Raw genomic sequence first — 57671 nt, 5'->3', positions numbered from 1 at the left:
CCTCGGCGGCCCGCTCGCGCGCGGCCTCCTGGGCCGCCTGACGGGCGGCGGCGTCCAGGGCGGCCTGCTTCTGCGCGGTGGCCTGGGCGTCGATCTCGTCGGCTATGGAGTCGCCGATGGTGATGACCGGGGTGAGTCCGCTCTGCTCCGGCGCGGGCTCGGCGGCGAGCGCCGGAGCGGCGAGGGTGCCGACGACGCCGGTGGTGGCGAGGGCCGCGACGCCCGCCGCGCGGGCGGTGGTGCGGTGCATGCGGCCGGGGCGGCGGTGCTTCCCGGTGGCGCGCGTGAACGCCATGTAGAGGCTGGTCCTTTCCTTCCCTCTCGCCTACCGGGTTAGCTGACGGGTTCGGAGGTGGAAGGTCTCCTACGGACCCCCTCGCTGCACGCGCGGGCGCCCGATTCACCCCAGGGACTGCGATGGGTCCCCGGCTCCCCTGGCTCGCGCCGTACGGGGACTCGGCGATGACTGTCCGGTGCCGCGGGTGCGGCGCACTGCCTGACGAACAGCCCGGAAGACGCTAAACGCGGCTGTCTTCAATCCTCAAACGCAACTGGCCTTTTGTAGCGCATGCCACAGGGCAGACAGGCAGCCTCTCCCTCAATTCGGACAAAAGGCGGCCCTGGTGACACTTGGGTCACCAGGGCCACCGCGCGCGTGTGTGCCGCTACTCGGCCGCCACCACGGTGACTTCACCGATGCCGAGGGCCTCGACGGGCTCCTTGATCTGCGCCGCGTCACCGACGAGGACGGTCACGAGGCGGTCCACCGGGAAGGCGTTCACGACCGCCGCCGTGGCCTCCACGGTGCCCGTGGCGGCGAGTTGGCGGTAGAGCGTGGCCTGGTAGTCGTCGGGCAGGTGCTGCTCGACCTGGTCGGCCAGCGTGCTCGCCACGGCCGCCGCCGTCTCGTACTTCAGCGGCGCCACGCCCACCAGGTTCTGCACCGCGACGTCCCGTTCGGCGTCGGTGAGGCCGCCCTGAGCGAGCGTCCGCAGCACGGTCCACAGGTCCTGGAGCGCGGGGCCCGTGTTGGGGGTGTCGACGGAGCCGCTGATGGCGAGCATGGCGGCGCCCGTGCCGTCGGGCGCGGACCGCAGCACCTGCCCGAACGCCCGTACGCCGTAGGTGTAGCCCTTCTCCTCGCGCAGGACGCGGTCCAGGCGCGAGGTGAGGGTGCCGCCCAGGCAGTAGGTGCCGAGCACCTGCGCCGGCCACACGCGGTCGTGCCGGTCGGAGCCGGTGCGGCCGATCAGCAACTGCGTCTGTACGGCTCCGGGGCGGTCCACGATGACGACCCGGCCCCGGTCGTCGGCGGTCACCGGGGGCACGGGGCGCGGCTCGGCGGCGGAGCCGGTCCACGTGCCCAGCGTCTCGCCGAGCAGCGCGTCGAGGTCGACGTCGGTGAGGTCGCCGACGACCACGGCGGTGGCCGTGGCGGGGCGGACGTGCTTCTCGTAGAAGGCGCGTACGGCCGCCGAGTCGATGTTCTCGACCGTCTCCTCGGTGCCCTGGCGGGGGCGCGACATGCGCGACCCGGCCGGGAACAGCTCCTTGGAGAGTTCCTTGGCGGCGCGGCGGGACGGGTTGGCCAGCTCGTGCGGGATCTCGTCGAGCCGGTTGCGGACCAGGCGCTCGATCTCGCTGTCCGCGAAGGCGGGCGCCCTGAGGGCGTCGGCGACCAGGCCGAGCGCCTTGGCGAGCCGGGAGACGGGCACCTCCAGGCTCAGCCGGACGCCGGGGTGGTCGGCGTGCGCGTCGAGGGTGGCGCCGCAGCGCTCCAGTTCGGCGGCGAAGTCCTCGGCGGAGTGCTTGTCGGTGCCCTCGGAGAAGGCGCGCGCCATGATCGTCGCGACGCCGTCCAGACCGGCCGGCTCGGCGTCCAGGGGCGCGTCGAGGAGCACCTCCACGGCGACGACCTGCTGGCCGGGGCGGTGGCAGCGCAGCACGGTGAGACCGTTGTCGAGGCTGCCGCGCTCGGGGGCCGGGAACGCCCACGGCTTGGGCTCTCCCGCCTGCGGCCGCGGGTGGAATTCCATGGTGGCGAGCTCGGTCACTTGGCCGCCTCCTCGTTCTCGTCGGTGGCGTCGGAGTCGTGGGCGGTGTTCTCGTCCGCGGAGGCGGTGGGCTCGTAGACGAGCACCGCGCGGTTGTCGGGGCGCAGGCGGGCCTTGGCGACCTCCTGGACCTCCTCGGCGGTCACCTCCAGCACCCGCTGCACGGCGGTGAGGGCGAGCTGCGGGTCGCCGAACAGGACGGCGTACCGGCACAGTTCGTCGGCGCGGCCCGCGACCGTGCCCAGCCGGTCCAGCCACTCGCGCTCCAACTGGGCCTGGGCGCGCTCCATCTCCTCGGCCGTGGGACCCTCCTCGGCGAACCGGGCGAGCTCCTCGTCGATGGCGGTCTCGATGACCGGCACCTCGACGTCGCCGGACGTCTTCACGTCCAGCCACCCCAGGGAGGGCGCCCCGGCCAGTCGCAGCAGGCCGAACCCGGCGGCGACGGCCGTGCGGTCGCGGCGCACCAGCCGGTTGTACAGGCGGGAGGACTCGCCGCCGCCCAGGACGGTGAGGGCCAGGTCGGCCGCGTCGCACGCGCGCGTGCCGTCCTCCGGCAGGCGGTAGGCCGCCATCAGGGCGCGGGCCGGGACCTCCTCCTCGACGACCTCGCGCAGCTGCCCGCCCATGACGTCGGGCAGCGAGCCGTCGCGGGGCGGCTGCTTGCCGTCGTGCGAGGCGATGGAGCCGAAGTACTTCTCGATCCAGGCGAGCGTCTGCTCGGGGTCGATGTCGCCGACGACCGAGAGCACCGCGTTGTTGGGCGCGTAGTAGGTCCGGAAGAACGCGCGCGCGTCCTCCAGGGTGGCCGCGTCCAGGTCGGCCATGGAGCCGATCGGCGTGTGGTGGTAGGGGTGGCCCTCCGGGTAGGCGAGCGCGGTCAGCTTCTCGAACGCGGTGCCGTAGGGCACGTTGTCGTAGCGCTGGCGGCGTTCGTTCTTGACGACGTCCCGCTGGTTCTCCATCGACTCGTCGTCCAGGGCGGCCAGCAGGGAGCCCATGCGGTCGGCCTCCAGCCAGAGGGCCAGTTCGAGCTGGTGGGCGGGCATGGTCTCGAAGTAGTTGGTGCGCTCGAAGCTGGTGGTGCCGTTGAGCGAGCCGCCGGCCCCCTGCACCAGCTCGAAGTGACCGTTGCCCTTGACCTGGGCGGAGCCCTGGAACATGAGGTGCTCGAAAAGGTGAGCCAGGCCGGTGCGCCCCTTGACTTCGTGGCGCGAACCGACGTCGTACCAGAGGCACACCGCGGCGACCGGGGTCAGGTGGTCCTCGGAGAGCACCACGCGCAGGCCGTTGGCCAGGCGGTGCTCGGTCGCTGTCAGGCCGCCGGAGCCTGCCTGGGCGGTGGCCGTGTGACCCATGGGCATGTACGTCCCTTCGATCGCGGAATCCTTGGCGGAAACACTGGGTGGATCATTGGGCGGAACTGCGGAATTCCGCCGATCCTGCCACTGTATGCAAGCGTGCGGGACCCCGGTGGAGTTCCCGGGCCCCGTACGCCGAGAGCGAGATCGGGACCGGCGGCCCGCGGCGGACGAAGGTCCGCGGCGAGGGCGTACCCTGCGGGCAGCGCCGGGCCGGGCAGCCCGTGACGGGTCCTGGTCGGTCGCTGTCAGTGCCGCGGTCCACAATGGACCGCGTCAGATCACCGTTCACGCTTCAGCAAGGAGCCGGCAGCGATGGCCCGCCGTAGCACGAAGACCCCGCCGCCCGACGACTCGTACGAGGAGAAGATCCTCGACATCGACGTCGTCGACGAGATGCAGGGCTCCTTCCTCGAGTACGCGTACTCGGTCATCTACTCCCGTGCGCTCCCCGACGCCCGCGACGGCCTCAAGCCGGTGCACCGCCGCATCGTGTACCAGATGAACGAGATGGGCCTCAGGCCCGAGCGCGGCTATGTGAAGTGCGCCCGCGTCGTCGGCGAGGTGATGGGCAAGCTGCACCCGCACGGTGACGCGTCGATCTACGACGCCCTGGTGCGCATGGCCCAGCCGTTCTCGATGCGCGTGCCGCTGGTGGACGGCCACGGCAACTTCGGCTCGCTGGGCAACGACGACCCGCCGGCCGCCATGCGGTACACCGAGTGCCGGATGGCCGAGGCGTCCAGCCTCATGACGGAGTCGATCGACGAGGACACGGTCGACTTCGCCCCCAACTACGACGGCCAGGAGCAGGAGCCGGCGGCGCTGCCCGCCGCATTCCCGAACCTGCTGGTCAACGGCGCGTCCGGCATCGCGGTCGGCATGGCGACGAACATGCCGCCGCACAACCTGCGCGAGGTGATCGCGGCCGCCCGGCACCTGATCCGGTACCCGAACGCCGACCTCGAAGCCCTGATGAAGCACGTCCCGGGCCCCGACCTGCCCACCGGCGGCCGGATCGTCGGCCTGCCCGGCATCCGGGACGCCTACGAGACGGGCCGCGGCACCTTCAAGATCCGCGCGACGGTGTCCGTGGAGACGGTGACGGCCCGCCGCAAGGGCCTGGTCGTCACCGAGCTGCCCTTCGCGGTCGGGCCCGAGAAGGTCATCGCGAAGATCAAGGACCTGGTCGGCTCGAAGAAGCTCCAGGGCATCGCCGACGTCAAGGACCTCACCGACCGCGAGCACGGCCTGCGCCTGGTCATCGAGATCAAGAACGGCTTCGTGCCCGAGGCGGTCCTGGAGCAGCTCTACAAGCTGACGCCGATGGAGGAGTCCTTCGGCATCAACAACGTCGCCCTGGTGGACGGCCAGCCCCTCACCCTGGGCCTCAAGGAGCTGCTGGAGGTCTATCTCGACCACCGCTTCAACGTCGTACGGCGGCGCAGCGAGTTCCGCCGCGGCAAGAAGCGCGACCGTCTGCACCTGGTCGAGGGCCTGCTCACCGCGCTGATCGACATCGACGAGGTCATCAGCCTCATCCGCTCCAGCGAGAACAGCGCCCAGGCCAAGCAGCGCCTCATGGAGCGCTTCTCGCTGAGCGAGATCCAGACCCAGTACATCCTGGACACGCCGCTGCGCCGGCTCACCAAGTACGACCGTGTCGAGCTGGAGGCGGAGAAGGAGCGGCTGAACGCGGAGATCGAGGAGCTGTCCCGGATCCTCGACTCGGACGCCGAGCTGCGCAAGCTGGTCTCCACCGAACTGGCGGCGGTGGCCAAGAAGTTCGGCACCGACCGGCGTACGGTCCTGCTGGAGTCGTCCGGCGCGCCGGTGGCCACCGTGCCGCTCCAGGTCGCCGACGACCCGTGCCGGGTGCTGCTGTCCTCCACGGGACTGCTGGCCCGCACGGCGAACGACGCGCCCCTGGTCACGGAGGCCGGCGCCAAGCGCGTCAAGCACGACCTGATCGTCTCGGCGGTGCCGGCCACGGCCCGCGGCGAGGTGGGCGTGGTGACGTCCGCCGGGCGCCTGCTGCGGGTCAACGTGGTGGACCTGCCCCAGCTCCCGGAGTCCATGCCGACGCCGAACCTCTCGGGCGGGGCGCCGCTGGCGGAGTTCGTGTCCTTCGAGGACGACGAGGACGTCGTCTGCCTGACCACGCTCGACGAGTCGTCGCCGGGTCTGGCGCTCGGGACGGAACAGGGCGTCGTCAAGCGCGTGGTGCCCGATTACCCGTCCAACAAGGACGAGTTGGAGGTCATCACCCTCAAGGAGGGCGACCGCGTCGTCGGCGGCGTCGAGCTGCGCACCGGCGACGAGGACCTGGTCTTCATCACGGACGACGCGCAACTGCTGCGCTACCAGGCCTCGCAGGTCCGCCCGCAGGGCCGTCCGGCCGGCGGTGTGGCGGGCGTCAAGCTCGCCGAAGGGGCGAAGGTCATCTCCTTCACGGCGGTGGACCCGGCCGCGGACGCCGTGGTGTTCACGGTCGCCGGTTCGCGCGGCACGCTGGACGACTCGGTCCAGACCACGGCCAAGCTCACGCCGTTCGACCAGTATCCGCGCAAGGGCCGCGCCACGGGCGGTGTGCGCTGCCAGCGGTTCCTGAAGGGCGAGGACTGCCTGGCCTTCGCCTGGGCGGGCGCCACCCCGGCGCTCGCCGCCCAGAAGAACGGCACCCCCGCACAGCTCCCGGAGACCGACCCGCGCCGCGACGGCTCGGGCGTGTCGCTGCCGAAGACGGTGGCGGTGGTGGCGGGACCGGCCTAGGGCCTGTCTGACAATTCCCGCCTGCCTCGCGACGCCATGCACGCACTCTCGCCGCACCGGGCGCAGAGCCGAGTACATCCAGTACGAGGCTCTACGCCCGGCACGCCGAGAGCACGCACCTGACGCCGCGAGGCCGCCCTCCGGGCGACGACGCGAATTGTCAGACAGGCCCTAGGGCTCCTGGGGCGCGGGCGGTTCGGCGTCCGCGTCCCATCCGTCGAGGTCCTCGCCATCGGGGTCCTCGGTTGCCCGCTCCCCGGGGTCCGGATCGGGCACGTAGCGCAGGACGCCCCACATGCCGTGCTCGTCGGCGTCGGGCGCCTCGGCGTCCCGGCGGCAGGCGTCGAGTTCCTGGCCGAGGGCGGCGGCGTCGATGCCGGAGCCGATGAGGACGAGCTGGGTGCGGCGGGTATCGGCGGGCCCCCAGGGCTCCGGGTAGAAGCGCAGGAAACGCCCCACGGCGTGGACGGCGTACCGGTTCCGCGTGTCGTGGGGACCGAAGTCCACGTACCCCTTGATCCGGTACAGGCCCTCGGGGCGGCTGTCGAGGAACCTCATGAGCCGGCGCGGGTCGAGCGGCAGGTCGGAGACGAACGACAGGGTGTCGTAGGCGGCGTGCAGGTGCTCGGCGTGGGCGCCGTCCCTGGAGTGGTCGTACAGGTCGTCGAAGGACAGCTGCCCCACGCGCTCCTCGCTCGGCCGGCAGTCGTAGAGGAACTCCGGGTCGATGCGGCCGTAGGTCGCGGGCACTACGGCGGCGCCGTCCGCGAGCGAGTGGACGAGGGCGAGCACGCGCTCGGCGTCGGGGGCGCGGTCGGTCTTGTTGACCACGATCAGGTCGGCGAGCGCCAGGTGCCGGTCGATCTCGGGGTGCCTCTCGCGCGTGGCGTCGAACTCGGCGGCGTCGACGACCTCGACGAGCCCGCCGTAGACGACCTCGGGCTGTTCGCTGGCCAGCAGCATCCGCACCAGCTCCTGCGGCTCGGCGAGGCCGCTGGCTTCGATGACGATGACGTCGATGCCTGCCTCGGGGCGGGCCAGCCGCTCCAGGTATCCGTCGAGTTCGCTCGCGTCGACGGCGCAGCACAGGCAGCCGTTGCCGAGCGAGACGGTGGAGTCGCCCAGGGCGCCGGCGACGGCCATCGCGTCGATCTCGATCGAGCCGAAGTCGTTGACGATGGCGCCGATACGGCTGCCTCCGCTGCGGTGGAGGAGGTGATTGAGGAGTGTGGTTTTTCCGGAGCCGAGGAATCCGGCGAGTACGACGACCGGAATCTGCTGCGGAGTCGGGCGCTGGCCCACCGTGCGACCTCTCTCTCACCCAGGCGTACGCCCGCCCTCGGCAGGGCGTACACCCACGTACGGACTTGCCGGCTCAGGATACGAGTCGGCGCGGCCCGCCCGATGTGAACGATTGTTAGCGGCGCTTGCTGGGCAGACGTCTTGCATGGCGCCGGACTGTGCGACCCTCGCTTCCCTCCGTGCGCCGCCTCTCCGCCTCCCCGCCGGTCAGCGCCGCTCGGCACTCTGGAGGCGGCAAGCGCCGCCCATCGCTCGCCGGTCCCCGTCAGCCGACCCGCACTCGACGACCGGCGGGCGGTCGCCTGATTCGGGGGTTGACATGGTCACACGGAAGAACGTCACGGGGAGGTTCGGCTCCGCCGCGGCGGGGGTGCTGTTCGCCACGGCCGGAGTGACTCTGGCCGCGCGGCAGCGACGGCTGGAGGCACGGCGCCTCGAGGTGAGGCGGCTGGAACTGGAGGAGCTGGCCTCCCGGCGCCGGACACTGGCCCACCAGCAGCGCATGCACTGGGAACTGCTCGCGAGGGCGATCGACGACCCGTCCCTGGCCGCGGTGATCGACACCTACGACAAGGACATCCCGGCACAGAAGCGCCGCCAGTTCTTCTACGCCAACGCCTGGTACGTCAACCTCTACCACCTCTACGAGGCGGGACTGCTGGACCAGGAGGAACTGTTCGGGCGCCTGCGCGAGATCTTCCAGACACCGTTGATGCGGGAGTACTGGGCAGCGTCGAAGGCGCAGCGCGCCACGCTGAAGGAGACCTCCGACGAGACCCGGATCGGCGCGATGGTGGACGGCCTCATCAAGGATCTGGACGAGGCCGACACCGACGAGTGGTGGGTGGTCGGAACCCCTCCGTCTTCCTGAATTTCCGGAGAGACCGCAGGTCAACTAGGGCGGGCGAGTGATACTCCCGAGTGATTTCCGGCCGCGCGCCACACGGGTCCCACTGATCACAGTAACGTTCTGCCGACCAGTGTGCCCACCCTGTGTAAGGACCGGTACCCCTTGAAGATCGTGCGCCGCATCGGTGTGCCTCCAAGTTCGCGTGGCAGTACCTCGGGAGCCAATTGCCCGGATCTCTTCGAGCTGAGCGACGGCAATTTCGCCGTGATCGGCACGGAGGCCACGGAGGCGCTCGAGCGTGAGCTGCCCGCCGATGCCTCCCGCGCGGACTACGAACGCATCGTGGTCATCAGCCGGGAGACCCTGATCCGCGCCAAGGCGGACATCCCGGACGCCTGAGCCCGCGGGGTACGCGTCCACCCGGACCCGTCCCGTCGCCCGCCCCACCCCGGCCGCCCGCAACCGCCCGCCGCGCCGGACGATCCGCCCGTCGAGCCCCGGCACCCCGTCCCCGCTCGACGCCCCGCCGATGAGGCCTGGCGCCCGATCGGCACCAGGCCGCTCGCACACTCGGTCCACCGCCTGCCCCAGGGCACGCCCGACCTTGCCCCCCGGCCCGCCCCTCCACCCGGGCCCCGGGCCGCCTCCACCACGGTCGGAGCAGCCCCCGAGCGCGGCTGGAAGTCACCTCGACGCAAGTCAGGTTAGGCTCACCTCTGTGAGTACCTGCTCAACCGCTTCCCGGGACTTCGACGAACCCGTCGCGGGCACCGCGCCCGTCGCGAGGACCTGGTTGCTGCTCGAGCAGCCCGGCCCGTGGGGCGCCAAGGCGCTCACCGCGAGCCACCTGGAACCCTCACTGGGGCGTGCCCTGGAGGCGGCGGTGAAGGGTACGGGCGTACGCGTCGCGCTCATCCGCAGGCCCGGACGCCACGCGGACCGCCACACCGGCGCCGAGCGCCGGGTGTACGCGGCCCACACCGTGCCGGGAAACGTGTGGCTGCACGGCACCACGATCAGCGACCCCTTCAGGTTGCTCGACCTCGATCTCGCCGCGCTCGGCAAGGGCGATGCGCGTTCCTTCGACTCGGTGCTGCAAGGCGGCCCCCACCTCGGTGATCCGCTCGCCCTCGTCTGCACCAACGGCAAGCGCGACCGGTGCTGCGCCCTCCTCGGCCGGCCACTGGCGGCCGAGCTCGCCGCGTCCGGAGACGCGGACGTCTGGGAGGTCACCCACCTGGGTGGTCACCGCTTCTCCCCGACGGTCCTGGTGCTCCCGCACGGCTACGCCTACGGCCGGGTCCAGGTGCACTCCGTCAAGGAGATCCTGCACGGGGTGCGGGAGGACCGGATCGTCGTCCAGCACTGCCGCGGGAACTCCGCGTGGGAGCGCCCCGGACAGGCCGCCGAACTGGCCGTGCGCTCGGCCGTCGGCGAGGAGGCGGCCCAGGCGCTGAGCGTCGTACGGACGGACGGTGCCGCACCGCGCTGGGAGGTGACCCTGGCCCACGCCGACGGACGGCACTGGCGGGTCACCGTCGCGCAGGGCACCGCCGCGCCGCCGCGACCGGAGAGCTGCGGGGCGTCGGTGCTGGGCTCACCCGCGCGGATGGAGGTCACGGCGGTACGGGAACTGTCGGTGACGGCGGCCCTCGCGAGCTGACGTGCGGGGCCGGAGGACACAGCTCCGGGACGCCGGAGCGACGCCGCGACGCCGCGAGCGACGGGCGCCGAGGCCACGGGCCCACGGCCCCCGACGACGGGACGACGGGCGCGAGGCCACGGCCCCACGGCCCCACGGCCCCCGACATCGGAGCGGCCGACGGCTGGGGCCCGGCCGCGCGCACCCGCGCCGCGGGCCCTCGGGAGGTCCGCGGCGCGGCCGCCAGGAGATCCGCGCCACACCCCGCTACGACACGCATCCCCGCCCACGTACCGTCATGAGCATGAGTTCCACTCCCCCCGCACGCCGCCGGCGCCTCGGCCTGCCCCGGCGGGTGTTCTCGCAGGTGCTGCTGATGCAGCTGGCGATCGCCGCGGGGGTCGCCGTACTCGCGACCGGACTGTTCCTGGCGCCGCTCGGCGACCAGCTGGACGACCAGGCGATGCGCCGGGCGCTCGCCATCGCGCAGACCACCGCGCAGCAGCCGCAGGTGGCACGGGACCTGCGGACCACCCGTCCGGCGCCCGACGGGCCGGTGCAGCGGGAGACGGAGCGGATCCGGAAGGCCACCCAGGCGGAGTACGTCGTCGTGATGGACCGGCAGGGCGTGCGGTGGTCGCACACCGACCCGGCACGGATCGGCGAGATCGTCTCGACCGACCCGGGCCAGGCCCTGTCCGGCCGCGAGGTCATGGAGATCGACGACGGCACCCTGGGCCGCTCCGCACGCGGCAAGGTGCCGCTGCGCGACGGCGACGGCGACGGCGACGGAACCATCGTCGGCGCGGTCTCGGTCGGCATCGCGTACGACAGCGTCCGGGCCCGGCTGATCCACGCCATCCCCGGGCTGTTCGCGTACGCCGGCGGCGCGCTGGCCGTGGGGGCGCTGGCGGCCTGGCTCATCTCACGCCGGGTGCAGCGGCAGACGCGCGACCTGGCCTTCTCGGACATCGCGGGACTGCTCGCGGAGCGCGAGGCCATGCTGCACGGCATCCGGGAAGGTGTCGTCGCCCTGGACCGCGGCGGCCGGATGCGCCTGCTCAACGACGAGGCGCAGCGTCTGCTGGGCATCGGCGCCGAGGCGGTCGGACGCTCCCCCGACGAGGCGCTCGGCGCGGGACGTACGGCCGACGTCCTGGCCGGCCGGGTCTTTGGCACCGACCTGCTGACCGTGCGCGGCCAGCGCGTCCTGGTCGCCAACCGGATGCCCACCGACGACGGCGGCGCCGTCGCCACCCTGCGCGACCGCACCGAGCTGGAGCAGCTCGGCCGGGAGCTGGACTCCACGCGTGGCCTGATCGACGCCCTGCGCGCCCAGGACCACGAGCACGCCAACCGCATGCACACCCTGCTGGGGCTGCTCGAACTGGAGATGTACGACGACGCCGTGGAGTTCGTCGGCGAGGTGGTCGGCGACCACCGGGTGACCGCGGAGCAGATCACCGAGCGGATCAACGACCCGCTCCTCGCCGCCCTGCTGGTCGGCAAGGCGACCGTCGCGGCGGAACGCGGGGTCGCCCTGTGGGTGTCGGACCGGACGCGGCTGCCCGACCGCCTGGTCGATCCCCGGGGGCTGGTCACGATCGTCGGCAACCTGGTCGACAACGCGCTCGACGCCGCCGCGGGGACACCACACGCGCGCGTGGAGGTCGAGTTGCGTGCCCAGGGGCGCTCGGCCACGCTCCGGGTGCGGGACACGGGGCCCGGCATCCCGGCGGCACACCGCGAGCTGGTGTTCACGGCGGGCTGGTCGACCAAGGAGCCTCCGGCGCACCGGCAGCGCGGTATCGGGCTGTCCCTGGTACGCAGGCTGGCCGAGCGGCAGGGTGGCAGCGCCACCGTGGACGAGGCGCACGGCGGGGGCGCGGAGTTCACCGTCGTCCTGCCCGAGGCCCTGGCCGAACCGGACCCCGAACCCGTACGCGCCGCCCCCGCCCCGGCAACCGTCCCCGCCACCCCTGTGAACACCGCTGCCGAGGAGGAGTCCCGATGATCGAGGTCCTGGTCGTGGACGACGACACGCGGGTCGCGCGGGTCAACGCCGCGTACGTCGAGAAGGTGCCGGGCTTCCACGTCGCCGGACAGGCGCACAGCGCGCTGGAGGCGCTCCGCGGCGTGGAGACGCTGCCCCGGGTGGATCTCGTCCTGCTGGACCATTACCTGCCCGACCGGACGGGTCTGGAGGTGGTCCAGGAGATGCGGCGGCGGGGTCATCAGACCGACGTGATCATGGTGACGGCGGCGCGGGACGTGTCGACCGTCCAGGCGGCGATGCGCCATGGCGCCCTGCAGTACCTGGTCAAGCCGTTCGCCTTCGCGGGGCTGCGCGGCAAGCTGGAGGCGTACGCGGAGCTGCGGCGCACCCTCGACGGCGGCGGTGAGGCGGAGCAGGCGGAGGTCGACCGCATCTTCGGCGCGCTGTCGGCGCCGTCGGAGCCGGGGCTGCCCAAGGGGCACTCCCCCACCACCGCGGAGCTGGTGCGCCAGTGTCTGATGAAGGCCGACGGCCCCCTGTCCGCCCAGGAGATCGCCGAGCGGACGGGAGTGAGCCGCCAGACCGCGCAGCGCTACCTGAAGCTGCTGGAGCGCACGGGCCGGGCGAGGCTGACCCTCAAGTACGGCGACGCGGGCCGCCCGGAGCACCGTTACACGTGGGCGACCCGCGCCTGAGCGGCCGCCCGGCCCTCGCCGTCCGGACCGGCTAGACGGCCCCCGCCCCGGTCAGCGACCGCACCTCCGTCTCGGCGTGCTTGGCCTCGTCAGGTACCTCTGGCGAGGTGACGGTGCCGAGCCAGCCCGCGAGGAAGCCCAGCGGGATCGAGACCAGGCCGGGGTTCTGCAGCGGGAAGTACTGGAAGTCGGCGCCGGGGAACAGGGACTGCGGGCTGCCCGACACCACCGGCGACAGCAGCACGAGCACCACGGCCGGGACGAGGCCGCCGTACACGGCCCACACCGCTCCGCGCGTGGTGAACCCGCGCCAGAACAGCGAGTAGAGCAGCACCGGCAGATTGGCGGACGCGGCGACGGCGAAGGCCAGGCCCACCAGGAACGCGACGTTCAGGTCGCGGGCCAGCAGACCGAGTCCGATCGCGACGGCGCCGATCCCTACGGCGGCGATCCGCGCCACAGCGACCTCGCTGCGCGGCTCGGCACGGCGCCGCCGCAGGGACGCGTACAGGTCGTGGGCCACGGACGCCGAGGAGGCCAGGGTGATGCCGGCGACCACGGCCAGGATGGTGGCGAACGCGACGGCGGCGACGACCGCGAACAGCACCGTTCCCCCGGTGGACCCCGCGCCCCCGCCCAGGTCGAGGGCGAGCAGCGGCACCGCCGTGTTCCCGGCGGCGTTCGACGCCCGTACGGCGTCCGGTCCGACCAGGGCCGCGGCGCCGAACCCGAGGACGATCGTCATCAGGTAGAAGCCGCCGATGAGGCCGATCGCCCAGACGACGGACCTCCTCGCCGCCCGGGCGGTGGGCACGGTGTAGAAGCGGGACAGGATGTGCGGCAGCCCGGCCGTGCCCAGCACCAGGGCGAGCCCCAGACTGATGAAGTCGATGCGCGAGGTCCAGTCCCCGCCGTACGCCAGCCCCGGCGCGAGGAACGCCTCGCCGTGACCGCTGTGCTCGGCCGCCGTGCGCAGCAACTGGTCGAAGTCGCCGTGGAAGCGCACCAGGACCAGGGTGGTCAGCGCGATCGTGCCGCCGAGCAGCAGCACCGCCTTGACGATCTGGATCCAGGTGGTGGCCCGCATCCCGCCCAGCGACACGTAGATCACCATGAGGGCGCCGACGCCGATGACGGTCCAGGTCCGCGCGGCGTCGGTCGTGCCGCCGAGCAGCAGCGCGACCAGGCTGCCCGCGCCCACCATCTGCGCCACCAGGTACATGACGGACACGGTGACCGAGGAGGTTCCCGTCGCGATCCGCACCGGCCGCTCCCGCATCCGTGCCGCCACGACGTCGGCGAGGGTGAACCGCCCGCAGTTGCGCACCAGTTCGGCGACGAGGAACAGCACGACGAGCCAGGCGACCAGGAAGCCCACCGAGTAGAGCATGCCGTCGTAGCCGTAGAGCGCAATGAGCCCCGAGATACCGAGGAAGGAGGCGGCCGACATGTAGTCGCCCGCGATGGCAAAACCATTCTCCATCGGAGAGAACAGCCGCCCGCCCGCGTAGAACTCCTCCGCCGAACCCTGCCGGTGGCGGCTCACCCACGTCGTGATCGCCAGCGTGACGGCGACGAACGTGCTGAACAGGAGCAGGGCCAGCGTCTGGTGGTCGCCCGTCACGACGCACCGCCCCGCACGCCGCGCGTCAGTTCCTGGGTGTCCCACCGCAGTTCGAGCGCGGCGCGGTCCCGGCGCAGCCGGGCGTGCCTGGCGTACGCCCAGGTGAGCAGGAAGGTGGTGAGGAACTGTCCGAGGCCGGCGACCATCGCCACGTTCACCGCACCGGCCACCGGCCGGGCCATCAGCGCGGGCGCCGTCGTGGCGGCGACGACGTAGGCGACGTACCACAGGAAGAAGGCGGCGACCGACGGCACGACGAACCCGCGGTACCGGCTGCGGACCTCCTGGAAGGCCGCGCTGCGCTGCACCTCCAGATACACGTCGGCCGCGGCCCGGGGCGGCTCCTTCGACGGCTCCGGGCGCACCGGGGACCGCGTCGGCCCGGGGATCCCCGCGTCGGCCGACTCGGCCCAGCCGGAGGCGAGGGCGTCGTACCACGGGTCTGCGTACTCCGGGCTCAGCGGTGCTCCGGCGGAGGGCCGGTCCGGGGCGTCGCGGTGGTCGACCGCGCTTTCGGGACCGCCCCCCGCGCCGGGGAGGCGACCGTTGCTTGACTGCATGCCCAAGGATGGACAGAACGGGAAGATCCCCGACTCTTCTTCCCTTCGCACTTCACCCCATCAGGTGATGGTTCCGCCTGATGTCGCGCACGAGGCCGGGCCCGGGATCTCGGTCCCGGGCCCGGCCTCGCGGCCGTGCGGTCTCACGCGTCGATGCGCGAGCGGTCCAGCGTCGCCGCCGAGCTGGAGATGAACTCCTTGCGGGGAGCCACGTCGTTGCCCATGAGCAGGTCGAAGACCTGCTCGGCGGAGTCCAGGTCGGTCAGGTTGATCCGGCGCAGGGTCCGGCGGCGCGGGTCCATCGTCGTCTCCGCCAGCTGGTCGGCGTCCATCTCGCCCAGACCCTTGTAGCGCTGGATGGAGTCCTTGTACCGGACGCCCTTGCTCTGGAACTCCATGAGGGTGTCGCGCAGCTCCCGGTCCGAGTACGTGTAGACGTACTTGTCCTGGCCCTTCTTCGGCTGGACGAGCTCGATGCGGTGCAGTGGCGGCACCGCGGCGAAGACCCGGCCCGCCTCCACCATGGGCCGCATGTAGCGGTGGAACAGGGTCAGCAGCAGGGTGCGGATGTGGGAGCCGTCGACGTCGGCGTCGGTCATCATGATGATCTTGCCGTAGCGGGCCGCGTCGATGTCGAAGGTACGGCCGGACCCGGCTCCTATGACCTGGATGATCGCGCCGCACTCGGCGTTCTTCAGCATGTCGGTCACGGACGACTTCTGGACGTTGAGGATCTTGCCGCGAATCGGCAGCAGCGCCTGGAACTCGGAGTTCCGGGCGAGCTTCGCCGTGCCCAGCGCGGAGTCGCCCTCGACGATGAACAGCTCGCTGCGGTCGACGTCGTCGCTGCGGCAGTCCGCGAGCTTGGCGGGCAGCGAGGAGGACTCCAGGGCCGTCTTGCGGCGCTGGGCGTCCTTGTGCTGACGGGCGGCGATCCGCGTACGGGCCGCGGCGACGGCCTTCTCCATGACCACGCGGGCCTGCTGGGCCGCGTCGCGCTTGGTGGAGGTCAGGAACGCCTTGAGTTCCTTGCTGATGACGTTGTTCACGATGCGGCGGGCCGCCGAGGTGCCGAGGACCTCCTTGGTCTGGCCCTCGAACTGCGGCTCGGCCAGGCGGACCGTCACGACCGCCGTGAGGCCCTCCAGTGCGTCGTCCTTGACGATGTCGTCCTCGGCGACGCGCAGCATCTTCTTGGTCCGCAGCACCTCGTTCATCGTCTTGGCCACCGCCTGCTCGAAGCCGGCGACGTGGGTGCCGCCCTTGGGCGTGGCGATGATGTTGACGAACGACTTGAGGGTGGTGTCGTATCCGGTGCCCCAGCGCATGGCCACATCGACGCCCAGGTCGCGGGTGACCTCGGTGGGCGTCATCTGACCGTGCTCGTCCAGGACGGGGACCGTCTCCTTGAAGCTGCCCTGCCCGCTGAAGCGGAGGACGTCGCAGACGGGCCGGTCACTGGCCAGGAACTCGCAGAACTCGCTGATGCCCCCGTCGAAGCGGAAGGACTCCTCGCCCTTGCTGCCGCCCTCGCCGAGCCCGTACTCGTCGCGGACGACGATGGTCAGGCCGGGCACCAGGAACGCGGTCTGCCGGGCCCGCTGGTGCAGGTTGTCCAGCGAGAGCTTGGCGTCCTTGAGGAAGATCTGGCGGTCGGCCCAGTACCGCACGCGCGTGCCGCTGCGGGCCTTGGGGATCTTCTTGGCCTTGCGCAGTCCGCTCTTCGCCTCGAACTTGGCGTCCGGCCCCGCTCCCGCGAACGCCCCGGGAACACCTCGCCGGAAACTGATGGCGTGCGTGTTCCCGTCGCGGTCCACCTCGATGTCCAGGCGGCTGGACAGGGCGTTCACCACGGAGGCGCCGACACCGTGCAGACCGCCGGAGGCGGCGTAGGAGCCGCCGCCGAACTTGCCGCCGGCGTGCAGCTTGGTCATGACGACCTCGACACCGGACAGGCCGGTCTTGGGCTCGACGTCGACCGGGATGCCCCGGCCGTTGTCCCGCACCTCCACGGAGGCGTCGTCGTGGAGGATCACCTCGATGTGGTCGCAGTAACCGCCGAGGGCCTCGTCGACGGAGTTGTCGATGATCTCCCACAGGCAGTGCATCAGGCCACGGCTGTCGGTCGATCCGATGTACATGCCCGGACGCTTGCGCACGGCCTCGAGCCCCTCGAGAACGAGCAGGTGCCGCGCGGTGTAGTTGGACCCGTCCCGGTCTGCTCCTGCCAGCAGCGCAGTGGACGGCACGGATGTCTCGGCGGTCACGCGGTTCGCTCCTCGCTGAATTTCAGATGGGGCCCCGCTGGGTAAGGGCGCGGCTCTGTTCACCGGTCAGAGGGTACCGATGCCTGGTAGAGCCCTTGTAACGCCACCCTCGTCGCGGACTCACCCTAGTCGAGGGTCGCATGCTTGTTCGATCCCTCGATGGGGTGAAGTGCACATCACGTTCCCTTCGAGGCATGAACCATTTAGGCTCCGGGCACGTCCTCATGAACAAACCGGCAACCCAGCCGGCGGGACTGACACTGACCGACTGCGCGAACCCGTACGACACACAGACACGCAATACGGCACATTCGCCGCCAACCGGCAACAGCCGGCCCCTCGGAAAGTTTTTTCGAGGAAAAGCCACGAGCGGGAACGTTTTGGGGCTGGTTGGATGTTGACCCTGGTACGACAGCTCGTCGAGCTAGAGAAGAGGCGACGTGACTACTGTTCTGACTTCCGCAAGCCCGCTGACGGCCGCCGATCGCTGCGACCGCTGCGGCGCCCAGGCCTACCTGCGCGTCGTCCTGCTGAGCGGCGGAGAACTGCTCTTCTGCGCCCACCACGGGCGCAAGTTCGAGCCGGAACTCAAGAAGATCGCCGCTGAGATACAGGACGAGACGGAGCGGCTCACGGCCGTTCCCGAGTCTTCCGCCGAGGAAGAGCGCTGACACTACGCGCCCGACGACGAGCCGAACCGGCACAGGCCGGTGAACGGGCGGCCGCCTCCGCATCCACGGAGGCGGCCGCCCGTGCTCGTGTCAGCGAGCCCTTCAGTGGCCCTCAGACGCCCTCGCGCTGCCGCGCGGCGGTGTCGTCCCATCCCAGCGTCCGCAGCACCGAGGACACGCGTGTGTACACGCCCGGGCTGCCCGGACGCCCGCAGCCGCTCCCCCAGGACACGAGCCCGATGAGCCGCCCCTGGGCGACCAGCGGCCCCCCGCTGTCCCCCTGGCAGGCGTCGCGGCCCCCGACGTCCTCCCCGGCGCAGAGCATCGTGCCGGCGCGGTAGCGGCCGTCGTCACTGCCCGGATACGCCTGCTCGCACAGCGCGTCGGAGAGTACGCGCACGCGGGCCGCCCGCAGGGCGTTCGCGTAGTCCCCGGCACCCGAGGTGTCCCCCCACCCGTAGACGAGCGCGCCCGTCTCCGGGGTGTACGCGGGGTCGCCCTCCGCGGCCATCCCTATGACCGAGCCGGCGGGCAGGGCTTCGGAGAGCGTGAGCACCGCGAAGTCACCGTCGTTGCTCGCGTCGTCGTGCGCCGGGTTGACCCAGACGTCACGCACGGGGATCTCCTGCCCCTCTCCGGACAGCAGGTCGGTGCGGCCGGCGATGATCCTCAGGTCGCGCACCCGCTCGGGCGGCGACCCGAGAACCTCCTCGCCCAGGCAGTGGGCCGCCGTGAGCACGGTGGTGCGGCCGACCGCCACTCCCCCGCAGAACTGTCCCGCCCGAGTACCCCCGAACCGGTCACGGCTGGAGAGGGCGACGGTCCACGGGCTGTCGGACACTTCGACCGGAAAACCCCCGACCACGATGCTGTCGGCGGTTGCGGGGGCGGCGGACACCAGCGGTATCGCGGTCGCCGCGGCCGCCAGGACCAGCGGCCGGGCCAGTGCCCGGGCAAAGAGGCGACGCATGCAGGCTCCTCACTCCGAGATGATGATGGAACACCCAGAGTGATCCAGCCCGCCGTGCCGCGCACCCGCTGATCAACGCGAAGGCCCGGTTCCCCACCTGGTGGAACCGGGCCTTGTCGCTCCGTACGACCGCGATCTAGTCGAGGTAGTCGCGCAGCACCTGGGAGCGCGAGGGGTGACGCAGCTTCGACATGGTCTTCGACTCGATCTGGCGGATGCGCTCACGCGTCACGCCGTACACCTTGCCGATCTCGTCGAGGGTCTTCGGCTGACCGTCGGTGAGACCGAAGCGCATGGAGACGACGCCCGCCTCGCGCTCGGACAGGGTGTCGAGGACGGAGTGCAGCTGCTCCTGCAGAAGCGTGAAGCTGACCGCGTCGGCCGGGACGACCGCCTCGGAGTCCTCGATGAGGTCGCCGAACTCGCTGTCGCCGTCCTCGCCGAGCGGGGTGTGCAGCGAGATGGGCTCGCGGCCGTACTTCTGGACCTCGATGACCTTCTCGGGGGTCATGTCGAGTTCCTTGGCCAGCTCCTCCGGGGTGGGCTCGCGGCCCAGGTCCTGGAGCATCTGGCGCTGGACGCGCGCGAGCTTGTTGATGACCTCGACCATGTGCACCGGGATACGGATGGTGCGGGCCTGGTCGGCCATCGCGCGGGTGATCGCCTGACGGATCCACCAGGTGGCGTACGTGGAGAACTTGTAGCCCTTGGTGTAGTCGAACTTCTCCACCGCGCGGATCAGACCGAGGTTGCCCTCCTGGATGAGGTCCAGGAAGAGCATGCCGCGGCCGGTGTAGCGCTTGGCCAGGGAGACCACCAGGCGGAGGTTGGCCTCCAGGAGGTGGTTCTTGGCGCGGCGGCCGTCCTCGGCGATGATCTCCAGCTCGCGCTTGAGCTTGGGGGCGAGCTTGTCGGCGTTCGCCAGCTTGTCCTCGGCGAACAGGCCCGCCTCGATGCGCTTGGCGAGCTCGACCTCCTGCTCGGCGTTGAGCAGGGGGACCTTGCCGATCTGCTTCAGGTAGTCCTTGACCGGGTCGGCGGTGGCGCCGGCGGCGGCGACCTGCTGGGCCGGAGCGTCGTCCTCGTCCTCGTCGGACAGCACGAAGCCCGCGTTCTCGGTGCCCTCGGGCTCCTCCGTCGCGGCCTTCGGCTCCTCGATCGCCTCGTCCTCGAGAAGCTCGCCGTCTTCCTTCTTACCGGTCGTCTTCTTGGCCGCCGTCTTCTTGGCGGTGGTCTTCTTGGCCGTCGCCTTCTTGGCGGTGGTCTTCTTGGCCGCCGCCTTCTTGGCGGGCGCCTCTTCCTCGACGGCGGGGTCGGTGGCGGGCGCCGCCGGGGTGGCGGGGGCGGTGGCCTTCCTGCTGGTCACCGTCTTCGCCGCGACCGCCTTGGTGGCGGTGCGCTTGGCGGGACTCTTCGCTGCGACGCTCTTTCGGGTGCGCTTGGGCTCCGCGGCACTGACCATCAGCGTCACACCCTCTTCCTCGAGGATCTGGTTGAGGCTGCGCAGTACGTTCTTCCACTGAGTGGCCGGAATCTGGTCAGCTTCGAAGGCCCGACGCACGTCGTCGCCGGCGATCTGCCCCTCAGCCTTTCCCCGCTCAATGAGCGCCATGACAGAGACGGACTCGGCGATCTCCGGCGGGAGCGTACGGGATGTGCTGGCCGACACGAACAACCTCTCGGAACGTTGGAAAACGGCTTCCGGCCCCGTCCATGTCGGACAGGGGCCGACCGCCGACCTGGAAACGGGCCGACGGCGCGGGCGGGGCCGAGGAGATGCACAGCGCCGTCAACGGCGTCCGTATTCCCTCCGCGGCTGTCACCTCTTAGGTCATCGCGTTGCTCCCACGAGCGTTACGCCCAATCCGCGTGGCCCGAGTCACACCCCGTAAGCGCTCAAAACCGGTCAGACACGGATAAGTCAGGTCATCGGCGAACGCATCCCGGCCGAGTGTGGACCTGCAGCCTCTCATCGCACCGTCGGAACACCGTCAGAACACCTCAGAAGACCGTCGGACCCCGCGGAATCGCGAGGGATTCCGCGGGGTCCGCGGTGGCGGCGAACCGGCCGGCCACTGCCAGAGGAGGGGGCTGGCGTGTCCGGCCCGCGCCGGTCGGGCGGATCGCGGTCAGTGCTCGCGCGGGGCGGGCACCACGCGCTCCACCTCGGGGTGGACGGTCAGAAGCTGACGCATGGCCGCCTCGGCCGCCGCGCCGTCCCCCGTGGCGAGGGCGTCGACGATCCTGCCGTGCTGCGCCAGCGACACGTCGTTCGGCCGGTCACAGCCCGTGACCGGGCCGCCCGAGACGTGGAGGGCGGCGGAGACGATCCCGGAGAGGTGGTCCAGCATGCGGTTGCCGGCGATCTGGATCAGCAGCGAGTGAAACTCGGCGTCGGCCCGTGAGAAGGTCAGCGCGTCGCCCTGTGCCATGGCGTGGCCCATGATCCCGACCATGTCGGACAGCCGCTGCTGGATGTCCTCGCGCCCGTGCCCGGCGGCCAGGCGCGCGGCGAGCGGCTCGATCGTCCAGCGCAGTTCGCTGAGCTCGCGGCGCTGGTCGTCGCGCTGCGGCCCGAAGGCGCGCCATTCGATGATGTCCGGGTCGAGGAGGTTCCAGTCGCTTACGGGGCGCACCCGCGTGCCGACGTTCGGACGCGCGCTGACCAGGCCCTTGGCCTCCAGGACGCGCAGCGACTCGCGGACGACGGTGCGGGACACCTCGAAACGCTGGCCGATCTCCTCGGGCACCAGGGGACGGTCGGCACCCAGGTCTCCGGAAACGATCATCTGTCCCAGCTGCTGGACGAGTTGCCCGTGCAGTCCGCGGCCACGGCTGCCCGCGGTACGCCGGCCCACGCGGCCCAGCTCCGGCTCCACCCCTTCCCAGGCGGGCGCCCCGACGCGGTCGACGGGGGGCGCCTCGGCGAAGGGGTAGCGGTCGAGTTCGCCCGGGTTCGCGAGGCCGGAGTCGGCGGAGCGGGCGGCGGTCATCATGGTCTGCGCAAGGGTACTCACGCATCCTTTGTCGGCGCTGTTCCCAACTCCCTTGAGGTCTTTGGTGAAAAGCACACGAAAGGGTGATCGCTCACCTCGTCGCAATTGACGCCTTATCGGAAAGAAATGGGCTTTCCCCGGGGAGTTGCGCACACGGTCGGACCGTAAGGGCGAGGCGGGTGTCACCGGGCCCTGCGGCGCAGGGCCATGAGCAGGTATGCGCAGAGCAGAGTGGTCAGCGACAACGTCATTGCGCTGCCCACGGGTTGGGCGATCACTCTCAGCACCTCGACCAGATACCGCTCGCCACCGAAGGGCCACGTCGTCAGAAGCGCCTCCCGCACCCGCAGGGGCAGGCCGGCGGCGGTCCGCACGGACGGGCCCTCCCAGACCCTTTGTACGAGCGGTACGACGACGACCGGAACGGCCACCACGGCGGCGAGCCCGGCCGTGGTGGACCGGAAGACGCCCGCGGCGAGCAGACCGGACCACGCGCATCCGACGACGAGTCCCAGCCAGCCGGCACCGAGCGCGGCCCAGTCGTCGGGAACCCGGGCGAGCTCCGGTCCGTAGAACAGGTGGAGCACTTCGGCGTCGCAGCCCACCGTCAGGGTGGCCAGTACCAGCGCGGTGACGGCGGAGACGAGGAGTTTGGCGGTCAGCAGTCCCATCCGGCGGGGCACGGTGCCGCGGTCCGCCGCGAGCGCCGGGTGACGGAACTCGTCCCCGAACGCGAGCGCCCCGAGCAGTCCCGCGCCGAGTGCCGCCGGCGGCAGCGGCAGTTCCCGCGGCCAAGCGGCCAGGAGACGCGGCTGAGGCGTGTGCCCGACCCGGGCCGAGAGTACGGCCGCGACGGCGGACACGACGAGGACGACGGCACCGGTGACGAACCCCGTCCTGACGCCGGTCGCCCGGCGCAGTTCGTAGCGCAGCGGACGCAGCGGGCTGGGTGCGGACCGGACGGCGATGGGAGGCGGCAACGTTGCCGCCGCTTCCCGGACGCCCACCGCGTCCGGGGTACGGGCCGCGCGCGGGCGGGGGCGCGGGGTGAAGCGGGGGGTGGTGAGTGCGCGCGGGGGGTGGGGCGCCTTGGCGGGGGTGCGGGTGGTGTTGCAGGTGGGGGTGCTTTCGGGCTGGGGGACGTCGTCAGGCTCGGGAGCTTCGTCGGACTCGGGAGCATTGCCGGACTCGGGTGCGACGTCGGGCTGGGGGACGGTGTCGGGGGCCCGGTCCTCCCTGGGCGCGATGGTGTCGCCGGGCGCACGGGCGGTTGTGGGCGCGGGGGCCACCTCAGGCGCGGGGGCATCTCTCGGCGCGGGGGCATCCTCAGGCGCGACCTCATCCGCAGGGACGACCGTGTCCATCGGCACGCCAACATCCCCAGTCACCGTGTCATCACCGGGCACGGCCGCATCCCGAGGCACCAGAACATCCCCCGGCACGGCAGCACCTCCCGGATGTCGCGGGTCGTCGGCCGTGCGATCGGCGGCGGGGTAGCTCCGGGTGTCCGGCTCTCGCCCGTCCGGGGCCGCCTGCCGCCGTACCGCGGGCGATACGCCCGCCCCGGGACCCATGTCCCCCACCTCGTCCGCAAGTTGGTGCACGAGGATGCCGTGGCGAAAGGCGGTGTCGCCGACTTCGGCGCACGTACTGCCGTACACGGTCAGGCGGTTGCCGCCCTCGCGTACGACCTCGACGGAACGGCGGGTCGCGCGGGCCTCCTTGGTCAGCAGGGCCGCGAGGCGGGCGGCGTGCGGGCTGCGGACGGCGACACGGGCCCGCAGCCGCGTGCGGGAGAAGTCCATCGCCTCCTGATCGGCGACGACCCTGCCCCGTTCCAGGGTGACCACGTGGTCGGCACAACGCGCGGCCTCCTTGGGATCCGCCGTGCTGAACAGCACGGTGCCGCCCTGGACGGCATGAGCGCGCAGCGTGTCGTGGAGCCAACGGGCCTCGCGGGCGTCGAGCGCTCCGGCGGGATCGTCGAGCACCAGGGTGTGCGGGTCGGGGAGCAGGGCGCAGGCCAGCCCGAGGCGCCGGTCCATGCCCCGGGAGAGCGTGCCGAGGCGTTCGTCGCGCAGGCTCACCAGGCCGGCCGCCTCCAGCACCTCGTCGGCCCGCCGGACGGAGACCCCGGCCGCCGCGCACAGCATGCGGAGATGACCGCGAACGGTGCGGGCCGGGTGCCCCGGCACATCCCCCAGGAGCACGCCCACCTCGCGCGAGGGGTGGGCGATGCGATGCAGGGGACGGCCTCTGAAGTAGGTGAGACCACGACCGTGTTGCAGTTCGAGCATGAGTCTGAGCGCCGTCGTCTTGCCGGCGCCCGACGCTCCGAGCAGTGCGGTGACACGGCCCGCGCGCGCCTCGAAGGAGACGTCGTCGACGGCGGGCGGAAGCTCTTTGCGGGGATTGCTGGTCAGTCCGAAGGCCTGGATCACCCGTAGCAAGATAGCGCCCCATACCCGATTTTTCGGGCATCGCAAGCCCTGTCGGGCCCGCGGGTGACCGGCCCAGCGATCCCTGGGCCGGCGTCACACCTCCGGACGCAGCATCGGGGGGTTGAGGAGAGTCGCACCGCCTGCCCGGAAGAGCTGGGCGGGGCGGCCGCCCTGGCGGGTGGTCGTCCCGCCGGTGGGGACGAGGAAGCCCGGCGTACCCGTCACCTTGCGGTGGAAGTTGCGCGGATCGAGCGCCACGCTCCACACCGCCTCGTAGACCCGGCGCAACTCGCCGACGGTGAACTCGGGCGGGCAGAAGGCGGTGGCCAGCGAGGAGTACTCGATCTTGGAGCGGGCTCGTTCCACCCCGTCCGCCAGGATCTGGGCGTGATCGAAGGCGAGCGGCGACACCGGCTCGCCGTCCCGGCCGTGACCGGCCTGCTCCAGCAGTTCCTCGACCGGTGCCCAGCGCGCGTTGCTCGCGTCACCGCCCGCCCGGGGCGCGGGCAGGTCGGGGGCCAGGGCGAGGTGGGCGACGCTGACCACGCGCATCCGGGGATCGCGCTCGGGGTCGCCGTACGTCGCGAGCTGCTCCAGGTGGGCACCGGTGTCCTGGGTGGGTGCGGCGGGGTCATGGACACACAGCCCCGTCTCCTCGGCCAGTTCCCGCGCCGCCGCCTGCGACAGGTCCTCATCCGCCCGTACGAAACCGCCGGGCAGGGCCCAGCGCCCCTGGAACGGCGGCTCGCCCCTGCGCACCGCCAGCGCGCACAGGGAGTGGCGGCGCACGGTCAGTACGACCAGGTCCACGGTGACGGCGAAGGGCGGAAACGCTGACGGGTCGTAGGGCATGCGGCGATCATAGTCGTCTGCCTGACGATAAACACTCCCTTCGCCGGCCGCTTCGGCGGCTGGTCCGCGCCTGTCGGTCGTTCGTCCCTCCCTCTGCTCGCCGCGCCCCCTGCCAGAACATGTCGTGCCAGGTCAGGAACCCAGTTGGAGTCCGTCGGCGGCCTCTTCGACCATGGCCAGGCCGAGTCTGCTGACCCGCACCGAGAAGGGTTCTCCGGCGACCCGCAGCCCCGTCAGCCCGAGCTCTCCCAGGGCGCGCCGCGTACCGGCCGCAGGGTGACGGTTCCGGCGGGGGCATCGGGCCGGATGCCCGCGAGCGTGGTCAGCAGCAGCACTCCGGCGGAGGCCGCGGTGGCGGCGGGGCGGCAGGCCGCCGGGTGCGGCAGCGGAGCGCCCGCGCCGGTGCGCTGCTCCCCCGCGTACATCTCCGGCAGCCGGTGCCCGAAGGTGCCGGCCGCGGCCAGTACGCCGCGCAGCAGTGAGCCCGCCTCCTTGTCGTGTCCGGCAGCGAACAGACCCGCCACCGCGATGGCCGTCTCATGGACCCGCACCGCCCCCGCCCGGTGCCCGAGCGGGTTGTATCCCTCTTCCTTTCCCGCCAGTCCGCGCAGTCCCCAGCCCGAGTCCATGAGCGGGTTGCCCAGCAGCCGGGCGAGTTGACCGGTCTGGACGGGATCGAGCAGGCCGGGGGCCAAGGTGCCCCCGCCGAGCAGTCCCGTGTCGAGGAGGTGGGCGGCCACCGCGCTCAGGTGGGGCACGAGGCGTCCGTCCGGAGTACGAGCCGCCGCGGGCCGTCCGCCGGCCGGGTCCTCGATCCAGAAGTCCCGCCGGAACGCCGTGCACAGGTGCCGGGCCCATTGCCGCAGCGCGTCACCGCCCGGTCTGCCGAACGCCTCCAGCAGATCGGCGCCCAGCATGGCGGCCCGCAGGGCGTGGGCCTGGGTTTCGCAGCGGAAGGGTCCGTCGGGGTACGGGTCGGGCACATAGGTGCCGTCCCCGACGGTGGCCCGCAGCCAGGTCAGACACCGCTCGGCCGCGGGCATCAGCTCACTCGTCTCGCGCTCGCCGAGCCCCCAGCGCCAGGCCTCCGCGAGAAGCACGGGGAAGAGCAGGGTCGCCTCTGTGCCGGTGCAGCCCGGCGGCAGATGCGGGCCGGTGTCACGCCTGGGGCCGGGGATCAGGCCGGTTCCAGGCCCGGGGCCCCGGTTCTGGGTGCGGGCGAGGGCGCGCAGCGTGCCCGCGGCGAGCCGGGTGCCGAGGGGAAGCGCCATGCGGGCGGCGGCGAGGGCCTCGGCGGGGGCCTGGCCGCAGCGCCAGGGAACACCGGCCGCGACATGGACGTCGGCGGGATGCTCGGGATCGCGCAGCAGCAGGGCCCGCAGGTCCTCGATGCTGGTCCTCAGAAGGGCGGAGACCTCGGGATCGTCACCGGTGGCCTGCGCGGACGCCAGCGGATCGGCCGCCGTACGGCCCACGGACCGGACCGGGCCCGCGCCGTCCGGCCGTACCCGCAACTCGACGGTCGCACTGCCGCGCGGAGGCAGGACGAACTCCCACCTCAGCAGTCCTGCGGAGGCCAGCGCCTCGGTGGGTGCCGGGACGGCCGTGACCGACGCCCCGCCGGCGGCGCGGGACCAGCGCAGGCCCGAGTCGTGGACGGCGGCCCGGAGGCCGGGGCCCGCCCTGCCCGCGGCGATCGCCCCCAGGTCGGCCAGGTCCGTGCCGAGGGCCACCTCGACCGGCAGGCGCAGCGGGCGGGGCGCCCAACTGCGCAGCGTGATCAGCTCCGTACCGTCGGCCTGCCGGATCCGCTCGACCACGACGTCCGGATCCGGCCCGGGCGCGGACGACGTCCGAAGCGTGCCCACGAAGCACGTACGGTCGGCTCCGGCCATCCGGGCCTGCGACGGAAGCGGTTCACGCCCGGCCACCCGAAGGTGGCACCGGGACAGGAGACGTCGCCCCGCGCGGTAGAACCCCTCCAGCCCGAGACCGGTCAACTGCCCCTGCTCCGTGCAGATCACGAGGCCGGGGAGGGCCACCCCGATCAGGGTCTGGTGCGTGGGCGGCAGTTCCCCGGGCCTGTGCGACGTCGCGGCCGGCACCGCACGCGGGGTGGGCGCCTCCGCGTCCGGCGCCGAGTCGAGGAGGGCCGGGCCCGGGAGGGAGGGCGTCGGCCGAGGGCGGACCTTCGGCGGGCCGAGGTTCTGTTCCGGCCTCTGGTCGTGCCTTCTGACCGGCGCCACGGAACCGGTGAGAGACGGCAGCGTGGGCCTCCGGCCGGAGGTGGCGGTGTCCGTCCCGGCGTAGGACGGGGGCTGCTGGTGCATGAAGAGCTCCCTCTCTTCTCGGTGCGCCTCGGGCGACGGAGCGCCGCGGGCCGATCGCCGGTCGCCGGTCGCCGGTCGCCGGTCAGGGACAGCGTGGTGCGGGGTGGGACGGTCAGGCATGGCATGGCATGGCGGGGCGGGGCGGGGCGCGATGCGGTGGCGGGGCAGTCCGGCAGTCCGGGCGCTCCGCCACTCAGGTGAACGGAGCGGATGTCCTCCGGGTCACGCGGCGCACCGCCCGTTGTCCGGCGGGCGGGAACGGGGCCCTCAGCGCCCGTGACACCCCGCGCGTCGGGTCCTTCCTCTCGCGCCTCACAGACGGGAGCACGGCACGCGCTCTCCCCTGCCCGTACCCCCCGGCGGCGCGAGGGGTACGACACCGGCCCACCAACGGCACGGAGTCGCGCAGCACCACCCCGCATCCGCCCCGCCCTGTCCTGCTCTGCCCCCGTGCGCCTGCCTCCTGTCCCGCCCCCTCCGGGCCCGACGCCCGCGTCGGCTCGCGCTGCCGCCAATCGTCACGTCAAGGTCACGCACCACCCCCTTCGGTCCCGCACTCGCCCCCGCGTGCCCTCTCCGCGCAGGCTTCCCTCCGGTCCGTGGCCTTCGTCCCCGAGGCGTTCGCACGCGTACGGTCGGTCCGCGCGGCGCCCGGACGTCCGTCGCTCACGGGAGTGCGGGGACGCACTACCCGCGCGGTTCCCGCCGCACGGCTCTGCGCCCTCGCGCGGCGGCGGACTCCGTCGGCCGGGGCGACGGTGCGTGCGCGACGCCGGCGCCCGGAGGGCGGCTGCTGAGCGGGCGGCGGACCGGAGAGCGGCTGCGGCGCAGGCTGGTGGTCGGCCGGCTCGGGCCTCACGGGCCCGACCGCCTCACCCGCGTCCGGGGAACTGCCCGAGGCACTCCCGCGGTCCGCGCGCTCCGCGCGCAGACAGCGGCGGACCGACTCGGGGTCGAGACCCTCGTTGCACGCCTGGTGCAGGAGCCGGGCGAACAGGTAGTCGGGATCCGCCCCGAGCGCCATGGCCAGGGCTTCCCGTGCCTCCAGTTCGTCTCCGGTGGACCAGGCGACCCAGCCCGCGAGAGTGAGCGGAGCGGCCGCGTGCTCGCCGTACGGCATGACGCAGCGACGGGCCAGGGCACGCCAGAGGCGGAGCGCGGGACCCGCCTCACCGCCCTCCATCCACTCGGCCGCACGGTCACGCGTCGTGCGGTCCTGGAGGCCGAGGATCAACGCCGCCGCCTCGTCGTGCGCGAGCAGGTGGTCGTCGCGCAGGTCCTCGGCGGGGACGCCGGACACCGGCGGGGCCTCGGCGAGGCGCCGCATGACCCGCTGGGCCAGCCCGAGTGTCTCCTCCGCGACGTCCGGGCGGCCGGCGGCGTCGAGGATCCGGGAGACCAGTGTCATGGCCGCCGCGTCCAGCGCGGTCCGCTGGTCGCCCGCAGAGGCGTCCTCGCGGGGAAGCAGCCTGGCCCTGAGATCGCTCAGCGAGCCGCGTACCTGGACGCCCGCGTAGGTGGCCGCCGCGGCCAGCACGGACGTGCCCGGCAGGCCCATGGGGACGCCCTCGACCGGACAGCATGCCTGGTCGTCGCAGCAGTACGACCAGAAGCGCCCCGCCGAGATGCACAGCGCCTCGACCACGGGTACGTCGAGGGCGCCGCACTCGACGCGCAGTCGCTGGGCCAGCGGACGCAGTCGCTCCATGACCTGTCGGCCGGTCTCGCCGGGCGCCGGTTCCTGGCAGAGGTAGGCGACCATCTGCTCGGGCCGTGCTCCCCGGCGCTCGCTGCCGGTCACGAGGCCGTGGACCAGTTGTCCGGCCGCGCCCGCCCAGTCGTCCGCGTTCGACGGGATGCCGAGCCGGGCCCGGCCGCCGAATCGGCCCCGGCCGTCCCGGTCACGCAGAGCGAGCAGGACGATGCTGTCCTCGGGGCGGTACCCGAGGAGGTACGGCAGGGCGTCGGCCAGTTCGGCGGGGGTGCGCAGCGTGACCTGGTGCTCGTCGGCCGGGCTGTCGTACGGCGTGCGGGGTCCTCGGCCCGGCTGCACGGGCCCGGGGATGTCGCCGCCGTCGGGAGATCCAGTCGTTTCGCTGTGGTTCGTCATGGCCCGACGATCTCGCGGATCAAGGAATTCCGCTTTGGCCTGTGGATAACTCCCGCCAGGGACACGTCACCTGCCGGTGCCCGCGGCCACCGCCCGCGGGCCGTCGGTCCCGGCCCGGCGTCCGGCTGTCAGTCCCGTCCTGTTGTATGGAGCGCATGGAGCACACGAGCAACGCGGATCTCCGGACAGCGGCAGACAAGGTCCTCGCCCGCCTCGTCGGGGACGCCTCCGGCACCGCCCGGCTGCGGGAGGACCAGTGGCGGGCGATCGAGGCACTGGTCGCCGACCGCCGCCGTGCCCTGGTCGTCCAGCGCACGGGGTGGGGCAAGTCCGCGGTCTACTTCGTGGCGACCGCGCTGCTGCGCGAGCGCGGCGCGGGGCCCACGGTCATCGTCTCCCCCCTGCTGGCGCTGATGCGCAACCAGGTCGAGGCCGCGGCCCGGGCCGGCATCCACGCCCGGACCATCAACTCCTCCAACACCGAGGAGTGGGACGCGATCCAGACCGAGATCGCGGCGGGCGGGGCCGACGTCCTGCTGGTGAGCCCCGAGCGGCTCAACAACCCGGACTTCCGCGACCAGGTGCTGCCCAAGCTCTCCGCGGCGACCGGGCTGCTCGTCGTGGACGAGGCCCACTGCATCTCCGACTGGGGCCACGACTTCCGCCCGGACTACCGGCGGCTGCGCACGATGCTCGCCGACCTCCCGCCCGGAGTGCCCGTCCTGGCGACCACGGCCACCGCCAACGCGCGCGTGACCGCCGACGTGGCCGACCAGCTCGGCACCGGTGGCACCTCGGACGCGCTGGTACTGCGTGGCCCGCTGGACCGGGAGAGCCTGAGTCTCGGTGTGCTGCGGCTGTCCGACGCCGCACACCGGATGGCCTGGCTCGCCGACCACCTCGACCGGCTCCCTGGCTCCGGGATCATCTACACGCTCACGGTGGCCGCCGCCGAGGAGGTCACCGCCTTCCTGCGGCAGCGCGGCCACACCGTGGCCTCCTACACCGGCAAGACGGAGAACGCGGACCGGCAGCAGGCCGAGGACGACCTGCTCGCCAACCGGGTCAAGGCTCTGGTCGCCACCTCGGCGCTGGGCATGGGCTTCGACAAGCCCGACCTGGGTTTCGTCGTGCACCTGGGTTCGCCCTCCTCCCCCATCGCCTACTACCAGCAGGTCGGACGTGCCGGGCGCGGTGTCGAGCACGCCGAGGTGCTGCTGCTGCCGGGGAAGGAGGACGAGGCCATCTGGGAGTACTTCGCCTCGCTGGCCTTCCCGCCGGAGGACCTGGTGCGCCGCACGCTCGACATCCTCGCGCGCGCCGAACGGCCCCTCTCCCTGCCCGCCCTGGAGCCGTTGGTGGAGCTGCGCCGGTCCCGCCTGGAGACCATGCTCAAGGTCCTCGACGTGGACGGTGCGGTCAAGCGGGTCAAGGGCGGCTGGATCGCCACCGGACAGTCGTGGACATACGACGCCGAGCGGTACGACTGGGTCGCGCGGCAGCGGAGGGCCGAGCAGCAGGCGATGCGCGACTACGCCTCGACGACGGACTGCCGGATGGAGTTCCTGCAACGCCAGTTGGACGACGAGGGGGCCAAGCCCTGCGGCCAGTGCGACAACTGCGCGGGCCCGCGCTTCACCGCGGACACCTCCACCGACGCCCTCGACGCCGCCCGCGTCGACCTGGAACGGGCCGGTGTCGAGGTGGAGCCGCGCCGCATGTGGCCCACGGGGCTGCCGGCGATCGGCGTGGAGCTGAAGGGACGCATCCCGGCGGCGGAGCAGGCCGGTCCGGGCCGGGCGTTGGGCCGCCTGTCCGACATCGGCTGGGGCAACCGGCTACGGCCGATGCTGTCGGCACAGGCTCCGGACGGTCCGGTGCCGGACGATGTCGCGAACGCCGTCGTGTCGGTCCTCGCCGACTGGGCGAAGGGGCCCGGCGGTTGGGCCCCCGGCGCGCCGGACGCCCGGCCGCGTCCCGTCGGTGTGGTGACCGTCGCCTCACACACCCGGCCTCAGCTGATCCAGTCGCTCGCGGCACGCATCGCCGAGGTCGGCCGGCTGCCGGTGCTGGGGTCGGTCGAGTACACGGGGGAGGCGCCCAGGGCGTCCCGCAGCAACAGCGCGCAGCGGCTCAAGGCACTCGACGGCGCGCTGACGGTACCGCCGGCCCTCGGCGCCACGCTCGCCGGCCTGGAGGGCCCGGTGCTCCTCGTGGACGACTGCACGGAGACGGGCTGGACCCTGGCGGTGGCGGCCCGGCTGCTCCGTCGCGCGGGCGCGCGGGAGGTGTTGCCACTGGTCCTGGCCGTGCAGGGGTGAGCGCCTGTTCCGGACGGACGGTGCCCGACCGGAACCGCGCGCGGCTGTGGGAGGTGCGTTCCGTGCGTCGTGCGACCGCTCCCTGGGTAGGGATATAGGACGCGCATCGTCCGATATCGGTCGTCGGTCCCAATTGCTCGTTGCCGCAGCCCAGTTCGACAGGAAGAATTGGAGTCCGCTCCCCGCACGGCTCGTCCGTGATCCGGCAGGGCTTCACTGCGGTGCGCGCTCCCCCGAATCCGACCCCGCCCGCAGTATGGGCGCGTAGCCGAAGGGAGGAACGTGACCTTCGGATTCGCTCCGCCCTCGGCGGCGTCGTTGTCGTCGTCCGCCGCTTCCGCCACTCGCATGCTCGAACCGGCGGAATGGGCCGCCGCCGGTATCCCGCTGCTGCGCAATCCGCGGGAGGTCGTCAGCGGACTGCACTCGCGGCACCGGCCGGGGCCGGCGACCGCGATCGTGGCCGTTCTGGATCCGGACGAACGACTGCGTGCGAGCGCCTCGTTCACCAGCCGACGGGCCCCGGCCGACGGCTGGATGTTCCGCAACGCGCTGCTCGCCCAGCTGCGCCGCGTCATCCCGCACGACCTGCGGCGCCGCACCCCGGTGCGTACCGCCGTACTGCTCTACTGCCGTGAGGGCGAAGCGCGTTGGACGGAGGAGGACGGCGCCTGGATGTGGGGCCTGCGGGACGCGTGCACGTTGCACGGGCTCCGCTGTGGCGCGTACATCACGCTGACCCGTGACGGCTGGCAGGTGCTGGGCGAAGGCCGCGGCGGGCGCCGGCCCAACACGGCGTCCGCGCCGGAGCCGTTCGCCACGTCGGAGACGCCGCCCCCGCCACCGCGTACCGGCGGCGTCGCCTCGGACGTCCTGCGCCGCGCGGCGGCTCGCTGAGCCCAGCCACCGGCACGGCGCGCTCCGAGCCAGCGCAGGGACGTCACGGGCCCCTGCGTACCGACCGCGGACCCACGCCTTGCACCGCCCGCGCTGATCGACGCCAGTGCACCGACGGGCGCGCCACCGCGCCCACCGCGCCCACCGCGCAGTCGCACGCCACCGCGCGATCCGCACGCCACCTCGCCGACCGCACGCCACCGCCACCGGCCGCGCACCACGGCGTCTGTCTACGCCACCCCTCCGACCGCACCGCGTCGGCTGCCCGGGCACGCCGGAGCAGCCACCGTGCGGAGAGGGGACCGGTCGGTGGCCCCCTGGGTCACACCGGCGTCCGCGCGCGGCGGAACGGACTCAGACGCCCGCGCCCAGCACCGAGTTGATCCGCTGCGGGTCACCGCAGACGATCAGCAGGGCGCCTGCCCGGGAGTGGGCCGCGGACAGGGCGGTGACAGCGGCGGCTTCGGGGCCGCCGTTGATCGCGGCCACGACCACGGCTCGCGACGCGGCACGGTCCGCGACGGCGGCGTCCGCGTAGAAGACGTCGTCGCCCGCGTCGTGCTGAGCCCAGTAGGCGGCTTCGCCGAAGGACAGTTCGTGGGCGGCCCACGGGTGAGGATCGCCGGTGGTGATCACCAGCACGTCACCGGGGGCACGGCCCGATTCCAGCAGCAGGTCCACGGCCTCCTCGGCGGCGTCGAGCGCGCCTTCGGGCGAGGCCGGGATCAGCTGGATCTGCGGGGTGGCCGAGGCGGCCGGGACGGCGGCCGGAGCGGCCGGACCCGACGGACCGGGCTTGGCCGCGGCCGCGTCGCGGGACGCACGTGGCGACGGCGGCGCCGGTCGCGCCGGGCCGGGACGACCGGGGCGCGGCGGAGCTACGGGACGGGGGCCGGGTACGGGGCGAGGGGTCGGCGCGGTGCGGCCGCTGGCCGGAGTGGCGCGGGGACCCTGGGCCTTCTCGTGAATCTGAGGCTCCTCGGGAATGAGAGGCATGAGCTGATATTTATCAAACGTTGGTGCGGCTCGCGTCGGCGGGTGGCACATATCTGCGAGCGGAACCGTCAGAAATCGAATCCGAGCTGACCCTCGATCTCCGGAACGCTTCCGTCCACCCAACTGCGGACCTTCTTGAGGTGCCGCCACTGGGGCAGCGCATCAAGATACGCCCACGACAACCGGTGGTACGGGGTGGGGCCCCGCTCCGCCAGCGCGGCCTTGTGCACGGGCGACGGATACCCGGCGTTGTCCGCGAAACCGAAGTCTGCATGGTCGACACCCAGTTCGGCCATCATTTTGTCCCGCTGGACCTTGGCGAGCACCGAGGCGGCCGCGACGGCCACGCACGACTGGTCGCCCTTGATCACCGTGCGGACCTGCCAGGGCGCCCCGAGGTAGTCGTGCTTGCCGTCGAGGATGACGGCGTCGGGGCGGACCGGCAGGGCTTCCAGGGCACGCACCGCCGCCAGTCGCAGCGCCGCGGTCATCCCCAACGCGTCGATCTCGTCGGGAGAGGCGTGCCCCAGGGCATAGGACGTGACCCAGCTGTGCAACTCCGCCGCGAGTGCGGTGCGTCGCTTGATCGTGAGCAGCTTGGAGTCGGTGAGACCGGCCGGGGGCCGGCGCAGCCCGGTGATCGCGGCGCAGACGGTGACCGGACCGGCCCACGCACCGCGCCCCACCTCGTCGACACCGGCAATGATCTTCGCCCCGGTCGTGGCGCGGAGAGAGCGCTCGACGGTGTGCGTAGGTGGTTCGTACGGCATGACGCCCTAAGCCTACGCCGCCCCGGATCTCCGGCGACACCCCGGTTCCCCGAACGGGACCGGGCCGCTCGCGCCCCGCGGTCAGGCGCCGTCGGGCCGCAACAACGGCATCATGAGCCGGTCGATCATCTCCTCGACCTCTTGGTCCGTCCATTCGCTTCCACAAATTTTCGAGCGGTACATCATCATCGCGGGGACGGCGTCGAAGACATAGCCGTTCGCCGCGTCGCGTCGGACCTCTCCCCGCTCGATTCCACGGTTGATGACCTCGCGGAGCATCGCGAGGGTCGGTTCGACCACCCCCTTGATGATGACCGCGTGGAAGCGCTCCGCCTGCACGTTGTCGCATTCGTGAATGACGGATCGCAGGGCGAGCCCGGACCTGGAGAACATCGCGTCGCGCGCCCTGAGGCACAGGGCCAGAAGATCGTCGCGCACGCTCCCCGCATCCGGCACCGAGTCGAACCGCGGGAGGCCGGAGCGCAGCGCGTCGGCCACGAGGTCCTCCTTCGACGGCCAGCGACGGTAGACCGCCGCCTTGCCGGTCTGGGCGCCGGCGGCCACACCCTCCATCGTCAGGCCGTTCCAGCCGACGGTGCCGAGTTGTTCCAGCGCGGCGTCGAGGATGGCGCGCTCCAGGACCGCGCCGCGCCGGCGAGAGGGTGTCTGGGCGGAGGCGGCCACCCAGTGCGAAGCAACCATGTCGAGGGCTCCAGATCAGCGGGTTGTTCGAGGACGCGGGGCGCTCCGCGCGGCCACAACGGGGGACGGCCACGCGACAGCGCACTCAGTGAACGCTTGCGTTCACTGTCGGGGAGTCACTAACGTTGAAGCAACAGTGAACGCGAGCGTTCACTATGTCAGTCGTGGGGGACACATGGTGACAACCTCTTCTCTGATCAAAGACCGAAAGCCGGGAGCCGCCCGCCGGGAGGGGCGCCCCGGCATCGCACTCACCGTCATCGCGGCCTGCCAACTCATGGTGGTACTCGACGCGACGATTGTGAACATCGCTCTCCCGCACATTCAAGAAGCGCTCAGCTTCAGCACCACCGACCTCACCTGGGTCGTCAGCGCCTACACCCTGACCTTCGGCGGTCTGCTCCTGCTCGGTGGCCGCGCCGGTGACATCCTCGGCCGCCGCCGGGTCTTCATGACCGGCATCCTGCTGTTCACCTTCGCCTCGCTGCTCGGCGGCTTCGCCCAGGAGCCCTGGCAACTGCTCGCGGCGCGCGTGCTGCAGGGCGTCGGAGGCGCGATCGCGTCGCCCACGTCGCTGGCCCTCATCACCACGACCTTCCCCGAGGGCCCGGAACGCAACCGGGCCTTCGGCGTCTTCGCCGCCGTGTCCGCGGGCGGTGGCGCCATAGGCCTGCTCGCGGGCGGCATGCTCACCGAGTGGCTCGACTGGCGCTGGGTGCTCTTCGTCAACGTGCCGATCGGCATACTGATCGCGGTGCTCACCCCGCTGTACATCAGCGAGTCGCAGCGGCACTCCGGACGCTTCGACATAGCGGGGGCGGTGACCTCCACCGCAGGCATGGCGTCCCTCGTCTACGGCTTCATACGCGCCGCGGAGGAGGGCTGGCGGGACAGCCTGACCATCGGCTCCTTCGTGGCCGCGGTGGTTCTCCTGCTCGCCTTCGCGTTCATCGAGTCGAGGGCCAAGGAGCCGATCACTCCGCTGCGGATGTTCGCCGACCGCAACCGCTCGGGCACGTACGTGATCATGCTGAGCCTGGCCGCCGCGATGTTCGGGATGTTCTTCTACATCGTGCTGTTCGTCCAGAACGTGCTGGGCTACACGCCCATCCAGGCGGGTCTGGCCTTCCTGCCGGTCACGGTGGTGATCGCGCTCGGCGCGGGTCTGTCGCAGCGGTTCCTGCCGGTCTTCGGCCCGAAGCCGTTCATGCTCGTGGGCTCGGCGCTCGCCGCGGTGGGGCTCGGCTGGCAGGCCCTCATCAGCTCCGACAGCTCCTACGTCGGCGGCGTCCTGGGACCGATGCTGATCTTCGGACTCGGCATGGGACTGAACTTCGTGACGCTGACGCTGACCGCGGTCTCCGGAGTCGCCCAGCACGAGGCGGGGGCGGCGTCCGGCCTGCTCAACGCGATGCAGCAGGTGGGCGGTTCGATCGGCCTCGCCATCCTGACGACGATGTTCGGCACCGCCGGCAAGGACGAGGCGGAGAAGCAGGTGCAGGACTTCCTCACCAACGGCACGCCGGAACAGAAGGCGGAGTTCGCGCAGACCCACCAGCTGCCGGCGCCGTGGGCGCACGACGTGCTGGCGCAGGGCATCTCGGCGGCCTTCATCCCGGCCGCCGCCATGGCCGTACTCGCCCTGGCCACGGCCTGGCTGGTGATCCGGGTGCGCAAGAGCGATCTGGAAGCGCTGTCCGGCTCGGCGGGGCCGGGGATCGGCTGACGGCGGAGCACCCGGGGCCGAGAGGGAGCCACCGGTGGGCGTCGCACGCGCCCGCCGGTACCCGCCCGGCCCGCTCCCGGCCGGCGACGGATTCGACGGGTCGGACAGCCGGAACAGCCGTGCGAGCAGCGCGAGAGCCGACAGCACGGGAGCCGGCGGCACGACCGACAGCACCAATGGAACCACCGCTCCCACCCCCTCGTGACACGCGGACGCCGCTCCGGGTTCGAGCCCGCACGGCCGATGTCATGACAACGGACAAGCCGTCACGGAGAGTTCCCGCGCGCTACGCAGAGTTCACGCACGACACGCAGTCACTGGGGCGTGTCTGACACCGTCATCCACTCGGGCAGCGCCTCGACGCGTCCCGACCACTCGGCCGGGGGCGCTCCCGCCTTTGTGGCGGCCACCACCCCGCCCGCGATGGCGCAGGTCGTGTCCACGTCGCCACCGACCTGGGCGGTCGTCCAGAAAGCCCGCTCGTAGTCACCGAGGGCGCGCGCGGCGGACCAGAGGGCGAAGGGAACCGTGTCGTGAGCGGTGGTCCGCCTGCCGCAGCCCAGTACGGCCGCGACCGTGGCCGCGTCGCCGTAGTCGAGCATGTCCCGGGCGCGTCGCAGTCCGGCGCCGACCGCGCTCTTCGGTACCAGGGCGATGACCCCGTCGAGGAGCGCGTGCGGGGTGGGCGGGCCGGCGGGGTCCGCGGCCAGCGCGGCGGCCGCGGCGACCGCCATGGCGCCGACCACCGCCTCACGGTGCTGGTGCGTGGGATAGGCCGAGATCTCCGCCTGGTGGGTCGCCTGCTCCGGATCGTCCGCGTACCAGGCGCCCAGCGGCGCGATCCGCATCGCGGCACCGTTGCCCCAGGATCCCTGGCCGTTGAACAGGGCGGCGGCGAGCTCGCGCCAGTCACCGCCTTCCCGGACCAGGCGCAGCAGCCGGTTGACCGCCGGGCCGTAGCCGCGGTCGAAGTCGTGGTGGCGGGCGAAGGAGAGCGCCAGCGCGTCCTGGTCGATGCGGTGGTGGGCGGCGAGGACGGACACCACGGAGCAGGCCATTTCCGTGTCGTCCGTCCACTGCCAGGTACCGGGCGGCAGCTCTCGGCGTTTCAGCAGCGGGTAGTTGTCGGGCACGAAGAACTGTGAGCCCAGCGCGTCCCCGACGGACAGTCCGCGCAGGCTGGACAGGGCCCGGTCGAGGCGCCCGTCAGGAGATGAATGAGCGGTCATCGCACTGCCACTCTATCCGGTGATCCCGTACGGTTCCGGATCTCGCCAGCGTTCGAAGGGCCGGTCAAGGGTGTACTTGCCGTCCTGACCGAGAACGAGCATCCGCATCTCGGCGTTCCCCGGGTTGGACAGCGACTCGAACTCCGCGACCGTCCAGTGGAACCACCGCATGCAGAACAGCCGCATGGCCAGGCCATGGGTCACCAGGAGCACGTTCGGCGGGTGGTCGGGGTCCTCGAAGCTGCGGAACAGACTCTCCAGGAAGCCTCCGACCCGGTCGTACACGTCGGCACCGGACTCGCCCTGGGCGAAGCGGTAGAAGAAGTGACCGTAGGCGTCCCGGTAGGCCTTCTGCAGCCGTACGTCGTCGCGGTCCTGCCAGTTCCCCCAGTCCTGCTCACGCAGCCGGGGCTCCTCCCGTACGCGTATGAGGTCGGGGTCGAGATGGAAGGCGGCCAGCGTCTCGTGCGTCCGGCGGTACGGGGAGACGTACACGCTGACCCGTTCGCGTCCGAACACCTCGCGCAGCGTCCTGCCCGTCTCCTCCGCCTCCGCCCGGCCCTGCTCGGTGAGGGCCAGCGCGTGGTCGGGCTCGCGTTCGTACACGGTGTCATCGACGTTGCCCGTCGACTCGCCGTGCCGGACAAGGACGATGCGCCGTGGTCGTGCCATGCCAGAACCCTAGATCGAGTCGGGCGGAACCAAGGACTCGAAAGGGCCCCGTACGGCGTATGTCACACACTCTCCACACCGTGGTCGGCGCCCGCCGGGCGGGTCAGGGCCTCATATGGTCCACGCGGGTTCCAGTTGCACGATGTCCCCCGTCAGAGCCGCGATGTCGGCCTCCGTCTGCGCCCGCAGGGAGAGCCGCTCCACTCGCTCGGTGCGGTACTTGCCGTGCTCGGCGGCCGACCGCCACATGGAGAGCACCAGGTACTCGTGGCCCGGCGCCTCCCCGAACAGCCCGCGGACCATGCCGGGCGAGCCGGCCATCGCGGGGTTCCAGACCTTCTCCTGCATGAGCACGTAGTGCTCGGCCCGCTCCTCGTGGACGCGGCAGAGGGCCACCCGCACCAGGTCGGCGTCGGTGAAACGGGGTTCGAAGCCGGTCTTCACGTCGAACCGGTAGTCGAAGAGTCTGACCTGCGCGTCCTTGAAGGTGCCCGCCTGGGCCGAGGCCAGCCGGTCGTGGGAGCGGGCCATGAAGGAGTCGTAGAAGGCACGGCTCTCCCAGAAGGCGAAGACGTTCGCCACGTCCGGACGCCGCCGGCTCCAGCCACCCCCTTGCCCCCGAAAACCCGGCTCCCCCGGAAGCCCCGCCCACTTTCGCTGCCCCCGCTCGAACCCGCGGCGGTCCACCACGGTGCAGCGAATCCACTTGACCAGCACCGCGCCATGGTAAGGCCAGGAACGTGGCCCGGGTCACTCTCCGGAGGACCGCTTGCCCGCACCCGGCCCCCTGTGCGTGGCAGGATGGACAACCGGCCGTCACCGCTCGGCAGTTGAGGTGGCCGGGCAGGGCGGGTGACCTGGGAAGGGGAAGTCTGTGAACGGCCTCAGCAAGGGCATTCGCAAGGTCGAGATCGCGCTGCGGTGGGACCCGAGTCCGGCGGGGCAGCCGCCCGCCGACCTGGACGTCGTCGCCGGGACCTATCCCGCGGACGATCCGTACGGCGCTCCTTCGTACGTGGTGCACTTCGACAGCCGCTCCCCCGACGGCACCATCTATCTCAACCGGGACAGCCGGGACGGCAAGGGATTCGGCTTCGACGAGGTCATGACGCTGGAGCTGGAGCGGCTCGACGCCCGGTACGCGCGCGTGGTGGTCGGCGTCGCCATCCAGCAGCGCACCGAGGAGCGGACCTTCGGCGACGTGGGCAACCCCGGCCTGCGCATCAGGGAGGGCTACACCGACCTGGCCTCGGACGACTTCGGCGGTGTCCTCGACGCGACGGCCGCGATCGTCGCGGAGTTCGTCCGGGACGAGACGGGGGCGTGGGAGTTCCGCCCCGGCGTGCACGGCTTCGACGGTGACCCCGCCGCCTTCGCCGCCACCATGGGCGCGGCGCGCCGGCCCTGACGGCGCCGACAGGCGTACGCGGCAGGCGTGCGCGGCAGGCTTACGCGGCAGCCCTGTGTAAGGGGCGCTCGTCCCTGGCGGACGCCCCTTACGCACGCGCTCACGGCTCTCGATCGGGAAGGGCGCGCAGCCGCAACCGCGGCGCCCGGTGGTCGGCGAGCCACCGCATCCGACGGTGACCGAGGAGGGGTCGGTGCCACGGCGGACCAGCCGGCGGCCCGGTCAGAGAGGCCCAAGCCACAAGCGGTTTCACCGCACCCCGGCCCTCGCCCCAGCCCCAAAGAGGGGAGGGGTGCCGGTCCAGGACCAGCACCCCTCCCCTCTCAGGAATCACCCGTCAGGAATCACCCGTCAGGTCAGCTGCAACCGCTGGTCGAGCCGCAGCCCTCGCAGATGTAGCAGGAACCGGCGCGCTGCATCTTCGTGCCGCAGGAGAAGCACAGCGGGGCGTCGGCCTGGATGCCCAGCTGCATCTCCACCAGCTCGGCGCTGGTGTGCGCCTGCTGCGGGGCGGGCTTGGCCGCCTCGACCTCGGCCTTCGGCGTGACGACGGCCTTCAGCTCCTGGGCGCGCGGCGCCGACTGGGCCAGGCCCTCGACGTCGACCTCGTCGTCGGCCGGCTCGTACGACCCCGTCTCCAGGTGGCGCTGACGCTCCTCGGCGGAGTGGATGCCGAGCGCGGAGCGCGTCTCGAAGGGCAGGAAGTCCAGCGCCAGGCGGCGGAAGATGTAGTCGACGATCGACTGCGCCATCCGCACGTCCGGGTCGTCCGTCATGCCGGCCGGCTCGAAGCGCATGTTGGTGAACTTCGAGACGTACGTCTCCAGCGGCACGCCGTACTGGAGGCCGACGGAGACCGCGATGGAGAAGGCGTCCATCATGCCCGCGAGGGTCGAGCCCTGCTTGGACATCTTCAGGAAGACCTCGCCGAGACCGTCGTCCGGGTAGGAGTTGGCGGTCATGTAGCCCTCGGCGCCGCCGACGGTGAAGGACGTGGTGATGCCGGGGCGTCCCTTCGGCAGGCGCTTGCGGACCGGGCGGTACTCGACGACCTTCTCGACCGTCTCGCGGATGGTCGCCTCGGCCTTCTCGGTGACCTCCGCCTTCTCCGCGTCCGTGACCGACTTGGTCTTGGCGGAGAGGGGCTGGCCGACCTTGCAGTTGTCGCGGTAGATGGCGAGCGCCTTGACGCCCATCTTCCAGGCCTCGAAGTAGACCTCCTCGACGTCCTCGACGGTCGCCGTCTCCGGCAGGTTGACCGTCTTGGAGAGGGCGCCGGAGATCCACGGCTGGATCGCGGCCATCATGCGGACGTGGCCCATCGCGGAGATGGAGCGCTCGCCCATGGCGCAGTCGAACACCTCGTAGTGCTCGTGCGCGAGACCGGGGGCGTCGATCACGTTGCCGTGCTCGGCGATGTGGGCGACGATCGCCTCGATCTGCTCCTCGTGGTAACCCAGGCGGCGCAGGGCCTGCGGCACGGTGCCGTTGACGATCTGCATCGAGCCGCCGCCGACCAGCTTCTTGAACTTGACCAGGGCGAGGTCGGGCTCGAGGCCGGTGGTGTCGCAGGACATCGCCAGACCGATGGTGCCGGTCGGGGCGATGACGGACGCCTGGGAGTTGCGGAACCCGTTCTTCTCGCCGAGGCGCAGCACGTCCTGCCAGGCCTCGGTGGCGGCCGCCCAGATCGGGGTGTCCAGGTCGTCCATGCGGACGGCCTTGGCGTTCTCGTCGGAGTGCTGCTTCATGACCCTGAGGTGCGGCTGCGCGTTGCGGGCGTAGCCGTCGTACGGGCCGACGATCGCGGCGAGCTCGGCGGAACGCTTGTACGACGTGCCGGTCATCAGGGAGGTGATGGCGCCGGCCAGGGCACGGCCGCCGTCGGAGTCGTACGCGTGGCCGGTCGCCATCAGCAGGGCGCCGAGGTTGGCGTAGCCGATGCCGAGCTGGCGGAAGGCGCGGGTGTTCTCGCCGATCTTCTGGGTCGGGAAGTCCGCGAAGCAGATGGAGATGTCCATCGCGGTGATGACCAGCTCGACGACCTTCGCGAAGCGCTCGACGTCGAAGGACTGGTTGCCCTTGCCGTCGTCCTTCAGGAACTTCATCAGGTTCAGCGAGGCGAGGTTGCAGGACGTGTTGTCCAGGTGCATGTACTCGCTGCAGGGGTTCGAGCCGTTGATACGGCCGGACTCCGGGCAGGTGTGCCAGTGGTTGATGGTGTCGTCGTACTGGATGCCCGGGTCGGCGCAGGCCCAGGCGGCCTCGGCCATCTTGCGGAAGAGCGACTTGGCGTCGACCTCCTCGATGACCTCGCCGGTCATGCGGGACGTCAGGGGGAACTTGCCGCCGTCCTGGACGGCCTGCATGAAGGTGTCGTTCACGCGGACCGAGTTGTTGGCGTTCTGGTACTGGACGGACGTGATGTCGTCGCCGCCCAGGTCCATGTCGAAGCCCGCGTCGCGCAGGGCGCGGATCTTCTCCTCCTCCTTGACCTTGGTCTCGATGAAGTCCTCGATGTCGGGGTGGTCGACGTCGAGGATGACCATCTTGGCGGCACGGCGGGTGGCGCCACCGGACTTGATCGTGCCGGCGGAGGCGTCGGCGCCGCGCATGAAGGAGACCGGGCCGGAGGCGTTGCCGCCGGAGGAGAGCAGCTCCTTGGAGGAGCGGATCCGGGAGAGGTTCAGGCCGGCGCCCGAGCCGCCCTTGAAGATCATGCCCTCTTCCTTGTACCAGTCGAGGATCGACTCCATGGAGTCGTCGACGGACAGGATGAAGCAGGCGGAGACCTGCTGCGGCTGGGGCGTGCCCACGTTGAACCACACGGGGCTGTTGAAGCTGAAGATCTGGTGCAGGAGGGCGTAGGCCAGCTCGTGCTCGAAGATCTCGGCGTCGGCGGGCGAGGCGAAGTACCTGTGGTCCTCGCCGGCCTTCCGGTACGTCTTCACGATGCGGTCGATGAGCTGCTTCAGGCTCACCTCGCGCTGCGGGGTGCCGACGGCGCCCCGGAAGTACTTGCTGGTGACGATGTTGACCGCGTTCACCGACCAGAACTCGGGGAACTCGACGCCACGCTGCTCGAAGTTGACCGAGCCGTCGCGCCAGTTGGTCATGACGACGTCACGACGCTCCCACGCCACCTCGTCGTAGGGGTGGACGCCGGGAGTGGTGTGGACGCGCTCGACGCGGAGTCCCTTGCCCGCCTTCGTGCCCTTGGCGCGGGAACTCCGTGCCGGACCGCTCGCCGTCTCTGTCATGCCGCCTCCCTGTACGGGCGAAAACGCCCTGAAGTGCCCCGCTTGTTCCCGTGGCACGGTGTTCTGTCTTGTATCGCGGGCATCTTTCGCGCCGCCCGCGACAGGTCTTTTGTCTCTCGCCGCCGTCCGGCCGGGCCCGGGCGCCGAAGTCCGGGACCGGCCCGCCGGTCAGTCGGCGGCGGACGCGGGCTCGGGGACCTGTGCCGCCCCCGTGGACCCGCGGTCGTTCTCCCGGCTCCCCGAGCCGGCGTCCTCGCCGCCCTCGCCGGGACGTCCCGTCGCCTCCCTGAGCTCCGCGATCGCGGCCTCGAAGTCCTCGAGCGAGTCGAACGCCCGGTAGACGGAGGCGAACCGCAGATAGGCGACGAGATCGAGTTCCTGCAACGGGCCGAGTATGGCCAGCCCCACGTCGTGGGTGGTCAGCTCGGCACTCCCGGTGGCGCGTACCGCCTCCTCGACCCGCTGGCCGAGCTGCGCGAGCGCGTCCTCGGTGACGGGCCGGCCCTGACATGCCTTGCGCACACCGTTGATGATCTTCGTGCGGCTGAACGGTTCGGTGACCCCGGACCGCTTCACCACCATGAGCGAGCACGTCTCCACGGTCGTGAAGCGACGGGAGCAGTCAGGGCACTGGCGGCGCCTGCGGATCGACGTGCCGTCGTCGGTCGTACGACTGTCGACGACACGGCTGTCGGGGTGCCTGCAGAAGGGGCAGTGCATGAACTCCGAACCCTCCTCACAGCAGACTCAATGACCTCGGAAGACCCTTCAGGCCCCTCCGAAGCAGCCCCCAGCATAGGCGATCGCGGAGGGTCCGAAGACCCGGGGGACCACAACTTGTGGGCTGCTCATGCAATCCAACCACTAGATGTGGGGATTGGCTCATACATACACGCCCTGCACGCGTGTCGCGCCCGTGCGTATACGAGTCGCACGGTCACCGCGCCACGACGCCCGTGCGCGCACACGGGCGCGTCGCCCTGGAGCATGCGGAGATACGGTGGGCGCCGCGGGGAGGGGACGTGGGACTACCGCACAGATGAGGGGCCCAGCCCGTCGAACGGAACGCCGGATGGCAGACTGGAGCAACCTCCCCGAGGGGGTCACCACGGCGGTGAAGAGTACAGCAATGTGACCTTTTGCCCGACGGACACCGCGAGAGCCATACACCCAGAGATGAGATCCGGGCGAGCGATTCGCGTTTTTTCACTCGAACGTGTGTTTGGCGCAACCTTTCGAAAGCTACTACCGTTGTGCAGCAGGGAGACCATCGAGAGGGGCTGACGTGACCACCACCGCCGACAGTGCCACCATCACTGCCCAGGACCGCCCCCAGGGCCCTGAGCCGGTGCACGCCATGAGCGACGCGACGAACCCAGAGGGGCACAAGCGCTCCCTGCCGGGCCGACCTCCCGGCATCCGGGCGGACAGCTCGGGACTCACCGACCGTCAGCGCCGGGTGATCGAGGTCATCCGCGACTCGGTGCAGCGCCGCGGCTACCCGCCGTCGATGCGGGAGATCGGCCAGGCGGTCGGGCTTTCCAGCACCTCGTCCGTCGCGCACCAGCTGATGGCGCTGGAGCGCAAGGGCTTCCTGCGACGCGACCCGCACCGCCCGCGCGCCTACGAGGTGCGTGGCTCCGACCAGGCCGCCTCCGTGCAGCCCACGGACACCGCGGGCAAGCCCGCCGCGTCGTACGTGCCGCTGGTCGGGCGCATCGCCGCCGGTGGTCCGATCCTCGCCGAGGAGTCCGTCGAGGACGTCTTCCCCCTCCCCCGCCAGCTGGTCGGTGACGGTGAGCTGTTCGTGCTGAAGGTCGTCGGCGACTCGATGATCGAGGCCGCCATCTGCGACGGCGACTGGGTCACGGTCCGCCGCCAGCCGGTCGCCGAGAACGGCGACATCGTGGCCGCGATGCTCGACGGCGAGGCCACCGTCAAGCGCTTCAAGCGCGAGGACGGCCACGTCTGGCTCCTCCCGCACAACGCCGCTTACGAGCCCATCCCCGGTGATGACGCGACCATCCTCGGCAAGGTGGTGGCCGTACTGCGCCGCGTCTGAGCGCCACGGCGGGCGGGTGCTCTACAAGAGCGACCCGCCGACCCGACCGGGCCCCGGAACCTCTGCGCCGGTTCCGGGGCTCCGCTCTGTGCGGAACCACCCGGTGACCGGCGCCGAGGCCCGCCCCTCGGGAGGGAGGGCCTCGGTCAGTCGCCCTCTGCCTCCCGCGCGGCCGCGTCGATGGCCGCGAGCGACCTGCGGACCTGATTCCGGTCCGTGGTGAACCAGAAGTCCGGCAGCGACGCCTTGAGATAACTCCCGTAGCGGGCCGTCGCCAGTCGCTGGTCCAGTACGGCGACCACGCCACGGTCGCCCGAGGCCCGTACGAGCCGGCCCGCGCCCTGCGCCATCAGCAGCGCGGCGTGCGTGGCCGCGACCGCCATGAAGCCGTTGCCGCCCGCCTCCTCCACCGCCTTCTGGCGGGCGCTCATCAACGGGTCGTCCGGGCGCGGGAACGGGATCTTGTCCATGACGACCAGCTGACAGCTCGGCCCGGGGACGTCCACACCCTGCCAGAGCGACAGCGTCCCGAAGAGGCAGGTCTGCGGATCGGCCGCGAAGTTCTTGATCAGCTCGCCGAGCGTCTCCTCGCCCTGGAGGAGGATCGGGTACTCCGGGATGCGCGAGCGCAGCTCCTCGGCGGCCAGCTGGGCGGCCCGCATCGAGGAGAAGAGCCCCAGCGTGCGGCCGCCCGCCGCCTGGACCAGCTCCGTCAGCTCGTCGAGCATGTCGCCGCGGTCGCCGTCGCGCGCCGGGCGTGCCAGGTGCTTGGCGACGTAGAGGATGCCCTGCTTGCGGTAGTCGAAGGGCGAGCCGACGTCGACGCCCTTCCACTGGGGCACGTCGTCGCCCTCGGTCCCCTCGGGGGCGAGCCCCAGGGAGGCCCCGACGCCGTTGAAGTCGCCGCCCAGCTTCAGGGTCGCCGAGGTCAGGACGACCGAGCGGTCGGTGAAGAGCTTCTCGCGCAGCAGCCCCGAGACGGACATGGGGGCGACCCGCAGCGAGGCACCGAAACGGTCGTGCCGCTCGTACCAGACGACGTCCCATTCGGAGCCGTTGGTGATCCGCTCGGCCACGTCGTGCACGGACTCCACCGAGGCCAGCGCCTGCTTGCGGACGGCGTCCTCGTCCTGCACGGACTTGTCGCGGGTCGCACCGATCGCGGAGATGACCGTACGACAGGCGTCGCGCAGCGCCATCAGCGCGTAACCGAGGTCCTCCGGGATCTCCTCCAGGCGGCCGGGCAGCGCCAGCTCCATCAGCCGCTCGAAGCCCTCGGAGGCGGTCTGGAGCTGGTCGGCGGCCTTCTCGTTGACCAGCTTCGCGGCCCGCCGCACCGCGCGGTTGACCTGGCCGGGGGTGAGCTCGCCGGTGGCGACCCCGGTGACGCGGGAGACCAGCTCGTGCGCCTCGTCGACGATCAGCACCTCGTGCTGGGGCAGGACGGGGGCGCCCTCGATGGCGTCGATGGCCAGCAGCGCGTGGTTGGTGACGACGACCTCGGACAGCTTGGCACGCTCGCGGGCCATCTCGGCGAAGCACTCGGCGCCGTAGGCGCACTTCGAGGCGCCCAGGCACTCGCGGGAGGACACCGACACCTGCGACCAGGCCCGGTCGGACACGCCCGGCGTGAGGTCGTCGCGGTCGCCGGTCTCGGTCTCGTCCGCCCAGTCACGCATCCGCAGCAGGTCCTGGCCCAGCTTGCTGGTGGGGGCGGCGGCCTCGAACTGGTCGAAGAGGCCCTCTTCCTCGTCCTGCGGGACTCCCTCGTGGAGCCGGTGCAGGCAGAGGTAGTTCGACCTGCCCTTGAGCATCGCGAACTCCGGCCGGCGGCGCAGCTGGGGATGGAGCGCGTCGACCGTGCGGGGCAGGTCGCGCTCGACCAGCTGGCGCTGGAGGGCGAGGGTCGCGGTGGCCACGACGACCCTCTCCCCGTGCGCCAGGGCGGGCACCAGGTAGCCCAGGGACTTTCCGGTGCCGGTGCCGGCCTGGACCAGCAGGTGGGAGCCGCTGTCGATGGCTTCCTCGACGGCTTCGGCCATGGCCACCTGGCCGGGGCGCTCCGTGCCGCCGACGGCGGCGACGGCGGCGTGCAGGAGTTCGGGGAGTGAGGGCTTCGTCATAGCGCGACCACCCTACGGCCCAGGACTGACAAACGGGCGGGCGCCAGAGACGGACGGGGCTGCGGGGAGCGCGAGGCGTGAGGGTCATGACGGGCGTGAGGCGTCACGGAAGGGGCTCCTGGGCGTATGAGGGCTGAGGGCATGGAGAGAGCGAGAGCGGGGGCCGGGGGTGGCACGGCGCTACGGCTGCGCGCGCGGCGTGCGTTCGCGGACCATGAGGGCGGCTCGCTTGGCGGGCAGGTCGATCTCGGCGGCGCGGCGGAACCCGGCGGCGCGGAACGCGGCGATCGAGGCCGTGTTCCGGACGTCGGGTTCGGCGAGCACGCGCGTGCAGGCGGGCCGCCGGGCGAGGACCAGGTCGGCGACGGACCTGATGAGCACGGTCCCGATGCCCCGCCCCCGGTCGGCGGCATCGCCGATCAGGAGGTGGAGGCCGGTGTCGTGCGGACGGACGGGACAGTGCCGGGCCAGCGGGTCGAGGTCGGCCCGGTAGATCTCCCAGTAGCTCATCGGCACCCCCTCCAGTTCACCGACGCACGGGACGCTGCGTCCGTCCCCCGCGACCTGCGACCGTAGGTGGTGCTCGGTCACGCTCCGTGCTCCGGCCAGCTCCCAGAACGCGGCGACGGCCGGGTCGTTCATCCAGCGGGCAATGAGGGGGATGTGCCCTTCGAGGTGCCCTTCAAGGTGCCCTTCGAGGCGGACGGGCACCAGGCGGAAGGCTCCCGCCGGGGTGTCGACGGGCCCCCAGCCGCCGACACCGTCCAGCAGGTCGACGTCGGCGCCCGGTGCCCCCTCCCGGGCGGAGGCGCTCCCCCGCTCGCCGAGGAGGGCGAGGAACTCCGCGGGCAGATGCAGGTCCAGCGTGTCGTCGGCGCCGGCGTCGGTGGAAGCCACGGTGTCGCTCCTTCGGGAGAGGGAGGGCGGAAAAGGGCGGGTGAAGGGGGGCGGGACGCGGCGCGCTCAGGCGTGCAGCGGGTTGGCGATGGTCACGTAGACGGACTGCGAGTCGACGGGACCGACGAGTTCGTCGAGGCCGTGCAGGCGGGTCAGCAGGTTGGCCTTGCAGCGCAGTACGGGCGAGTCGAGAAGGTGTGCGGGCAGGTGACCGCACCGAGGGGCGGGGCCCGAGGCGAGGGCGCGGAGGAAGCGGCGGAAGGCCGCGAGCAGCAGTCGTTCGTCGGCGAGGTGCTGGGATCCGAAGGCGCCGATGAGACCGAACACGTTGTTGACGGCGAGGTAGTAGGCGAAGCGCTCGTCGGCGACCTCGTCGGCGACGAACGTGTCACTGTGCTCGCCGATGCCGGGCAACCGGGCATCGAGTTCCGCCCGCCGTGACGCGCGGAAGTAGTAGCCCTGGTTGTCGCGGTAGCGTCCGCCGGCGGGCCAGCCGTCGCCGTCCAGCAGGAGGAGGGTGTTCTGCTGGTGCGCCTCCAGGGCGATCCCGGCGTGCGCGTCCAGCCACAGAACGGGACGTACGACGTGGTGGAGGTAGCGCAGGAACCACTCGGCCGCGACGGCCGCGCGGGGGCGGCCGGTCCGCCCGGCGAGTCGTGTCACCACCTCGGCCAGCCGGGAGTGGGAGGCGCGGGCGGCACGCCCCTCGGCGTCCTCCGCGCGCGCGGGCGATCGCGGTCCGCCGGGCCCGTCCGCGCTCAGGACGTCACGCGGCTCGACGAGCCCGGCCACGCAGGAGACGTCGTCCGAGGGCCGGAACGGGTTGTGCCGGACGATGGCGTCCAGCCCGTGCACGGGCTCGCCGTCCGGTCCGTCGACGGCGAGCCAGGCGGGGTCGCGGACGATGTCGAAGTCCGGGTGGGCCGCCTGCCACTGGCGGCCCAGGCCGCCGCGCAGCAGGCGGTGGACCTCGACTCCGCGGTGCAGTTCCTTGCGGAGGTTCTCCCGGCGGGAGTTGGTGATGTTCAGCGCGAGCGAGAGCTTGAGCATGGCCGGGGAACCGGTGCGGTGGACGGTCCGCAGGGAAGAGGTGGGGTGCCAGCGAGTTCCCCGCGCACCGAGGTCCCTGAGCAGGCCCGCCTCCATCAGGGCCTGAACCTCCGGTCGGTGCGACAGGGCGCGGAACTGCCAGGGGTGCACGGGGAGCAGCGCGTGCCCGTCCGGAGGTGTCGGCCCGTCGCCGGCGAGGCGTGCGGTGAGCCGGGGCGCGGAGACCGGCCGGCCTCGTTCGGTCCAGGCCGAGTCGGTCGCGAGGACGGAGGGGGCGACGGCCACCCAGTGCAGCGGGAAGGAGCCGCGCAGTTCGGGTGAGTACAGCCGCGTCTCCGCCTCGGTGAGCCCCTCGCGGCTCTTCGGGGTGGGGTGCAGCGGATGCCCGAGGAGCAACGCCTGCTCGGCGGCGAGGAAGCGGTCGCCCCCGTCCGGGAGCCGCGCATCCTTTGGCGGGCGCTCTCGCGGCTCCCGCGCTTCCCGCGGCTCTCCGCGTTCCAGGAGGAACAGGGCCGTACGACGGACGGAGTCCGCGACGCGCGCCACGAGGTCGGTCCCCTCCCGGGACGCTCCGCCCGACGTCTCCCGTACGAGCAGCGCGGCGACCGTGACGGCGTCCACCGGCGGTGCCGAGGAGGGAGCGCCGGCCAGGCTCGGGGGGCCGAAGCGGTGCCGCCCGGTCGGCGACCAGTAGTGGACGGGGACGGCGAGGCGCGTGCCACTGGCCGGGAGCGGTACGTGGAGGACGCCTGCTTCGGGCGCGGGCGCGTTGGTCTCGCGGACCCAGCAGCGGAGCAGGTTCTCCACGGCCGCGTTCTGGGCGGCGGCGTACGGGCCGGGTCCGTCCGCGCGAGCCGCCGACCGGGGTTCGGGGACCCGTACGGTTGCGGGGGCAGGGTCGGCGGCGGGTGCCTGCTCGGGCAGGGCATCGATGTGCGACACGGTTCCTCGCGAGGTGCTGTGCTGGGTGGTGAGGGTGCTGTGCGATGACGTGCTGTGCGTGACGTGCTGGGTGGTGGATCTCAGCGCGGGGCGCGTGTCCCCCGGGGCGCGGCGTGGTCACCGGGGTCTCGGTCCACGGCCGCCAGGGCGTCGGTGAGCCGGTCCAGGACCGCGGTCGTCTGCTCTTCGGTGACGATCAACGGCGGCCGCAGGCCTACGACGTTGGCGGACGGGCCCGTGACGTCCACGATCAACCCGCGGTCCAGACACGCGCGTCGGAGGGCGGCGGCGGTGCGGGGGCAGGCGCCACCGCCGCCGGTCGCGTCGCACGGCCCGTCCGGCGCGGTCAGCTCGATCCCGATCATCAGTCCCCGCCCGCGGACTTCACCGACGCACGAGAACTCCGCGGCCAGGCCGCTCAACCGCGCCAGCATCCCGCGCCCCAGCGCGGCGGCGTGCTCGGCGAGGCGGTGCTCGCGGACGTGGGCGAGGGTCGCCGCGCCCGCGGCCAGGGCGAGTTGGTTGCCGCGGAACGCACCGGCGCCGGACTCACCGGCGGGGAAGTCGTCGCTGTGCACGACCGCGGCCAAGGGGAGGCTGCCGCCGATCGCCTTGGAGAGGACCAGCACGTCGGGGACGACTCCGCTGTGCCCGACCGCCCAGAAGGCACCGGTCCAACCGACGCCCGTGTCGGTCTCGTCGGCGATCAGCGGGACGGAACGGTCCGCGGTGACGCGGCGCACACGCCGCATCCAGGCGTCCGGTACGGGCAGCACACCGCCTTCGCCACGCACGGCTTCCAGGATCACCCCGGCGGGCGGTACCGATCCCGCCCGCCGGTCATCGAGGACGGACTCGGCCCAGTGTGGGGCGGGTTCGGCCCCGCGTTCGCCGTCGTCCTCGGACGTGCGGTGCCGCTCCCGCGGGTACGGCACGCGCTCGAACCGCGGGGAGCAGACGTCGCCGGGGTCCGCGCACGCTTCGGTGACCGCCCCGTGGGCGTCGGTGAAGGCGATCACCCGGTTCCGTCCGGTGGCGGCGCGGACCAGTCCGGCGGCGGTGGCGAGGGGTTCCGCGCCCGCCGGTCCGCAGAACCGCACGCGCGCGCGGTCGGCCAGCCCGGGCGGCAGGGTACGCAGCAACTCGGTGACGAACGCGTCCTCGACGGGGGTGGTGAGGTCCATGACCTGCAAGGGGGCGCCCGAGTCGAGGACCTTGCGGACGGCTTCCAGCACGACCGGGTGGTTGTGTCCCAGGGCCAAGGTCCCGGCCCCGGAGACGCAGTCGAGGTAACGGCGTCCGTCGGCGCCCTCGATGGTGAGCCCCCGGGCCCTGACCGGAACCACGGGAAGGGAGCGCGCGTAGGTGCGTGCGGCGGATTCACGCGCCGCCTGGCGCTTCGGAGCGCTCACCTGCGCGCGGGGATCCGGCGCGTGCGGCTCACGGACGGGCCCCGCCTGGCCCGCCGTTCCCACCGGAGCCGTCGTTCCCACCGGAGCCACCCTTCCCACCGGATCCGCCGTTCCCACCGGACCCGCCGTTCCCACCGGACCCGCCGTTCCCACCGATCCCGCCGGACCCGTCGTTCCCGCAGGACCCCCAGACCCCCCGTACGCGCCTTCCGCCACGGCTCCCGACCTCCCGCTGTCCGGACGCGCCGACGTGTCGGTCGCCCTCGGCACGGGGGACCGCGCCCGGACGGTCGCCCCCACCGCTACCAACCGCGGACCGTCCACGGGGTTACGGGTTGCCCGGAGACTCCCGCCTCGACGGCGTGCCAGGTCAGAGGCCTTGTATCCGAACCGTTGCCGTACCGTCGGAACTCCCCCACAGCGAACGAATAGTGTGTGGCCCGTTCTTGTGAAGTTCACACCAGGGGGAGTCACCACCATGCGATCCATACGGCCGTCGTTCACCACGCGCGGACACAGGCGCGGGCGGCGCACCGCTTCCCCCGTGCCGGTCGCCGTGGCGCTCGTCTCCGCGCTCGCGCTCACCGCCACCGCCTGCGACTCCGGCGACCCGGAGGCGGGCGGCGACGCCTCGGCCTCCGCGTCCGCCGCGGACGCCGGCAACGGCGAGATCCGGATCCCGGACCACCTCAAGGACAAGCTCAGGGAACACGGGATCGACCCCGACGAGTGGAAGAACGGCGCCTGGAAGAACTGGAGCAAGGACGACTGGCTGCGTGAGGCGCAGGACTTCGTCAATCCGATCATCGAGGACCTGTGGGACCCGGACCGGATGCGCGAGGCCGAGGAACCGGAGCAGGAGGTCGACGACAGCGACCTCTCGGGTGACCAGGGTGTCACCGACCCGGAGCCCGCCCCGGTCCAGGCCGAGGCCGTTCCCCCCAAGTACCACGCCAACGCCGCCACGGCGGGCAAGCTCCTCTTCGACTCCCCCAAGGGTTCGATGGTCTGCTCGGCGACAGTCGTGAAGGACCCGGCCAACCCCGGCAAGTCCAACATGGTGTGGACGGCCGGTCACTGCGTGCACGCCGGCAAGAGCGGCGGCTGGTACCGCAACATCGCCTTCGTGCCGTCGTACAACGACGCGGGCATGTCGACCGAGGAACTGCAGACCGCCACCAAGGAAGAGGTCGCTCCCTACGGTGTCTGGTGGGGGGACTGGGCGCAGACCTCGGACCAGTGGATCGAGCAGGGCGGCGCGACGGGTGGTGAGGGCGCCGCGCACGACTACGCCGTCATCCACGTGACGCCGGAGAAGGGCAGCGACGGCAGGTCGCTGGAGGAGACGGTCGGCGCCGCGCTCCCGGTGGACTTCGACGCGCCCGCCGTACCGGAGGTGGAGAGCCTCAAGGCGATCGGCTACCCGGCCGCGCCGCCGTACGACGGCCAGAAGCTGTACCAGTGCCAGGACAAGCCCGGCCGTCTGTCGATCAACGCCTCCGACCCGACGATGTACCGCATCGGCTGCACCATGACCGGCGGTTCCTCCGGCGGCGGCTGGGTCGCCGCCGGCTCCGACGGCGCGCCCGCGCTGGTGTCCAACACGTCGATCGGCCCGGTGACGGCCGGCTGGCTGGCGGGTCCGCGGCTGGGCAAGGAGGCCAAGGGCGTGTTCGACGCGGTGAGCGGCAAGTTCGCCGGTCAGTGACCGCACGCCGAGCGCGACGCTCGGTCAGCGGGACGGCGGGGTTCGCTCGGTGGGCCCGGGGCCCCGCCGTCCGCTCCACGGCAGGCACTCGTTCGCTCTTCACACTTTTCCACGGGGGTCGTTCCACCATGCGTTCCGCACCCACGCCCGCCGCGCCGCGGCAGCGGCGCCGCACCCTGCTCGCCGCCACCGGCCTGGCGGCCGCCCTGGCGCTCACCGCCACCGCCTGCGGCGGCGCGGAGAAGGACCGGGCCGACGCCGAACCGGGCGGCGGCGCCTCCCAGGCCGCCGACACCGGCAGCGGGGGTGACGGCGAGGTCGAGATCCCCGCCGAACTCGCGGACCGGCTCGAGGAGCACGGCATCGACGCCGACCGGTGGAAGGACGGCGGCTGGAAGGACTGGGACGGGGACACGTGGCTCAGTGAGGCCAAGGACTTCGTCAACCCGGTGATCGAGGGTCTGTGGAAGCCGGACCGGATGCGGTCCGCGAAGGAGGCCGACAAGACCGTCACGACCCAGGACACGGCCGCCGGCCAGGGCGCCACCGACCCGGAGCCGGAACCCGTCGAGGCCACGGCCGAGAAGACGCCGTACCACGACAACGCCGCCCCGGTCGGCAAGGTCTTCTTCGACTCCCCCGAGGGCTCGATGGTCTGCTCCGGCACGGTCGTCAAGGACGCGAACCACCCGGGGAAGTCCAACCTGGTGTGGACGGCCGGTCACTGCGTGCACGCCGGCGGCAGCGGCGGCTGGTACCGCAACATCGCGTTCGTACCGTCGTACAACGACCTCGGCAAGTCCGAGGCGGAGCTGGCGAACGCGACCACCACCGAGACGGCCCCCTACGGCACCTGGTGGGCCGACTGGGCCTCGACCTCGAACCAGTGGATCCAGGGCGGCGCGGAGGACGGCGGCGACGGGGCCGCGTACGACTACTCCGTGCTCCACGTGCGGCCCGAACAGGGAAGCAAGTCCCTGGAGGAGACGGTCGGCGCCGCGCTGGAGGTGGACTTCTCCGCCCCGTCCGCGACCGAGGTCGGCAGCATGGGTGCCTGGGGCTACCCGGCGGCGGCGCCGTACAACGGCCTGGAGATGTTCAAGTGCGTCGACCGGCCCGGCCGGCTGTCGCTGAGCCCGTCGCTGCCGACGATGTACCGCATCGGCTGCACCATGACCGGCGGTTCGTCCGGCGGCGGATGGTTCCGGGTGGTGGACGGCGAGACCAGGCTGGTGTCGAACACCTCGATCGGTCCGCTGGACAACACCTGGCTGGCGGGTCCCCGGCTGGGCCGGGAGGCCGAGGCGATGTACCAGAACATGAGCAGGACGCACGGCGGCCGGTAGATCCGCACGCGACGAGGGCCCGCCCCCTGCCTGGCAGGGGGCGGGCCCTCGTCCTCGTACGGGGCTCAGGCGAGCGGCGCCGGAACGTACGGCGTCAGCTCCGCCGCCAGTTCCTCGTGCACCCGCAGCTTGAGCAGGGTGCCCTCCGGGGTGTGCTCCTCGGAGATCACCTCACCCTCGTCGTGGGCGCGGGCGACCAGCTTGCCGTGGGTGTACGGCACGAGCGCCTCGATCTCGACCGACGGACGCGGCAGATCGTTGTCGATCAGCGCGAGCAGCTCGTCGATGCCCTGGCCGGTGCGTGCCGAGACGGCGATGGACCGCTTCTCGACCCGCAGCAGCCGCTGGAGCACCAGCGGGTCGGCCATGTCGGCCTTGTTGATCACGACGATCTCGGGCACGTCGGTGGCGCCGACGTCCCTGATCACCTCGCGCACGGCGGCCAGCTGCTCCTCCGGGACCGGGTGCGACCCGTCCACCACGTGCAGGATCAGGTCGGAGTCGCCGACCTCCTCCATCGTGGAACGGAACGCCTCGACCAGGTGGTGCGGCAGGTGCCGGACGAAACCGACGGTGTCCGCCAGGGTGTACAGCCGGCCGCTCGGGGTCTCGGCCCGGCGCACGGTCGGGTCGAGGGTGGCGAACAGGGCGTTCTCCACCAGCACGCCCGCGCCCGTGAGGCGGTTGAGCAGCGAGGACTTGCCGGCGTTGGTGTAGCCCGCGATGGCGACGGACGGCACCTTGTGGCGCTTGCGCTCCTGGCGCTTGATGTCGCGGCCGGTCTTCATCTCCGCGATCTCCCGGCGCATCTTCGCCATCTTCTCGCGGATCCGCCGCCGGTCGGTCTCGATCTTGGTCTCACCGGGACCACGGGTGGCGAGGCCGCCGCCCTTGCCGCCGCCCATCTGCCGGGACAGCGACTGACCCCAGCCGCGCAGCCTCGGCAGCATGTACTGCATCTGCGCGAGCGCGACCTGCGCCTTGCCCTCTCGGGACTTGGCGTGCTGGGCGAAGATGTCCAGGATCAGGGCCGTACGGTCGATGACCTTGACCTTGACGACGTCCTCGAGGTGGATCAGCTGGCCGGGGCTGAGCTCACCGTCGCAGATCACGGTGTCCGCGCCCGTGTCGAGGACGACATTCCGCAGCTCCTCGGCCTTGCCGGAGCCGATGTAGGTGGCGGCGTCGGGCTTGTCGCGGCGCTGGATCACGCCGTCGAGCACGAGCGCGCCCGCGGTCTCCGCGAGGGCGGCCAGCTCCGCGAGGGAGTTCTCCGCGTCCTGCACGGTGCCCGTGGTCCACACGCCGACGAGGACGACCCGCTCCAGACGGAGCTGTCGGTACTCGACCTCGGTGACGTCCTCGAGCTCGGTGGAGAGGCCGGCCACCCGGCGGAGAGCCGCGCGGTCGGAGCGGTCGAGCTGCTCGCCGTCCCACTCCGCGTCGATCTCGTGGCTCCAGGCGACGTCCTCTTCCATCAGGGCATCGGCCCGAAGGCCCTCGGGGTAGGTCTGCGCGAGACGCTTGGTGTCCTGGGAAGGGGAAGAAGAGGAGGTCATTGGATCCTTACGTAGCTGGGAATCTGTTGCGCGGCACTGAGGCTGCGACACTCTTCACAACGCACGAGCCGCCGGGAGGATTCCCGCGGCCGGTGCCGTGCCGTCCCGAAGATGGTCGCACGGCACGGGCCGTCTCGTCACCGGCTTATTCCCCGTGGGCCTTGTCCGCGGCCGCCTGGGGCGCCTGGCCGGTCGTCGTCGGCTTCCAGTCCGGGTGGCCGGGCATCGGCGGGGTCTTCTCCCCGTAGAGCCAGCCCTGGAAGAAGCCGCGCAGGTCGCGGCCGGAGGTCTCGGAGGCGAGCCGGACGAAGTCGTCGGTGGTCGCCGTGCCGTCCCGGTGGCGGGTGACCCAGGCCCGTTCGAGGCGCTCGAAGGCGGGGCGGCCGATCTCCTGGCGCAGGGCGTAGAGCACGAGGGCCGCGCCGTCGTAGACGTTGGCGCGGAAGATGCCGGTCTTGCTGCCCGAGGTGGGCGGCTTCGGGGCGGCCGGCGGCCCGCCCTTCGCGCGCCAGCCGTCGGAGGCACCGTAGGCGGCCTTCATCCTCGCCTGGAGCGGCTTGTCCGCGGTCTCCTCCGCGTAGAGCGCCTCGTACCAGGTGGCGTGCCCCTCGTTGAGCCACAGGTCGGACCAGGTGCCCGGGCTGACACTGTTGCCGAACCACTGGTGGGCCAGCTCGTGCACCATGATCGACTCGACGTACCACTTCGGGTACCCGGGCTCGGTGAACAGCTCCCGCTCGAAGAGGGAGAGCGTCTGGGTCTCCAGCTCGAAGCCGGTGGTGGCGTCGGCCATGAGCAGGCCGTACGTCTCGAAGGGGTAGCGCCCGACCTTGTCCTCCATCCAGGCGATCTGGTCCGGGGTCTTCTCCAGCCACGGTTCGAGCGCCGCGCGGTGCTCGGTCGGGACCACGTCCCGGACGGGCAGCCCGTGCGGCCCGGTGCGGTGCAGCACCGTGGAACGGCCGATGGACACCTGGGCCAGCTCGGTGGCCATGGGGTGCGCGGTCCGGTACGTCCAGGTGGTCGACCCGCCGGACCGGTCCACGCCCGCCGGCAGTCCGTTCGCGACGGCGGTCAGCCCGTCGGGGGCCGTGACGC

General features: G+C 72.0%; 41 protein-coding genes, 1 pseudogene and 1 riboswitch (2 of these 43 only partly in view). Of the genes and pseudogenes, 14 read left to right on the top strand and 28 right to left on the bottom strand.

Annotated features, from left to right (window positions below; all coding sequences use genetic code 11):
* From ACFIF2_RS16925 to ACFIF2_RS16915, 3 genes are all read right to left on the bottom strand, one after another.
* Positions 1-295: the 5' end (the start) of a M23 family metallopeptidase gene (locus ACFIF2_RS16925; protein ID WP_395573469.1), read on the bottom strand. The gene continues 470 nt to the left of window position 1, outside the view; 295 of the gene's 765 nt are visible here — the first part of the coding sequence; its start codon is at positions 293-295; its stop codon lies off the left edge, out of view.
* Positions 296-307: 12 nt separating this feature from the next.
* Positions 308-472, bottom strand: a riboswitch (cyclic di-AMP (ydaO/yuaA leader).
* Between the two features lie 193 nt (positions 473-665).
* Entirely contained in the window at positions 666-2054 is a 1389-nt protein-coding gene (locus tag ACFIF2_RS16920; protein ID WP_395573468.1) for a M16 family metallopeptidase, read from the bottom strand.
* Positions 2051-3418: a M16 family metallopeptidase gene (locus ACFIF2_RS16915; protein ID WP_395573467.1), complete on the bottom strand. Its 1368-nt coding sequence runs from the start codon at positions 3416-3418 to the stop codon at positions 2051-2053. The genes ACFIF2_RS16920 and ACFIF2_RS16915 overlap by 4 nt, the downstream gene beginning before the upstream one ends.
* Before the next feature lie 312 nt (positions 3419-3730).
* Between ACFIF2_RS16915 and ACFIF2_RS16910 the strand changes: the two genes are divergently transcribed.
* Positions 3731-6187, top strand: a complete 2457-nt coding sequence (locus ACFIF2_RS16910; RefSeq protein ID WP_395573466.1) for a DNA topoisomerase (ATP-hydrolyzing) subunit A — start codon at positions 3731-3733, stop codon at positions 6185-6187.
* A 171-nt stretch (positions 6188-6358) separates the two neighbouring features.
* On the opposite strand, the gene ACFIF2_RS16905 is transcribed toward ACFIF2_RS16910, so the two are convergent.
* Positions 6359-7489: a CobW family GTP-binding protein gene (locus ACFIF2_RS16905; protein ID WP_395573465.1), complete on the bottom strand. Its 1131-nt coding sequence runs from the start codon at positions 7487-7489 to the stop codon at positions 6359-6361.
* A 319-nt stretch (positions 7490-7808) separates the two neighbouring features.
* Here ACFIF2_RS16905 and ACFIF2_RS16900 point away from each other — a divergent pair, with 319 nt between their 5' ends.
* The 5 genes from ACFIF2_RS16900 to ACFIF2_RS16880 all read left to right on the top strand — a co-directional run bounded on the left by ACFIF2_RS16900 (position 7809) and on the right by ACFIF2_RS16880 (position 12672).
* On the top strand, positions 7809-8360 hold the full coding sequence (locus ACFIF2_RS16900) for a DUF6082 family protein (RefSeq protein ID WP_395573464.1): 552 nt from the start codon (positions 7809-7811) through the stop codon (positions 8358-8360).
* A gap of 141 nt (positions 8361-8501) precedes the next feature.
* Complete coding sequence (locus ACFIF2_RS16895; protein ID WP_079187841.1) at positions 8502-8738, top strand: hypothetical protein; 237 nt, start codon at positions 8502-8504, stop codon at positions 8736-8738.
* Between the two features lie 319 nt (positions 8739-9057).
* Complete coding sequence (locus ACFIF2_RS16890) at positions 9058-10002, top strand: sucrase ferredoxin (protein WP_395573463.1); 945 nt, start codon at positions 9058-9060, stop codon at positions 10000-10002.
* A gap of 283 nt (positions 10003-10285) precedes the next feature.
* On the top strand, positions 10286-11995 hold the full coding sequence (locus ACFIF2_RS16885) for an ATP-binding protein (RefSeq protein WP_395573462.1): 1710 nt from the start codon (positions 10286-10288) through the stop codon (positions 11993-11995).
* On the top strand, positions 11992-12672 hold the full coding sequence (locus ACFIF2_RS16880; RefSeq protein WP_395573461.1) for a response regulator: 681 nt from the start codon (positions 11992-11994) through the stop codon (positions 12670-12672). The genes ACFIF2_RS16885 and ACFIF2_RS16880 overlap by 4 nt, the downstream gene beginning before the upstream one ends.
* Before the next feature lie 31 nt (positions 12673-12703).
* Here the strand turns inward: ACFIF2_RS16880 and ACFIF2_RS16875 are convergent, their stop codons facing one another.
* From ACFIF2_RS16875 to ACFIF2_RS16865, 3 genes are all read right to left on the bottom strand, one after another.
* On the bottom strand, positions 12704-14296 hold the full coding sequence (locus ACFIF2_RS16875) for a cation acetate symporter (protein ID WP_395573460.1): 1593 nt from the start codon (positions 14294-14296) through the stop codon (positions 12704-12706).
* Complete coding sequence (locus ACFIF2_RS16870; protein ID WP_395573459.1) at positions 14293-14856, bottom strand: DUF485 domain-containing protein; 564 nt, start codon at positions 14854-14856, stop codon at positions 14293-14295. Before ACFIF2_RS16870 ends, ACFIF2_RS16875 begins: the two co-directional genes overlap by 4 nt.
* A gap of 143 nt (positions 14857-14999) precedes the next feature.
* Positions 15000-17123 (bottom strand): type IIA DNA topoisomerase subunit B, encoded by a 2124-nt coding sequence (locus tag ACFIF2_RS16865; RefSeq protein ID WP_395573458.1) that lies wholly within the window; start codon positions 17121-17123, stop codon positions 15000-15002.
* Between the two features lie 440 nt (positions 17124-17563).
* On the opposite strand from ACFIF2_RS16865, the gene ACFIF2_RS16860 reads away from it, so the two are divergent.
* Positions 17564-17794 carry a hypothetical protein gene (locus tag ACFIF2_RS16860; RefSeq protein WP_031035360.1) on the top strand — a complete coding sequence of 77 codons (231 nt, stop codon included), beginning with the start codon at positions 17564-17566 and terminating at the stop codon, positions 17792-17794.
* 112 nt (positions 17795-17906) lie between these two features.
* Here ACFIF2_RS16860 and ACFIF2_RS16855 read toward each other — a convergent pair whose 3' ends face one another.
* The 7 genes and pseudogenes from ACFIF2_RS16855 to ACFIF2_RS16825 form a co-directional block, all read right to left on the bottom strand.
* On the bottom strand, positions 17907-18764 hold the full coding sequence (locus tag ACFIF2_RS16855; protein ID WP_395573457.1) for a S1 family peptidase: 858 nt from the start codon (positions 18762-18764) through the stop codon (positions 17907-17909).
* 136 nt (positions 18765-18900) lie between these two features.
* Positions 18901-20433 carry an RNA polymerase sigma factor gene (locus ACFIF2_RS16850; RefSeq protein ID WP_395573456.1) on the bottom strand — a complete coding sequence of 511 codons (1533 nt, stop codon included), beginning with the start codon at positions 20431-20433 and terminating at the stop codon, positions 18901-18903.
* A gap of 460 nt (positions 20434-20893) precedes the next feature.
* Positions 20894-21781 (bottom strand): sporulation transcriptional regulator WhiH, encoded by an 888-nt coding sequence (gene whiH, locus ACFIF2_RS16845; RefSeq protein ID WP_395573455.1) that lies wholly within the window; start codon positions 21779-21781, stop codon positions 20894-20896.
* 161 nt (positions 21782-21942) lie between these two features.
* Entirely contained in the window at positions 21943-24201 is a 2259-nt protein-coding gene (locus tag ACFIF2_RS16840) for an ATP-binding cassette domain-containing protein (protein WP_395573454.1), read from the bottom strand.
* A gap of 93 nt (positions 24202-24294) precedes the next feature.
* Positions 24295-25053 (bottom strand): NUDIX domain-containing protein, encoded by a 759-nt coding sequence (locus tag ACFIF2_RS16835; protein WP_395573453.1) that lies wholly within the window; start codon positions 25051-25053, stop codon positions 24295-24297.
* Positions 25054-25185: 132 nt separating this feature from the next.
* Positions 25186-27053: pseudogene (locus ACFIF2_RS16830) on the bottom strand (glycogen debranching N-terminal domain-containing protein).
* An 859-nt stretch (positions 27054-27912) separates the two neighbouring features.
* Complete coding sequence (locus ACFIF2_RS16825; RefSeq protein ID WP_395573452.1) at positions 27913-29493, bottom strand: DUF4192 domain-containing protein; 1581 nt, start codon at positions 29491-29493, stop codon at positions 27913-27915.
* A gap of 155 nt (positions 29494-29648) precedes the next feature.
* Here ACFIF2_RS16825 and ACFIF2_RS16820 point away from each other — a divergent pair, with 155 nt between their 5' ends.
* Both ACFIF2_RS16820 and ACFIF2_RS16815 read left to right on the top strand, forming a co-directional pair.
* Positions 29649-31814 (top strand): RecQ family ATP-dependent DNA helicase, encoded by a 2166-nt coding sequence (locus ACFIF2_RS16820; protein WP_395573451.1) that lies wholly within the window; start codon positions 29649-29651, stop codon positions 31812-31814.
* A gap of 282 nt (positions 31815-32096) precedes the next feature.
* Positions 32097-32711, top strand: coding sequence for a hypothetical protein (locus tag ACFIF2_RS16815; RefSeq protein WP_395573450.1), 615 nt, complete (start codon positions 32097-32099; stop codon positions 32709-32711).
* A gap of 354 nt (positions 32712-33065) precedes the next feature.
* Here the strand turns inward: ACFIF2_RS16815 and ACFIF2_RS16810 are convergent, their stop codons facing one another.
* The 3 genes from ACFIF2_RS16810 to ACFIF2_RS16800 all read right to left on the bottom strand — a co-directional run bounded on the left by ACFIF2_RS16810 (position 33066) and on the right by ACFIF2_RS16800 (position 35179).
* Positions 33066-33707, bottom strand: coding sequence for a hypothetical protein (locus tag ACFIF2_RS16810; RefSeq protein WP_395573449.1), 642 nt, complete (start codon positions 33705-33707; stop codon positions 33066-33068).
* 68 nt (positions 33708-33775) lie between these two features.
* Positions 33776-34477, bottom strand: a complete 702-nt coding sequence (locus ACFIF2_RS16805; protein ID WP_395573448.1) for a ribonuclease HII — start codon at positions 34475-34477, stop codon at positions 33776-33778.
* 81 nt (positions 34478-34558) lie between these two features.
* Positions 34559-35179, bottom strand: a complete 621-nt coding sequence (locus ACFIF2_RS16800; RefSeq protein WP_395573447.1) for a TetR/AcrR family transcriptional regulator — start codon at positions 35177-35179, stop codon at positions 34559-34561.
* A 178-nt stretch (positions 35180-35357) separates the two neighbouring features.
* Between ACFIF2_RS16800 and ACFIF2_RS16795 the strand changes: the two genes are divergently transcribed.
* Positions 35358-36905: an MFS transporter gene (locus ACFIF2_RS16795; protein ID WP_395573565.1), complete on the top strand. Its 1548-nt coding sequence runs from the start codon at positions 35358-35360 to the stop codon at positions 36903-36905.
* A 314-nt stretch (positions 36906-37219) separates the two neighbouring features.
* Here ACFIF2_RS16795 and ACFIF2_RS16790 read toward each other — a convergent pair whose 3' ends face one another.
* From ACFIF2_RS16790 to ACFIF2_RS16780, 3 genes are all read right to left on the bottom strand, one after another.
* Complete coding sequence (locus tag ACFIF2_RS16790) at positions 37220-38134, bottom strand: ADP-ribosylglycohydrolase family protein (protein WP_395573446.1); 915 nt, start codon at positions 38132-38134, stop codon at positions 37220-37222.
* 12 nt (positions 38135-38146) lie between these two features.
* Positions 38147-38806 (bottom strand): histidine phosphatase family protein, encoded by a 660-nt coding sequence (locus ACFIF2_RS16785; protein ID WP_395573445.1) that lies wholly within the window; start codon positions 38804-38806, stop codon positions 38147-38149.
* Between the two features lie 111 nt (positions 38807-38917).
* The gene (locus ACFIF2_RS16780) at positions 38918-39523 is read right to left on the bottom strand and encodes a YdbC family protein (RefSeq protein ID WP_395573444.1); all 606 of its coding nucleotides are present in this window, start codon (positions 39521-39523) and stop codon (positions 38918-38920) included.
* Between the two features lie 157 nt (positions 39524-39680).
* On the opposite strand from ACFIF2_RS16780, the gene ACFIF2_RS16775 reads away from it, so the two are divergent.
* Positions 39681-40214, top strand: a complete 534-nt coding sequence (locus ACFIF2_RS16775; RefSeq protein WP_395573443.1) for a TerD family protein — start codon at positions 39681-39683, stop codon at positions 40212-40214.
* A 356-nt stretch (positions 40215-40570) separates the two neighbouring features.
* Here ACFIF2_RS16775 and ACFIF2_RS16770 read toward each other — a convergent pair whose 3' ends face one another.
* A complete protein-coding gene (locus tag ACFIF2_RS16770; protein WP_395573442.1) occupies positions 40571-43474 on the bottom strand; it encodes a vitamin B12-dependent ribonucleotide reductase in 2904 nt (967 codons plus the stop codon).
* A gap of 168 nt (positions 43475-43642) precedes the next feature.
* On the bottom strand, positions 43643-44194 hold the full coding sequence (gene nrdR / locus ACFIF2_RS16765) for a transcriptional regulator NrdR (protein WP_395573441.1): 552 nt from the start codon (positions 44192-44194) through the stop codon (positions 43643-43645).
* Positions 44195-44759: 565 nt separating this feature from the next.
* On the opposite strand from nrdR, the gene lexA reads away from it, so the two are divergent.
* A complete protein-coding gene (gene lexA / locus ACFIF2_RS16760) occupies positions 44760-45536 on the top strand; it encodes a transcriptional repressor LexA (RefSeq protein WP_395573440.1) in 777 nt (258 codons plus the stop codon).
* A 146-nt stretch (positions 45537-45682) separates the two neighbouring features.
* Here lexA and ACFIF2_RS16755 read toward each other — a convergent pair whose 3' ends face one another.
* From ACFIF2_RS16755 to ACFIF2_RS16740, 4 genes are all read right to left on the bottom strand, one after another.
* The gene (locus ACFIF2_RS16755) at positions 45683-47659 is read right to left on the bottom strand and encodes an ATP-dependent DNA helicase (protein WP_395573439.1); all 1977 of its coding nucleotides are present in this window, start codon (positions 47657-47659) and stop codon (positions 45683-45685) included.
* A gap of 180 nt (positions 47660-47839) precedes the next feature.
* Positions 47840-48556: a GNAT family N-acetyltransferase gene (locus ACFIF2_RS16750; protein ID WP_395573438.1), complete on the bottom strand. Its 717-nt coding sequence runs from the start codon at positions 48554-48556 to the stop codon at positions 47840-47842.
* A 66-nt stretch (positions 48557-48622) separates the two neighbouring features.
* Positions 48623-50548 (bottom strand): IucA/IucC family protein, encoded by a 1926-nt coding sequence (locus ACFIF2_RS16745; RefSeq protein WP_395573437.1) that lies wholly within the window; start codon positions 50546-50548, stop codon positions 48623-48625.
* An 80-nt stretch (positions 50549-50628) separates the two neighbouring features.
* Positions 50629-51960: an aminotransferase class III-fold pyridoxal phosphate-dependent enzyme gene (locus tag ACFIF2_RS16740; protein ID WP_395573436.1), complete on the bottom strand. Its 1332-nt coding sequence runs from the start codon at positions 51958-51960 to the stop codon at positions 50629-50631.
* A gap of 478 nt (positions 51961-52438) precedes the next feature.
* Between ACFIF2_RS16740 and ACFIF2_RS16735 the strand changes: the two genes are divergently transcribed.
* Both ACFIF2_RS16735 and ACFIF2_RS16730 read left to right on the top strand, forming a co-directional pair.
* Positions 52439-53668, top strand: a complete 1230-nt coding sequence (locus ACFIF2_RS16735; RefSeq protein WP_395573435.1) for a trypsin-like serine peptidase — start codon at positions 52439-52441, stop codon at positions 53666-53668.
* A 128-nt stretch (positions 53669-53796) separates the two neighbouring features.
* The gene (locus tag ACFIF2_RS16730; protein WP_395573434.1) at positions 53797-55014 is read left to right on the top strand and encodes a trypsin-like serine peptidase; all 1218 of its coding nucleotides are present in this window, start codon (positions 53797-53799) and stop codon (positions 55012-55014) included.
* Between the two features lie 65 nt (positions 55015-55079).
* On the opposite strand, the gene hflX is transcribed toward ACFIF2_RS16730, so the two are convergent.
* Positions 55080-56573, bottom strand: coding sequence for a GTPase HflX (gene hflX / locus ACFIF2_RS16725; RefSeq protein WP_395573433.1), 1494 nt, complete (start codon positions 56571-56573; stop codon positions 55080-55082).
* Positions 56574-56718: 145 nt separating this feature from the next.
* Positions 56719-57671, bottom strand: the 3' portion of a protein-coding gene (locus tag ACFIF2_RS16720) for a M1 family metallopeptidase (RefSeq protein ID WP_395573432.1). The gene runs 574 nt beyond the window's last position; 953 of the gene's 1527 nt are visible here — the last part of the coding sequence; its start codon lies beyond the right edge, outside the window; it ends in the stop codon at positions 56719-56721.

It is taken from the genome of Streptomyces sp. BK79 (assembly GCF_044142145.1).
Taxonomy (GTDB): Bacteria; Actinomycetota; Actinomycetes; order Streptomycetales; family Streptomycetaceae; genus Streptomyces.
The sequence above is the reverse complement of the archived record's forward strand: the minus strand, read 5'-3'. Positions and strand labels throughout refer to the sequence as shown.

Bases quoted from the DNA above. Each gene is read 5' to 3' on its own strand.
- ACFIF2_RS16800 (WP_395573447.1), bottom strand. From the start codon at position 35,179: ATGGTTGCTTCGCACTGGGTGGCCGCCTCCGCCCAGACACCCTCTCGC.
- ACFIF2_RS16900 (WP_395573464.1), top strand. From the start codon at position 7,809: ATGGTCACACGGAAGAACGTCACGGGGAGGTTCGGCTCCGCCGCGGCG.
- ACFIF2_RS16770 (WP_395573442.1), bottom strand. From the start codon at position 43,474: ATGACAGAGACGGCGAGCGGTCCGGCACGGAGTTCCCGCGCCAAGGGC.
- ACFIF2_RS16880 (WP_395573461.1), top strand. From the start codon at position 11,992: ATGATCGAGGTCCTGGTCGTGGACGACGACACGCGGGTCGCGCGGGTC.
- ACFIF2_RS16755 (WP_395573439.1), bottom strand. From the start codon at position 47,659: ATGACGAAGCCCTCACTCCCCGAACTCCTGCACGCCGCCGTCGCCGCC.
- ACFIF2_RS16810 (WP_395573449.1), bottom strand. From the start codon at position 33,707: ATGCCTCTCATTCCCGAGGAGCCTCAGATTCACGAGAAGGCCCAGGGT.
- ACFIF2_RS16790 (WP_395573446.1), bottom strand. From the start codon at position 38,134: ATGACCGCTCATTCATCTCCTGACGGGCGCCTCGACCGGGCCCTGTCC.
- nrdR (WP_395573441.1), bottom strand. From the start codon at position 44,194: ATGCACTGCCCCTTCTGCAGGCACCCCGACAGCCGTGTCGTCGACAGT.
- ACFIF2_RS16870 (WP_395573459.1), bottom strand. From the start codon at position 14,856: ATGCAGTCAAGCAACGGTCGCCTCCCCGGCGCGGGGGGCGGTCCCGAA.
- ACFIF2_RS16855 (WP_395573457.1), bottom strand. From the start codon at position 18,764: ATGCGTCGCCTCTTTGCCCGGGCACTGGCCCGGCCGCTGGTCCTGGCG.
- ACFIF2_RS16910 (WP_395573466.1), top strand. From the start codon at position 3,731: ATGGCCCGCCGTAGCACGAAGACCCCGCCGCCCGACGACTCGTACGAG.
- ACFIF2_RS16915 (WP_395573467.1), bottom strand. From the start codon at position 3,418: ATGCCCATGGGTCACACGGCCACCGCCCAGGCAGGCTCCGGCGGCCTG.
- ACFIF2_RS16835 (WP_395573453.1), bottom strand. From the start codon at position 25,053: ATGCCCTACGACCCGTCAGCGTTTCCGCCCTTCGCCGTCACCGTGGAC.
- ACFIF2_RS16735 (WP_395573435.1), top strand. From the start codon at position 52,439: ATGCGATCCATACGGCCGTCGTTCACCACGCGCGGACACAGGCGCGGG.
- ACFIF2_RS16820 (WP_395573451.1), top strand. From the start codon at position 29,649: ATGGAGCACACGAGCAACGCGGATCTCCGGACAGCGGCAGACAAGGTC.
- ACFIF2_RS16885 (WP_395573462.1), top strand. From the start codon at position 10,286: ATGAGTTCCACTCCCCCCGCACGCCGCCGGCGCCTCGGCCTGCCCCGG.
- hflX (WP_395573433.1), bottom strand. From the start codon at position 56,573: ATGACCTCCTCTTCTTCCCCTTCCCAGGACACCAAGCGTCTCGCGCAG.
- ACFIF2_RS16805 (WP_395573448.1), bottom strand. From the start codon at position 34,477: ATGCCGTACGAACCACCTACGCACACCGTCGAGCGCTCTCTCCGCGCC.
- ACFIF2_RS16825 (WP_395573452.1), bottom strand. From the start codon at position 29,493: ATGACGAACCACAGCGAAACGACTGGATCTCCCGACGGCGGCGACATC.
- ACFIF2_RS16785 (WP_395573445.1), bottom strand. From the start codon at position 38,806: ATGGCACGACCACGGCGCATCGTCCTTGTCCGGCACGGCGAGTCGACG.
- ACFIF2_RS16730 (WP_395573434.1), top strand. From the start codon at position 53,797: ATGCGTTCCGCACCCACGCCCGCCGCGCCGCGGCAGCGGCGCCGCACC.